Genomic DNA, 57,671 nt, shown 5'->3' with positions numbered 1-57,671 from the left:
TGTTTCGCGTCCATCAGGATAAAACACACCCAAACCACTAAACTGTGTATTGAAACCCTCGAGTATCTCAAACCTAATTACCCCACCGTCTGCACCTGCTGTTTGACTTCCTATAACAGTTGTATTGGGAGCCGATTGCAAACACATAGCTGAGTATTCACCGTGGCTCTGAGTAAACTGATTGACTAAAGCAATAACTTTTCCTTTATAGTAATCAGGATTTGTTTTACCACATATTTCAGTTTCTCTCCATATAAATCGTCCTGGATATGTTACATCAGGATCGATAAATTTTGCAAATTCTTTGGGTTCTGGGTTTAAATATTCCGCTAAGATATAATTTGTATCATGAGCTCCCAGCCTTAGATCAAAAACTATTGCTTTGGTACTTTTAAGTTTTGTCATGATACCTTCAATATCTTCTGGATATACTTCTCCCAAATTCACATAACCAATATTACCGTCTAAAAGTTTCCATTGCCCAAACTCTTTATTAGTTCTCCTGAACAAATTTGCGGTATATCGATAAATGTATTTCTCAGCCACTTTACCTTCTCTATTGTATTCTACTTTTACTGAATCTGTATGTCCATTAAAAATATGATACCAAGAATGTGTAGCCCGCAAGACATCATTACCGCCATCTAAATATCGTCTTGATTCCTTTAAAATTTCAGGTATTGTTTTTCCTCCCACTTTTGTAATGATATCTCCTACTCTGATATCGCTGATTTTAGCCAAAGAATCATTGTATATTTGATTAATTAAGACCTTATCATCAACAACTCTTATTCCTACAGGTATTTGTTTTTTGCCAAATTTTTCTAACATCACTTTTGTACCCAAGAAAGCATGTAAATCATTTAATTTAATCACTAGCTCTCGCATTAACAAGTGATACTCAACTTCTGTACTTGCAGTATTGAACTTCGGGAGCATTTCATAAAGAACATCATCCCAATTTTGGTCCATTAGGTATTTATATGGAAAAAAATATTCTACATAATTCCAATATCTGAAAAATGCCAACAAACGAAAGTTTCGGTCCTTCCAATCGTACTCAGGATATTTTATTTCATTACTAAACTCATAAGAAATAGCATCTGGTTTAGGCTCTCCTTTTCGATAATAAAAATGATTTGACTGTAATCGATTCTCTAGTATGAAGGTTAATTTTTCTGAAAGAGATTTTGAAAAAAAATGAGGATTGTTTAGCCAAGCAGTATTTAAGTTCTTATCAAAATACTTGATTTCACTTGACAAAATAATAGGTTCAACTTTCTTTACTTCGCCAAGTGAAGTAATCCAGTTTTCAACAACTTCCGAAAACTCTTTCTTACTTTTAGCTTTCTCTACTTGAGGTAGAATAGTAAATAATTCCTTATCCCAATCGTACTTTCCGCTAGCCACGTTAGGATGATAGTATTTCAAGAAGCCCCAAACTTTGGCAGTAGTGGCTAATTTTTCGGTTTCAGTTAAAGAATGTTGAGCGTGATTTATTTGGAAAAATAAAAAAAGGGTAAAGAAAAAGATTTTTTGCATTAGGTTAGTTGTCTATTATTCACTTATTATTTGTAAAAACAAATATACCGAATTATTTATTTAACCACCAAATACTTATATTTAATACCGTTGCAAAACTTACCCAAGCCAAATAAGGCAACAATAAATAGCCCGCAATTTTATTGATTTTAGCAAACTGAAGATAAGTTTCATAAATCATCAACCACAATAAGACAATCTCGATTCCTGCTAAAAAAGGATTATGCAAACCAAAAAACAAATACGACCACAAGGCATTCAACGCTAATTGTATCGCAAAAAGCGTCAATGCTTTTTTGACAATCGGCCGATTCCATTCGATTTTATCCCAAACCAAACCAGCCGCAACACCCATCATCACATACAACAAACTCCAAACAGGCGCAAAAACCCAATTTGGTGGATTAAAAGAAGGTTTTACTAATGTAGGATACCAATCTAAAATAGCGGCTTTGCTAACTGTACTTGAAAAATAACCTATTGCCAAACAAGTGACAACTACGGTAAGAATTCGGGTAATCTTATTCATTAGAATGATTTTTAAAGATTCCAAAAATAGGAAAAAGGATTCAAAAGAATAGCCAATAAAGAAATAAAGAAATAGCCAAAAAAAGTATCTTTGCGCAAATTTTATCTTCTATGACTGCTATCAACGATTTTATTCCAACAACGCCTTATACGCACCACATAGAAAAAGGCATTTTTCAATGGAGTGCTCCAAGTAACATTGCTTTAGTGAAATATTGGGGAAAAAGAGACGATTTGGGCCATCAAATACCAGCCAATCCATCTATAAGTTTTACGCTAAACAACTGCAAAACCATTACTAGTGTGGCTTTTGAAAGAAGAAACCTTTCGACTTCTATCAACGGTACCAATCCAAGCGATTACTCTTTTGACTTGCTTTTTGAAGGACAGCCCAAAGAGGAATTTAAACCAAAGATTCAGAAATTCTTAGAGCGCATCACGCCATTTATGCCCTTTTTGAAAGACTATCATTTTACCATAAACACCGAAAATACGTTCCCGCACAGCTCTGGAATTGCTTCTTCTGCATCAGGAATGGCGGCTTTGGCTATGAATTTTATGAGTATTGAAAAAGCATTAAATCCTGAAATGACCGACAATTATTTTTATCAAAAAGCGTCTTTTTTAGCGCGTTTAGGTTCAGGAAGTGCGTGTAGAAGTGTAAAAGGAAATCTTGTAGTTTGGGGAAATCAAGCGAATATTGAAGGAAGTTCGAACCTTTTTGGAGTGCCTTTTTCAGGAAAAACACATTCGTTTTTCGAAAACTATCAAGACACTATCTTGTTGGTCGACAAAGGCGAAAAGCAAGTATCAAGTACAGTGGGTCATGATTTGATGCATAATCATCCTTTTGCGGAACGTCGTTTTGAACAAGCACATGAAAATATCGATCAATTAATTCCAATTTTCGAGAATGGTGATTTGGAAGCATTTATCAAAATTGTAGAAAGTGAGGCGTTGACCTTGCACGCGATGATGATGACTTCTATGCCTTATTTCATTCTAATGAAACCAAACACGCTACAGATTATCAACGCCATTTGGAAGTATAGAAACGAAACTAAAACACCCGTTTGTTTTACCTTAGATGCGGGCGCAAATGTGCATGTTTTGTACCCTGAAAACGTAAAAGAATCTGTTTTACAATTTATTCAAAGTGAATTAGTTGGCTATTGTCAAAATGGTCAGTACCTTTGTGATGAAATAGGATTTGGCAGTCAACTAATCAAACAATAATAAAAATCCCTATATTTACCGTTAGGAAAGCAAAAAAGATATGAAAGGACCTTTATTTTACTCAAAAATATTACTTTTCGGAGAGTACGGAATCATTCAAGACTCAAAAGGATTATCTATTCCTTACAACTTTTACAATGGCGCCCTCAAAAAAGAAGACAATCCTTCGCAAGAGGCTATTGCTTCTAACGGCCATTTGAAACGATTTGTAACCTATTTGGAAACCCTACAAACGGAACAACCGGATTTGGTACAATTTGATATTGCCACTTTGCAAAAAGACGTGAATGAGGGTATGTTCTTTGATTCCAGTATTCCGCAAGGGTATGGAGTAGGTAGTAGTGGTGCTTTGGTGGCTGCTATTTATGACAAATACGCACAACATAAAATCACTGTTTTAGAAAACTTAACTCGTGAGAAATTATTAGCCTTAAAAACTATTTTCTCTCAAATGGAAAGTTTTTTTCACGGAAAAAGCTCTGGTTTAGACCCATTAAATAGCTATTTAAGCATTCCGATTTTAATCAATTCTAAAGATAATATTGAAGCCACAGGCATTCCAACTCAAAGTTTTGACGGCAAAGGCGCTGTGTTTTTGCTAGATTCTGGCATTGTAGGAGAAACCGCTCCTATGGTAAATATCTTTATGGAAAACCTAAAAGACCAAGGGTTTCGCACGATGTTGAAATCACAATTTGTAAAACATACTGATGCTTGTGTTGAAAATTTCCTTGTTGGAGATATCAAAGCGCTGTTTAGTAATACAAAAAAATTGTCTAAGGTCGTTTTAAATCATTTCAAGCCAATGATTCCTGAGCAATTTCATGGAGTTTGGCAACAAGGAATAGACACCAATGACTACTACTTAAAACTTTGCGGTTCTGGAGGCGGCGGTTACATTCTTGGTTTTACACAAGACTTAGAACGTGCCAAAGTAGCTTTAAAAGACTACAAACTTGAAGTGGTATACCAATTCTAAAAAAAACGAGAAGACTATTCATGATCAAACGAGAGCAAAAGCTATTGTTATTAAAAATCGTTAGTTTGTTCTCTGTTATTCGAGGGTACAACATTCCAATAATTATCATTGCGCAGTATTTGTCGGCTATTTTTATTATGGCGCCAGAGCAACGTGCCTTGAATATTTTATTGGATTTTAATATCTTTATTTTAGTATTTGCTTCGGCCATTGCGATAGCCTCAGGGTACATTATCAATAATTTTTACGACAGCCAAAAAGATTTAATCAACCGTCCGAACAAATCGATGTTGGACCGATTGGTGAGTCAAAAAACGAAACTTCAGGTATATTTTTCCTTGAATTTCATTGTTGCCTTGATGGCTTGGTTTGTTTCTTTGCGAGCCTTACTGTTTTTTTCATTCTACATTTTTCTGATTTGGTTCTATTCACATAAATTGAAAAAAATCGTTTTTATAGGAAATTTATCAGCGGCATTGCTAGCTGTTTGGCCTTTTTTCGCCATTCTTTTGTATTACTATCAACCCACTTCGATTGAAGAATTGGAACGCCACAAAGACCATTTTGCTGTAATCTTCGCCCATGCTTCTTTCTTGTTTTTATTGATTTTGATTCGGGAATTGATTAAAGATTTGGAAAATTTGAAAGGCGATTTGGCCAATAATTACCATACTATTCCTGTTTTTTATGGAGAAAATTGGTCCAAAAAAATCAGTACGGGATTAACGGTTTTAACGTTGGTTCCTGTGTACATTTTGATTGAGCTATATGATGTAGGCTATATGGACATCTACTTTTACAGTTCTTTGATTGTACTGTTGTTTTTTCTGCTTTTATTGTGGCAATCAAACGACAAAACGCACTACATTAGATTGCACAACATCTTGAAATTTTTGATTGTAGCAGGTGTTTTTTGCATTGTATTGACCAATCCAAGTGTGCTTTGGCATGGTAAAAATTGGTTATTAAAGCAGTAATTTCTCTGGAACAAAACGTTCTGTAGTGCAGGATTTCCTAGCCCTGATGGGAACGGCATCCTTTACTGCCGGGGTTCGGCAGTAAAGATATAGTGGACAGCAGGAAACAGCTCCTAAAGCAAATCGACTCACTAAAAACCGTACTTAACTACTAATAAATTAGCCAGTTATCGTTTTCTAATTATCGAAAATCGTTTCACAAGGATATAAATAGTATCTTTGCACCAAATTAGAGATTATTATGAATAATAAGGAAGGCAACAACAAACGAAGCGGAGCAAGGCCAGCAGGTTCAAGACCCAATTCGAATAAGCCAAAACCTGCGATGCAAAAAAGGGCACAAGGGCCTAAAAAAGCAAAACCAACTGCTAAAATTGAAGAGGCGAATAAAGTAGTTAAAAAACCCAATCAAGTAGCCAAAAGACTTAAAGAAAAAGACGAAATTCGTTTGAATAAATACATTTCGAACTCGGGCGTTTGTTCGAGACGTGATGCGGATATTTACATTCAATCTGGTAATGTAAAGGTAAATGGTGTTCCCGTAACTGAAATGGGATACCTAGTAAAACCAACAGATGTAGTGAACTTTGACGGAAAAGTTTTGACTCCAGAGAAGAAAGTGTACATCCTATTGAACAAACCTAAGAACTTTACCACGGCACTTGATGAAGGTCAAGAATACCGCAATGTTTTGGAATTGGTAAAAGGTTCTACTACGGCTAAAATTGGCCCAATTGGTAGAATGGACAAAAATACTACCGGCTTGTTATTGTTTACCAATGACACCGATATGATTCGTAAATTCACTTTACCAAATCAAAAATCCTCGAAAATCTATCAAGTTTCTTTGGACAAAAACTTAAAGTTTGAAGATTTAGAAAAAATCAATAAGGGTGTCGTTATTGATGGACACCGCGTATTTGTAGAAGACGTGAGCTACATTGAAAATGAAGCCAAAAGCGAAGTGGGCTTAAAATTACGCTCGGCGAATGTAAAAGTAGTGCGTTCTATTTTTGAACAATTCAGTTATGATGTGTTACGCATCGATCGCGTTTCGTTTGCTGGTTTGACCAAGAAGAATTTACCAAGAGGCAATTGGCGATTATTGACGGATCAAGAAATTATCAATTTGAAAAACGTTTAACAAAAATAAATACCAAACAATCCCATTACAATCCAATTGCAATGGGATTTTTTAATTCAAAACTATTATGAGTCCAGAAAAATTAAACTCTATTGCTTTCAAATGGTTTGACTGTTTTAATAATAAAGAGTTAGAAAAATTGTTGTCGCTTTATGATGACGAAGCCATACACTTTAGTCCAAAACTCAAAGTACGTCAACCTGAAACCCAAGGTCTAATATCCGGAAAACATGCCTTAAGAGCATGGTGGCAGGAGGCTTTTGAAAGACTTCCGAGTTTGCACTACAAAGTAACCTCGCTTACTGCTAATGGCGATCGAGTATTTATGGAATATATTCGAATGGTCGACAATGAAGACAATATGCTTGTAGCCGAAGTTTTAGAAGTTAAAAACGAAAAAATTATAGCTTCGAGAGTCTATCACGGATAAAATTAACAAAAAAATAAAGTAGCTTTACGGTTGTTCTAAACTAATCAAAATGAGAAAAAACCTATTCCTATTAACTTTTGCGCTATCTGTACTTTTTATTAGCTGCAAAAAAGAAGCGAATTCTACTAATTTTAGTGCACTAACCAAGAGTTACTTTGATGACAAAAATGTTTTAAATCCACTTGGCGCCACACAAAATGGTCAAAACGAATACAATGACCAATTGCAATTTGAAATGACCGATTCGTTCCGAAAAAAACAAGAAGCTTTTTATGAAAAATACGAAACAGCATTGAGCGAAATAGACAGTACAAGCCTCTCTGAGGAAGAGCTTAACAGCTATGAAATCATAAAATGGGAAATTGCTATAGGCAAGGAAATGCTACAATATCCTACTAATTTAATACCTATGAGTCAGTTTGAAGGCACTCATTTAACAATCGGACAAATGGCAGGCGGTACCGGAGCACAACCTTTCAAAACCGAAAAAGATTACATCAACTTCTTAAAAAGGATGGAATTGTACAGTCAATGGATTGATTCGGCAATGGTCTATATGAAAAAAGGAATCAAGGAAGGAGTAGTATTACCAAAAGCTTTAACACAAAAAATGATTCCTCAATTTGAAGGAATGCCAACAGCCAAAATAGAGGACAATCTATTTTATTCTGCAGTGAAACTGATGCCTAGTAGCTTTTCAGTAGCAACTAAACAAGAAATTGCAGCTAAATACAACTCAGTAATTATCATAAAATTGATTCCGAAATACCAAAAAATGACCACTTTTTTGAAAACAGAATACCTTCCTGCTTCAAGAACCACAAGTGGCATTGGGAGCCTTGCTATTGGCAAGAAATTATATAACAGTTATGCCAAACAATGGACTACTACCACAACAACTCCAGAAGCTATTCACGAATTAGGACTTAAAGAAGTAGCACGCATTCGAAGTGAAATGGAGAAAGTAAAAGCCCAAGTAGGTTTCAAAGGAAGCTTAATAGCCTTTTTTGATGAAGTGCGAAACAAAAAAGAATTAATGCCTTTTACACAACCTGAAGAAGTAATTGCCAATTTTAATCGCATCCATAAAATTATTGAGCCTAAAGTCAATCAGTTGTTTTCATTACAACCTAAAACTAAATTTGAAGTAAGAAGAACTGAAGCATTTCGAGAAAAAACGGCCAGTGCCGAATACAATCAAGGCACGACAGATGGTAGTCGTCCTGGTATTTTTTACGTTCCCATTCCAGATGTTAAAAGCTACAATATGTATGGTGACGAAGATTTATTTTTACACGAAGCCATCCCAGGACATCATTTTCAAGTATCCTTACAACAAGAAAATGCCAATTTACCTGATTTCAGAAAATACAACTGGTTTGGTGCGTATGGCGAAGGCTGGGCGCTATACACTGAAAGCTTAGGGCCAGAATTGGGACTTTATAAAGATCCGTATCAGTATTTTGGCATGTTGAGCAACGAGATGCATCGCGCCATTCGTTTGGTGGTCGACACAGGATTACACAGTAAAGGCTGGACTAGAGAACAAGCCATCAAATATTCTCTGGAAAACGAAGCCGAAAGTGAAGCCAGTATCATTGCCGAAATAGAACGTTACATGGCCATTCCAGGTCAAGCGCTCTCTTATAAAATGGGACAACTTAAAATCATGGAACTTCGAGAAAAAGCAAAAACCAAGTTAGGCAATAGTTTTGATATCAAAACATACCACGAAAAAGTATTAGAATCAGGATGCTTGCCTTTGGCTCTATTGGAAACAAAAATTGATCACTGGATAGGCAAAAAATAATTTCAAAGCAAAAGGGATATTGAGCACTTCAATATCCCTTTTTTTATATCAAACTAGAGCAACAATTCTAGTCTTTACTTTCCTTTTTTAAAACGGAAGAACGAAAAAGCAGCGATCTCTGGCCGGCTACTTTCAAAATAATCATACCCTTTTTCAGCATTGGGAATCCCTAAGATTAACCGCACACCTCGGGGCAAAATACCATACAAAATTTGAGCCTCTTTATCTAATATTGAAAATAAATTTTCAGGAACCTCTTTCTTCAAGTTAGTCAACACCAAAAGTGTTACTACATTAAAAAGCACCCTTGCGGATTCGCTTTTAATACACATTTCATTAGAAATCATCTCTGACAAACGCTCTTTTTTATTGGGAAACAAACGGTTAAGATACACAAAAGCCTCGGAAAACAAGTTTTCATGAGTATAAAAATCATCTAATTGTTTTTCAAAAGAAACCTCTATTTCATCCACTGCTTTTAACAAAACCTCCAAGTCTTTACAATTTTTAATCCCTACTAAAAGGGTACAAATGCATACTTCGAAGGCTTTTTTTAATTGATTTTCCCGCTCATTACATATGTACGCTAGTTTTACGAAAAGATCATTTGAAACTAAATCTTTGAAAGGATGCAGTAAAGTTGTCATTATGGTTTTTGAAAAAGTTAAATTAGGAACAAAAAGTGATATTTAGAAACGAGGTTCTAAATGTACTATTTTATTTGTTATTTAAAAATTAAAAAAACGTTACTTATTCAAAAAAAAAGCTTCTCGTAATGAGAAGCTTTTTTTGTGCGGATAATAGGACTCGAACCTACACGCCTTGCGGCACCAGATCCTAAGTCTGGCACGTCTACCAATTTCGCCATATCCGCGACTTTGTGGGTGCAAATATAAGCATAAGTTCTAATTTTCAAAGGATTTTTTAAAAAAAATAATAATCATTTTTTTGTACATTTGACTTTACAAAATTAAACCTCCAAAATGGAAAATAGAAGTAATTACGTTCAGCAACATAAAGAACGCTTTATCAATGAATTAGTCGAATTATTAAAAATTCCTTCCGTTAGTGCCGATACCGCTTTCTCTCAAGATGTACTTGATACCGCCGAAGCCGTAAAAATTAGTTTAGAAAAAGCTGGCTGTGATTTCGTTGAAATCTGTGAAACTGCAGGTTATCCGATCGTATATGGAGAAAAAATCATAGACCCTAATTTACCAACGGTTTTGGTTTACGGACACTATGATGTACAACCCGCCGATCCTATCGAATTGTGGACCTCTCCTCCTTTTGAACCTGTGATCAAACCAACGGCTATACATCCTGAAGGCGCTATTTTTGCACGTGGTGCTTGCGACGACAAAGGCCAAATGTACATGCATGTAAAAGCTTTTGAATACATGATTCAAAGCAATACTTTGCCTTGTAATGTAAAATTCATGATTGAAGGTGAAGAAGAAGTAGGCAGTGTCAACTTAAAAACATTTGTTGAAAATAACACTGAGAAATTAAAAAACGATGTGATTTTAATTTCGGATACGGGAATGATTTCTAATCAACAACCATCCATCACCACAGGATTACGTGGATTGAGTTATGTAGAAGTAGAAGTGACTGGTCCTAACCGCGATTTACATTCTGGTTTGTACGGTGGCGCAGTTGCCAACCCAATCAATATCTTATCCAAAATGATTGCTTCGCTTCATGACGAAAACAATCACATCACCATTCCAGGTTTCTATGATAATGTAGAAGAATTATCTCTGGAAGAAAGAGCCGAAATGGGCAAAGCACCTTTTAGCTTAGAAAACTACAAAAAAGCATTAGATATCAATGATGTGTATGGCGAAACAGGCTACACAACAAATGAGCGTAATTCTATCCGTCCCACTCTAGATGTAAATGGAATCTGGGGAGGTTATACAGGAGAAGGCGCCAAAACAGTAATTGCCAGCAAAGCCTATGCGAAAATCTCGATGCGTTTAGTACCTAATCAAGATTGGGAAGTGATTACCGATTTGTTTACCAAACACTTTATAAGTATTGCTCCAGCAGGCGTGAGTGTTGTAGTAAAACCGCATCACGGTGGACAAGGTTATGTGACTCCTATCGACAGCATTGGTTACCAAGCCGCCAACAAAGCTTATACAGAAACCTTTGGCGTTCCTGCCATTCCGGTTCGTTCCGGTGGAAGTATTCCTATCGTTGCATTATTCGAAAAAGAATTGAAAAGCAAAACCATCTTGATGGGATTCGGTTTAGACTCCGATGCTATTCATTCTCCAAACGAACATTTCGGAATTTTCAATTACCTCAAAGGAATCGAAACCATTCCACTTTTCTATAAATATTTTGTAGAGTTGAGTAAATAAATACTCTTTTCATACCAACATCCGCTCCTTCATACTTGATTGAGCGGATTTTTTTTTGGGCGTAACCCGCAGAAAAAGCGGGTCGGGTCATCCGCTATATCTTTTTGGGCCCTCGCCGAAAAAGCGAGTCCCCAAAAAGGATGCCGCTCCTACCCCTTACGCAAAACCGTTCCTAAACCACTCATTGCAAAAAAGTTAACCATTTTGTTGCAGATATTATTTTTTATTCTACATTTGTAGAGTAATGTATTATTCTGTAGAGCCATGGCAAAACCAATCTTACTATTTGTACTATTTCTTTTATGTAGTTGCCAAGTACAACACATCAATCAAAAGAAAGACAAAAAAATGCACGGCAAATGGATTGAAGAATATACTTTGGACACCATTCGATACAAATCTATTGGAAGATACAAAGAAGGAGAGCCAGTCAAAAAATGGAAATATTATGCCAATGGCAAAATCATCAAAAAAGAAACCTATAAAAAAGAGTATTGCAAAGTGCACTTTTACCACCCGAATGGAGCGCTTCAAGCCAAAGGAATTACACAGTTGATTGAAAAAGGGAAAGACATTCATTGGTTTTACTCCGGCGAATGGGAGTATTTCGACACCAATAAAAATTTAATCATCAACCGTTTGTACGACCATGGAGAACTTATCTCAGAAAAAGAAATAAAAAACACAAAACAATAAACCATGCAACAACTCACCAACGCCGAAGAACAAGTTATGCAGCATTTGTGGCAACTCGAAAAAGCCTTTATGAAAGACCTACTCGAAGCCTACCCTGACCCAAAACCTGCTACAACTACCATTGCTACCTTATTAAAACGAATGATTGACAAGCAGTTTGTAGCTTACAAAGAATATGGCAACTCGAGAGAGTATTACCCATTAATTGACAAAAACGATTATTTCTCAAAACATGTCAATGGACTAATTAGTAATTTCTTTAATAATTCAGCTTCTCAATTTGCTTCATTTTTTACCAAAGAAACAAACCTAACCGCCAAAGAACTAGAGGATCTTAAAAAAATCATAGATAACGAAATCCAAAAAAAGAAACCATGACACAGTACTTGCTCACTTCAACTATTGTTGCTACTATTCTATTGGTAGTATATCAGCTTTTTCTGGAAAAAGAAAAAATGCATCTTTTCAATCGGTTTTACTTGTTGATTAGCTTGCTTTTTTCACTTCTAATTCCTTTTATCTCGATTGAAATTATTAAAGAAATCACGACTCCTGCGACTGCTCCAATTGCAATGAACTTTTCTAGAGGAACTATGGTAATTGCAGAAGAAACGAATTATTTAGAACAAACATTATGGGGTATTTATGTCCTAGTAACTGCAATACTATCTGTTAGATTTATTCGAAATATTGCGACTTTTTACCAATTAAAAAAGAATAACGCAACACTTTCGTTTCAAAACGCGACTTTAGTTTTACTACATGAACCCGTGTTACCGCATACCTTCATGAATACCATTTTCATCAATGAAGCGGAATACCAAGAACGTAAAATTGAAAAAGAATTGTTTGCTCACGAAATGACACATGTCAATCAAAAGCACACGCTAGATGTTCTATTTGTAGAGTTGATTAAAACTGTTTTTTGGTTCAATCCTTTGTTTTTGTTGTACAAAAAAGCCATACAACTCAATCATGAATTCCTAGCCGATGAAAAAGTGGTGCAATCGTACAAAAATATTCCATTTTATCAATCGCTATTGTTATCCAAAGCGAGTTGCAACCCGCCTTTGTATCTAGCAAGTAATTTAAATTTTCAAGTCACTAAAAAACGCTTTCTTATGATGAGCCGAAATTCTTCTAAAAAGATAATACTTGGCAAACAGCTAGCACTATTACCCATTTTTACCGCACTATTTTGCTATTTCTGCATCGATAGTGTAGCGCAGGTACAAACGAAACCAACCATAAACACAAAATTTACAACTGCATCAGTCACCGACAGAGATGCCTACTATGCCAGTGTTACAGTTAATGTTACTGACGAAAAAAGAAACCTCATCTTTTCCAAAAAATACGAAGACTTGACTTTGGAAGAAAAAAATAGATACTTATCCTATACTCCCAAAAAATACTCAAAAAAGAGCCCTACAAAGGCAGAATTTGAAGATTTCAAAAACAGTAAAAAATATGCCATCTGGATTGACGATATTCCAGCCAACAATAGCCATTTAGCTGTCTATTCACCAGATAAAATTGTTTATTTTACAGGAAGCTTTGTTCATAAAAATGCTAGAAGCAAAAAATTTCCACAGCCTTTTCAGTATAATTTCTATACAGAGGCCTATTATGAAAAAAACTTAAAGAATGCGCACAAAAAGTTTTCTGGGAAAAGCATCGATATTGTTCTAAGTGACTCCAAAAAATCACCAAAAAATTTAAAACCAAATACAGAAGAAGAGTCATTAGTTAGCCCAAATAAAAACCTGGCAAATTTAAATCCTGTTCCAAAAACTGAGACTTTAGTCAATTTGCTACAAGAAACTACAAAAGAAAGCAATCCACCACTATCGAATGATGTTGTGTTTAATGTAGCAGGTATAACTGAAAAACCCGAATTCCCTGGAGGCATGGAGAAGTTCTACAAATTTGTTGGAAATAATTTTCAAGCTCCAACTGAACCTAATTTAAAAGGAAAAGTATATGTTATGTTCATTATCGAAAAAGATGGAAGCATTACTAATGTCAGCGTTTTGAGAGATATTGGACACGGGACCGGAGAAGAAGCCATGCGCGTAATCAAACTTTCTCCAAAATGGATTCCTGCTCAGAAAGACGGCGTGCCAGTTCGTGTACAGTATAGTTTACCCATCACTATTATGAGTTCTAACTTATAAAACAATAAATATTTAACCAAAAAAAAAGACCATGAAAACACCACAATTTCAATTAAAAAAGAAACCCACTAGATGGTTTACCTGCACGATGCTAGTTTTGGCATTAATAGCAACTTCTTTTGCAAACGCTCAAGCAAATCTATCTCAAAAGCAAGAGAAGGGTTCGCTATTCGAAAACTATTACAATAACACCATTTTTAAAATAAAAGACGAAAAAGGAACAATTGTAGCAGAGAAAAAATACGATCAATTAAATCAAGTTGAGAAAAAACTTGTACCCAATTTCTTTAGCAACAATAAAACCATGCCAACAAAAGAAGAGTTAGATGAACTATTAAAAAAAGGAGGACCTGCCGTAATTATCATAGATGCTTTTGACCCAAAAAACCAAAAAACTAAAAAGGGTGAAAATGTAATCTACCAAGTCAATGAAATTACCGAAGACCCAATATTCCCGAATGGAATGGAAGCCTTTTACAAGTACGTTGCAATGCATTTTACGCTACCAAAAGAGGCAGTAGAGCAAAAAGCCAAAGGCAAAATTTATCTTAGTTTTATTATAGAAACAGACGGGTCTCTTACCGAAATTACAACTTTAAGAGATAATGTCGGTTACGGAACTGTTGATGAGGCGATACGAGTAGTAAAAAGTGCTCCGAAATGGATTCCTGGAAAAATCAACAGTGAACCGGTGAGAGTCAGATATTCATTACCAATTACAATAAATCCAAAAGCTTAGCATAAAAAAACCGCTTCTCTTCAAGTACAAGTTTAGAGAAGCGGTTAACAAATAAACTCAAAAAAAATTAAAATTAAAAAGAAAACTAATTGAAGACTTTATCTGGATTGTAGCCCATATATGGCATGGCTTGCTCATTAAAAACAACGCCATATGATTCTAATTCTTTCAGGATGGGTTCGTAAACTTCTTTTTGAATAGGAAGTTGAACCCCACTAGTTTGTATTTTACCATTTAAAATCAATAAAGCGGCCATTGCTACGGGAAGCCCAACTGTTTTTGCCATAGCCGTGTACATTTGGTCATCGCCAATACACACCATTTTGGAATCGATTTGAGAAGTTATCCCGTTTAATTCGTAACCAAATTTGTGATACATGACAATCATATCTTTATCCTCAGGTTGTAAAGTCCAACTATCTGTTAAGATTTTCTCCAAAATTTGTGCGGGAGTCGCATTTTTTAATCCCACTGTTTTGGCCTTACTAAACAAATCCAACTCCACTAGTTTATCCCACATAATATCGTCTTGGTCTATTTTGAGAATGTGTCGCATCTTTAGTTCAACCGAATCAGTAGGGTGATAAGGCAAAAAGGAATTCACAAACTGTCGATAGGTCATTGCTTCGGATCCTTCCATGATATAGCTATCATCGGTCATTCCTAATTGCACAAACATATTCCAAGCTTTAGAGAATCCTACTCTGCGAATAGTACCTCTATATAAAGTAAGAATATCATCTAAGCCGTAAACCGAACGATATTTTAAAGAATCTCGATTAGAATAAGCTTCGAATCTGCCATAACCTTCGACTTCTAAAAATTCGGTTCTGCGAAACAAATTGCAATAGGGTATGTATTTGTAAGCGCCTTCTTGAATGAATTTGGCCGCACCACCTTGACCAGCTAACACCACATTTCTTGGTGCCCATGTAAATTTATAATTCCAAATATTGTCATCCGATTCAGGTGCGACTAATCCACCACAAAAGGATTCGAATAAAAGCATTTTGCCTCCTTTTTCTTTGATCTCATCGATAACTTTCATCGCACTCATATGATCGATTCCAGGATCCAAACCAATTTCGTTCATAAAAATGAGTCCTTTGGCTTTGACTTCTGCATCCAAAGCTTGCATCGCTTCACTGATATAAGAAGCCGTAACCATATTTTTTTGGAACAAAACACAATCTTTCGCAACTTCTATATGTAAATGCGCGGGCAACATAGAGATAACGATAGTGGCTTTTTGAATCACTTCTTGTCGTTGTTGCGTATTAAATATATCTAAAGCAATTGGGGTAGCATTAGGATGATTGTTGGTTTTTTTCTGAGCCAATTCCATCGATAAATCTCCAATAATGAGATGTAATTGCTCTTTTTCTGACTTCGACAGTAAATATTGAATCAACGACGAAGCCGATCTTCCTGCACCAATAATGAGTATAGTTCTCATAAAATTATGATTATTTAACACAAACATACAATTTTGTTGTATTTATAACAAGTAGATAGTGTTAAAACCTAAAATTTATAAAAATAAAACAGAAATAACTGTTTTTGTTTCAAATGTAATAAATACTTTTGCAGTAGATTCTAAATCGGAACTATGAGTAAAAAAGTAATTACGACTGCAGCCCTTTTAGGAATGATAGCTATCATTTTAGGAGCTTTTGGCGCACATGCCTTAAAAAAAGTACTTTCAACCGAAGAACTTGTTACCTTCGAAACGGGTGTTCGCTATCAAATGTACCATTCTTTATTCCTGCTATTCATTGGTTTGACTACTTCGTTATCTGAAAAATCTAAAAAAATCATTTATTATTTTACCGTAACTGGAGTTCTTTTGTTCTCAGGTTCTATTTATTTTTTAGCCACAAACACTTTAACTTCGTTCGATTTTAAGAAAATCGGCTTCGTCACTCCTATCGGAGGTGCACTTCTAATTTCAGCTTGGGCGGTTTTACTGTTTGACTTTTTAAAAAACAATAAAAAGAAAATATAAAACAAAAAGAACGATTAAAAATTAATTTATACTTTTACACCGAAACAAATAAAAACTAACTACAATTTTATGGACACTAACACTCTTTTCACGAAATCGATTTCGTTAGAAAAATTAGGAATTGAGAATGCCAAAATTCAGTATCAATTAACTCCAGAGGAATTACATACTTTAACTCTTGCTTCTGGTCAAGGTAAAGAAAACTCAACTGGAGCTTTAGCCATAAATACAGGAACATTTACAGGCCGCTCTCCTCAAGATCGATTTATAGTAAAAGATAGCATTACCGAAGACAAAGTATGGTGGGGCAAAGTGAACATCCCATTCACTCCAGCGGCATTCGATGCATTATGCAAAAAAGTTACCGCACACTTATCCAACAAGGAAGTATTTGTCAGAGACGCTTATGTTTGTGCCGATGCTAATTACAAATTGAACATCCGTGTAGTGACCGAAACACCTTGGGCAAACTTATTTTGCTACAATATGTTTTTGCGTCCAACCGCACAAGAATTAGAAAACTTTACTCCAGAATGGACTGTGATTTGCGCACCAAGTTTTGAGGCAGATCCTGAAGTGGATGGTACACGTCAAAGTAATTTTGCCATTTTAGATTTTACCAAAAAAATTGCGCTTATCGGAGGTACTGGTTATACTGGAGAAATGAAAAAAGGGATCTTCTCGGCATTAAACTTCATTCTACCTGTTGACAAAAACACCTTACCTATGCACTGTAGTGCCAATGTAGGTAAAAATGGAGATACTGCCATCTTCTTTGGACTTTCAGGAACTGGAAAAACAACCTTATCTGCTGATCCAGAAAGAAAATTAATTGGTGATGATGAACACGGTTGGACAAATGAAAACACCGTTTTTAATTTTGAAGGAGGTTGCTATGCGAAAGTGATTAACCTTACCGAGGAAAATGAACCAGACATTTTTAGAGCCATTAAAAAAGGAGCGATTTTAGAAAATGTAGTATTTAAAGCAGGAAGTAACGAAGTAGATTTTGAAGACGTTTCCATCACGCAAAACACTCGTGTAAGTTATCCAATTACACATATTGACAACATTCAGCCGGATTCTATTGGTAAGAACCCAAAAAACATCTTCTTTTTAACAGCGGATTCTTTTGGTATTATTCCTCCTATTTCAAGATTAACTCCAGGGCAAGCGGCCTATCATTTTATCTCGGGTTATACCGCAAAAGTAGCGGGAACAGAAGCTGGAGTAACCGAACCGCAACCCAATTTCTCGGCATGTTTTGGCGCACCATTTATGCCCTTACACCCCACAAAATATGCTGAAATGTTAAGTCAAAAAATGAAAGACGCCGATGTAAAAGTATGGCTCATCAATACAGGCTGGACAGGTGGTCCTTATGGCATAGGAAGCCGAATGAAACTAAAATACACACGCGCTATGATTACCGCTGCATTAAACGGGGAATTAGACGATGTTGAGTATGTGGATCATGTAGTGTTTGGTATTGCTAAACCTCAAACGTGTCCAAATGTACCGAGCGATTTCTTAAATCCGAGAAATACTTGGGAAGACAAAGCCCTATACGATATAAAAGCCGTTGAATTGGCACAAAAATTCAAAGCTAACTTTGCAAAATTTGAAGAATTTGCCAATGAAGAAATATTGGCTGGTGGACCAAGAATATAATTGAACATTACAACAAACCAAAATAAATCAACCAAAAACCAAAAAGAGCTGTTCCGCAAAGAACAGCTCTTTTTATATTAGTCCTGTCAATTATTTTTTCTTTTTATCTATAGCCTCTTGAATGATTTTCCAATCGTAAAAATGAAACGTTTTACCGTTACTCATAGCCATAAACATTCCTTTATCGAAAGGTGATCCTAGATTAATTGCTGTGGCATCAGCACCATCACACTCAATGGTAGATGTAGGAACTTCGGCCAATAATTTATGATCGTTAGGATTGCCATTGCTTCCTTCTCTTGCATAAACCATAAACGAATTTGCTTGTTGGTTGGAGACCAAAATATATCCCGTAGTGGCTGAAGCTTTATATATGGCAATTCCCTCATGATCTGCCTTACAATCTTTTTTGCCAAAAAGGGCTATTTCTTGGTTATCATTTAAAGAAGGATCGGCTTTGTATTTACGAATACCAAATTGTTCATCACTATAATACACCGCTCCCAACTCATTATCTACTGCAATGGCTTCAATTTCTTTTTTGCCGCTGTAGGCACCAAATTTACGCACCAAAGTAGCTTCAACTTTGGTATTGTTAGTTCCTTTCAATTCATATTCCCATAAATAAGAACCCGAAGGCCCAGATTTTCGGCCCACAATTGCAAAAATCGCTTTGTCTGAAGGACGAGTATAAATAGCAATTCCCATCGGGTCCCTTTCCAGTTCTCCTTCAAAAACAGGGATACCACCGTTATCGAGAGGTTTCAAATCAGGTAGGCTAAAAATTCGAATTTTATTCGTTTCGCGTTCGGTTGTAACCGCCACATCAGTTGCTACTCCATCAATTGTTAAACCATAGGCAATATCCACATTATTGGGTCGTTTAATCGTTTCGGACTTTTTTATAATTTTGCCTTGCAAATTAAAAACATACAATCCGCCGTCGGTGTCTTTATCGGTTCCAATCACAAGACTTTGTTTTGGGTCTGTGGGATGAATCCAAATAGCTGGATCATCGGTATCATGCAAAACGGTTTCAGTTACAACAGTTGGTTTTAGCCCATCTTTGCGCAAAGGAGCTAACGAAGTGGAACAAGACGTTACAAACGCAGTAACGATTAGTAAACTACAATATTTATTCATTTTATTACTTTTTTTTATCAATACTAGTTTTAAAAATCACATTACCTTCAGCATCTACCACTTGTGCCAGTAGTTGATCTTTGGTTAATGAAAAAGTCATGAAACCTGCTTTTTCAGCCCAAAACAAGGTTCCTTCACGACTGCCAGAAGGTCGCACTTCACAGGCGGCACCCGACAAAAATTGAGTAGTATAGCGATTTTTGGGTTTAATAATTTGTAGATCGTGTTCGTGTCCACAGAAATAAGCATCCACTTTGTAGGTGTCAAATATGTTGGCAAATTTAGTTTCAAAATTTTTGGTTTCTGGGCTGTCTTTTCGTTTTCCACCACTATACAACGGATGATGCCCTACAACTATTTTCCATTTTACAGTAGCATCTTGAGTAGCGAGTTCTTTGATCAACCATTCCTTTTGGGCTAAAGTATCTTGCGCCACAATATTATCGTACATGTAAGTCCCTTTTTCGTGATACTTATCTATAAAAGGTGAGGTATCCATGACCAAAAGCAACACTTTGTTTCCATCTTCTAATTCAATCATCTTTTTGTAATAGGTTGAAGGCAAATGCCATCGTCTACTAATAGAGGAATACTCTATTTGGGCTTTTAAGTTGCCTCTGTAATCATGATTTCCCAAGGCTACATACCAATCGTTTTGCAAACTGTACTGGGTATACACCGATTCAAAGGAAGCCAACCATGAATAATCCTGAGTACTTCGAACACCGTTGGGATAAAAATTATCTCCTACAGTGATCACAAATTTAGAGTCGAGCGTGGCGGCAGCTTTTCCCATTTGGGTGGCTACCTCTTTTTGAAAAAACTGCCCGTAACGACCAAAATCACCCATTAACAAAAAATCCAAACTCTTGCTGGTTTTTTGTAATTGTGGCAAATACCCTTCTGTATAACCCGAAAGATCTCTTTTGGTTGGGTTTTGCGCACTAAGCAGTTGTGCTACAAAAAAACATATAAATAAATTCTTCATGGGATAAAATTAAAAAAAACAAACAGGAAATACATCCTGTTTGTTTCATTAACAAAAACAGACAACAATTACAAGTCGAACTTCAAACCAAAATTATATCTAGCTTGATAGTATTCCATTTGCATTGTGCGGGAAGCTATACCTTGGTAATAGCGTAAAGGTTGATTGGTTAAGTTATTTGCCTCGGCAAAAATTCTTAATTTGTTAGTTATTTTATAAGAAGCATTAGCATCCAAAAACATTTGCTTGTCATAGTATCTATCTTCAAATTCGTCAGCACCCAACTCGTCTAAATAATCTGCCGTGTAATTCAATGAAATACGCGCAGAAAATCTTTTATTTTCCCATGATAAAGAACCGTTAAACATATGAGGAGCAGTTCCAGGCAAGCTTACATTTGTTCTTTCTTCACCACTAGCATTTGTAACACCTTTGGCGTCAGACTCTGTAAAGGTATAATTCAAATAAACCCCTAAACCTTTAAAGAATTGACCCGGAATAAAGTCCAATTGTCTTTGTATTGCTACTTCAAATCCATAAATACTCACATTATCACCATTTCTTTGTTGCGTTAATCCCCAATTTCCAGGATTAGTTGCAGGAATTGGATTAGGTTGTCCTGGGAAATCAGCCGTAAAATCAGCATTAGTATATTGGCTATTTCTATATGTATAAATAAAATTATTCAAGTTTTTATAAAAAGCCCCTCCTGACAATAAACCTACAGATTTATAATATTTTTCGGCCATCAAGTCAAAATTATAAGCGTAAGTAGCTTTTAAGTTTGGATTTCCTGCTACAATTTCAGAATCGTCATCTGGAATAACACTAATAAATGGAGATAAATCATAATAATTAGGTCTAGCTAAAGAAGTAGTAAATGCTGCACGATATACCCAATCCTTTTTACCATTGTATTTAAAAGCTAAACTTGGTAATACATTGGTATAGGAATTAGTGTTATTGATTTCTTTAAGCTTTTTTTCTTCATCTTCTACATAATTTGCTGTATAGTCAATATTGGTGTTTTCAACACGTAATCCAGCAATCATGGATAAATTGGAAGTAAAATCCTGATCCCAACGAAGGTAACTTGCAAAAATACTTTCTTTAGCTTTATAATTCAAAGCCAAATATTCAGAAGGAATATCCTTTTTATTAAACAATAATGGATTATTCAAATCTAAAGCTCCTAAGAATGAATTACTAGCAAATGTTCCAGGGATATATTGTGAACCTGGTTGAAATTGTTCGCCACCGTAAAAACTAGATGAAATTACATTTAGGTTCCCAAGCGCCGTAATTGGTGCATATTCGAAAAAAGTATTTTCTCTTTTTTTGTCTTTAATTCTAGCTCTAGCACCAAATCGAAGTCTTCCTTTTTGATCTTCAATAACTGATAATGGCAATCTGAAATTTAATTTTGCTCCAAATTCAGATTCTTCAGTATAATTATCGTTTTCAGAAAGCGTTCTGAACTTGAAATTTTCTGTTGCATTAGCTCCAAGAGATGAAAGTAATGGAAATCTTGTATCCACTAAATCTTGATTAATATCTAATTTAGTATTTTGATATTCTACGTAACGTTCGCCTGGTCTATCCTCACTAGCTTGAGCGTAATTAATAGCCCAATCCATATCAAGTTTAGAACTTAAAAGGTGCTCCCCTCCCATGGCATAATTTTGTACAATTTGTCTTTCTAGACGTGCATTTTTATTGTCTTCAATTCCACCTTTTGTTTGTCTTCTCACATCACCTTTGTAACCAATAATGTTATCATTAGCGTCATAAGTTGGTTTGATTCCACGGAACCTGGTACGGTAACGATTTTCGAAATCATCTCTGAAGTTGTACATCGCATTAACATAAATAGAATTATTTTCGTTAAACTTATAATCCGTTGCTAATGAAAATGAGTTTCGAATACGTTGAACATCATATTTTCTAACATCATATTCTTCCATATAAACTTGGTCTTTTTTTCCTTTCACCCAAACACCTTCAACATTATCAGAACCAAAATTATTATTGTTATACGAGGCACTTAAAACTGCACCTAATTTTTTATCTAAAAAACGATTCCCAAGTACCAAACCAGCTGTATAATTCCCCTTTTCTCTAATTGGGCTATATCCACCTGCAAGAGTAGCCGATACTCTAGGACCATTTGGAGTAGCACGAGTAATTAAGTTAACCGAACCTCCAATCGCATCAGCATCCATATCAGAAGTAAGGGTTTTGTTCACTTCTATAGTGGATATCATATCGGAAGGAATCAAATCCATTTGTACATTTCGATTATCTCCTTCCGCAGAAGGAATTCTGTCCCCATTTAATGTCACCGAGTTTAAAGAAGGCGCTAAACCTCTAATAATAATATTTCTAGCTTCGCCTTGATCATTTTGCATAGTGATACCTGGAACTCTTTTTAAAGCGTCCCCCACGTTGGCATCTGGAAAACGCCCCACTTGATCTGAAGAGATGATGTTGGTAATATTTTGATTGGTTTTTTGTTTATTTAAAGCCTTGGATTGCCCTTTTAATCGATCGCCTACCACTACTTCATTTAATTCAGTACCCGTAGCTTTTAAGTTAAAAGTAACACTCACGTTTTTACCACTTTCTACCTCAACCTCCATAGTTTTCATGGCGTACCCCATGTACTTTACTTGTAAGATATATTTCCCTACATTAAGGTTCAAAAACTCATAATTTCCGGTATAATCTGTAACGGCATATTTATTGAATCCTTCTATTTGGATCAAGGCCCCAGGAAGCGGCAATTGATCATCAGCGTCTAACACTTTCCCCGAGACAACACCTTTTTGGGCATGTCCAACTAGGAAAATTAAGAAAAACAGTACTACTAATTTTGCTTTCATTTTTTTAGTTAAATAGTTATTTGGCAAAAGTAGCACATCAAATTTCATAGTATTTTACCTTACTTTTAACAAAGGATTAACAAACTCAAAGAAAGAAGTATTGCCTAACAATATAACAACTTGCAAGAAACAATAAATTAACCTAGCCCTAAAAATCAACCCGTAAACAAAATAGAATCAATATTTTATAATGTAAATCATTTTTTGGCGTTAAATTTGTAAACATCAATCAAAAAATCAATCAATCATGTTACAATCCTTTTTTATTTTATGTTCAGGAGCTGATAAAAACCTGCTTGAAGGTTGCTCCCAAGGCGAAAAAACCAAATTTGTAGGCATTGGCGCCACCGTATTTTTTACTGCCGTGATGGCTTTTTTGGCGAGTGCCTATGCCCTATTTACTGTTTTCGATAGTGTTTATCCAGCAATAGCTTTTGGAATTGTTTGGAGTTTGCTTATTTTCAATTTAGATCGTTTTATAGTATCGACCATTAGAAAAAGAGACAAGCTAAGTGCCGAATTTTTGCAAGCTACTCCCCGAATTTTATTGGCAATTATCATTGCGATTGTGATTTCAAAACCGTTAGAAATTAAAATCTTCGAAAAAGAAATCAACACGGTGCTTTTAAAAGAGAAAAATGCAATGGCTTTGAAGAACAAAAAAGAAGTCGCTGATTATTTCAAAACCGATTTGGATAAAAACAAAGCCGAAATCACCAATTTGAAAACCGAAATCAGTAAAAAAGAAAAAGAAGTCAACACCTTGTATGAAACTTACATCAAAGAAGCCGAAGGAACGGCTGGCACCAAAAAACTAGGTAAAGGCCCGGTGTTTAAAGAAAAAATTGCCAAACACGATTTGTCTAAAAAAGAATTGGATACCTTACAAAAAACCAATCTGGCCAAAATTGCTGTGCTAGAAAAAGAAAACAAAAAATTGGAAGCCGATTTGGACAAAAAAGTAACACAAACCCAACCTATTATTGATGGTTTTGATGGACTGATGGCAAGAATCAATGCTTTAAATAGTTTGCCTTGGTTGCCTTCTTTTTTCATAATGTTGTTGTTTTTAGCCATAGAAACTTCACCTATTATTGCCAAATTATTGTCTCCCAAAGGGGAATATGATTACAAACTAGAAGACCTCGAAACAGCATTAAAAGCTACAATAGAACAGGACAAATACCAACGCACTCTTTTGGTACAAACCAGCGCTAGTATGCACGACAAAGTGTATGCGGATATTGCCGAAGACAAAAGATTGTATGATTTACAACGAAAAAATGCAACAGATTTATTGGAATTACAATCCAATACTTTTGTAGAAAAACAAAAAAAAACACTTTAAATAAAAAGACATAAAGTCAAAAGGCAAATTGTCTTTTGACTTATAACTTTTGACTTTATGACTTAATAATGATGTATTTTTCTGGAAAACTTCTTTATTGCTTCTGTCTAAAACTAACCGGTGTAAATCCATAAAACTGTTTGAATGCAGCCGAAAAATGTGATACATCTTTATAGCCACATTGATATGCCACCTCGCTTACATTTAAAATTTTATTTTTAAGCAATTCTTTTGCGCGTTCCATTCTGAGTTGAGTAACATACGTTTTTATGGTACAATTAAAACACGATTTAAATCCTTTTTTCAATTTAAATTCGTTCAGTGCAATGATTCTAGAAAGCTCTGATAATGAAGGAGCATTTGTGTAATTTTCTTGCAAGATGACTTTGGCTTGATCTAGCTTAGCCCTATTTCCATCTTCAATAACAATCTTATGATCTGTACTAGTTAATATCTCCAATTGAAAAATGAGCAGCTCCTTGATTTTAGATTCTAAATACATTTTTTTTATAACCCCTTCAAATTTACAAGTCTTAATTTCGTGAAGAATCCATTGAATTCCAGAATTAAAAGACGCATATTGCATTGATAGATAACTGGTAATCTTTGATTTAATTTGCTGTGAAAAACTTTCATGAAGTGCCCAATTTGCATCTATTAATTTCGAATAATAATCCGGTGCTAGAATTATTGAAAAACAATCTAATTTTTGAAAAGCAGGTACGGTATAGATAACCTTAAAATTAGAAGCATAAAAAATATTATGTGTGTGCTCAACAGAATTTTTTTCTCCCGCAAGATGCTCTATTTGTTCCACTGTATGTGAACTTGAGAAAAAATTCATTACAATAGATTCTCCCACGATTTGAACTTCAATGGCTGTTGCTGCTGCAAAAAACATTTGTGCGTAAACGATCATAACGCCATCGGCTATCTGGTATTGAAATGTAATTTGATCTGTTTCGCCATTCTTCACTTGAATTGTTTCACTGTAAAAGTGACTCTTTAACTGATAATAATTAACCGTTTCTAGTGACAAAATGGGCTGCTGCTGCTCTACAATTCTTGAAATAAGTTTCAAAATATAATCCGTTTTTACAAAGTTATAATCCGTTTTTCCCTATTCGATAGAGGGATTAAGGCGGTATTTTTGCGCAAAATTATTTATATTAAGTCTAATTAAGAATTATTTTTAGTTAAATATCACATTCAAAAACCATGTTTAGCAAATATACCTGTCTCTTGTTGTTTCTATTTACGTTGCTACCCGCCTTATCGCAAACAAGTACTACTAACAACAAAAACTTTAAAATTGACAAAAACAACGCAAATGACACTATTGCAGAAAACCTAAAAAGTGTCATCGTAAAAGGAAAACCTAAAAAACAAAAATTAGAGACAAGTGGATTTGCAGTAGCCATTATTGAAACCAAAGAAGCCTCCTTACGCAACTTAACTACTAATGAATTACTTGATCGATCTGTAGGAGTTAGGGTAAGGCAAAATGGCGGCATAGGATCTAATGTAGAGTACAACTTAAACGGAATGTCTGGTAGTGCTATAGGAATGTTCATTGACGGAATAGAAATAACAACTTTTGGCTCCTCATTCAATTTAAATAATATTCCACCAGCTATGATTGAACGTATTGAGGTTTACAAAGGCATTTTACCTTCGCATTTAACAGGCGATTACGTAGGAGGAGCAATAAATGTAGTTCTTAAAAAAGATGTCTCTAAGAATACAGCAACTGCAGCAGTATCCTACGGCTCATTTCAAACTTTACAATCTGATTTAGGAGTTACTTTACGAGACAAAAAATCGGGACTGTCCTTTAGAGGTTCTGGCTTTTATACCTACACGGATAATAGTTTTGAAACTTGGGGCAGGTCGACCACATTTGTAAATCACTTACAGCAAATTACCAGACCGTATAGAGCCAAACGATTTAACAATACTTACAAAGCAGTAGGAGGACGTTTTGAAGCTGGCTTTACAGATACGAAATGGGCTGATCAATTTTTTATAGGCTATAACGGATCAAGTAATTACACTGAGATTCCGCACGGCATTACTATGGCTGTACCTTATGTGGGCCGATTTAACGAAACTAAATCACATGCCCTACTGCTAAATTATACTAAGAAAAACTTTTTAGTACAAAATTTAGCTTTGAATATCAATGCCGTACGAAGCGTACGAAGCACCTACCTGCAAGACACCATAAGCTATGCATACAACTGGGACGGAACGATTAGAGAAGTAATTGAGTTTGGCGAGAGAGTTCCTTTGCGTACCAATGGCGGACAGCAAGGTCCTAAAACAATTACCAATACCGATAGGAAAATTAAAAATGCAAGGACAAACTTAGGTTATCTGATCGCTAGCGGACATCGTATTTCTCTAAATCATAAGTACGAAGCGACCAACAGAAAAGATGAAGATTTGTTAAACCCTTCCCTCAGAGAGCTTGCTACCAAAAGCTTGGTTACAAAAAATATTGTTTCCTTAAACTATGAAGCCGAAAGTTTCAATAAAAAATTAATTACCAATTTGTTAGGTAAGTACACTACAAACAAAACCAATCAAACAAAGTATGACATTGTGACAACTGATGGAGCCAACACCATTGTACAGAGTGAAAGCAGTACGTCAGACTATAATTTTGGATATGGTGCAACAGCATCTTATCAGATGATTGAAAAACTTTTTGTCATTGGTTCAACCGAAAACTCCTATATCATGCCAACCGAAAATCAATTGTTTGGAGCACCTGAAATTAATATCTTGTCCAACCTTACCTTAGAACCAGAAAAAAACATCAATTACAATTTAGGTTTTAGATGGGGTCCAATTGATTTTAAAAAACACAAAATATCTTTCTATGCAAATGCCTTTTGGCGAAACGGCTTTAACAAAATCACACAGCAAGCTGTTGATGTATCTGAAATTGAAGAGGAATCAGATGCTGATATCCAAACCACAAGATATGTAAATCTTGGCAAAACCCAAGCCCGTGGTTTTGAAGCCGAAATTATCTACGTGTATAACAACAAATTGAATGCCTCTGTAAATTTTTCGAAATTTAATAATGTATTCAAGCTAGAACGAGACAATAACGGTTTACCACATACTTTTTTTGGACAACAAGTCCCAAACGAACCTTTTTTGACGGCCAATGCCAATATTCAATACAGACTTAATAATGTGTTGCAAAAAAATTCGGTACTCAATCTCTACTACAACACCGGTTTTGTGGGTGAATATTATGTAGTGTGGGGACAACCTGATTGGTCTTTGACTCCAAGTCAATTCACTCATGACATCGGTATAAGTTACGGATTTCCATCTAAAAAACTCATTGCTAGCGTAGACGTAAAAAATATTATGAACGCCGAGATTTACGACAACTTCTCGATACAAAAACCTGGTAGAGGAATTTACTTCAAATTGAATTACACCTTTAGTACATTTTTATAATCAAATTAAAATCAATATCATGAAAAAAAATCTATTTAAAATAACAGTCTTAAGTACTGTAATGACAGCACTTACTTTAGGAAGTTGCAGCAATGACGACTCAGAAACTGTTGCACCTCCAGCAGTTGATGCCACACGATGGATTACACTTACCGGATCATTCCCAGATGCTGCAGGAACGGCTGGTAACGGAGGAACACGCGCCTATGCGATAACCCCTCAAAATGCTGCTAATCCAGATTATGTAGTTGATTTATTTAAACTGAACGGATCTACTTACGTGGAAGGTTTTGCATTAAAATCAAGCCGAACTGCTCGCGTACAAGCATCAGCAGATGGAAAATTTTTATACAATATTCAGTATACTGGTACCGAGGGCGGTGTTTTTAATAAATATAGCGTAACTGGCGCTGGAAAATTTGAAGAAGTAGGATTTGAATTGAACACTTCAGTAATTTTAGGAACATCACCACGCTGGGTAAAAGCTGCAGAAGGTGTTGGAGTAGGTGTCTCGTTTGGAGACGCACTAGAACCTTTTACAGGAACAGCTCCTAATTATGTATATAGAAATCCAAAAGGAGTAATTAAAATTGCCAATATTGACTTAAACAATACGGCAATTACAAATACCGGAGCGATCAATGTTGATTTAGGAGCCGATTTAGAATCAAAGGGATACCACATCTGGAGAGCTGACGTACCCGTTTTAAACGAATCGAAAACTAAACTGTACATAGGGGTGGGCATCAGAAGACATAATGTTAATGGTACCGTAACTACAAATGCTACAACTGGTGCCATTACAGGTTGGGCAACTACAACTAACAGAGATTTAGGAACAGTTTCGTATGTGGTGGATTATCCTTCTTTAAAAAATCCGAAAATTATCATCTCTGATAAAAGCATAATTGATAATTTAGGCTACCGCACCTTGACACAGTATGTAGGCACTGATGGCAATTTGTACCAAGCAACTGCTACATCTGGTCCAGATATTCTTCGAATCAGTAAATCAACAAACGAATATGATGCATCTTATCATTTTAATTTAAATACTGCATTAAACACTACGGGAGCTAGTATTAAAGCGTGGAGATATATTAAAGACGGTATTGCAATTGTTATGTATACCGTAACGGGAACTAATGGCGGGTATGTTGCACTAATAGATTTGAATACCAGATCAGCAACAAAGTTAACAACAGAGGTAGAAACTGATCCAGCATTAACAACTACTTTTGGTCAATTTCAAAACATAGGACTTATAGGTGATAATGTGTATTTACCCTTTACACCAGCAGGTAAAGATGGAAATATTTACATTGTAAACTGGAAAACCAAATCAATTACAAAAGGTGCAAAACTAAAAGCAGCTTCAGGCAGTTTTTATTTAGGCGCCTACTAAATAACTTATTTAAATCTTGTTAAAAAACCAAAAGTCAATAGGGCTATACTCTTTTGACTTTTGGTTTTTTAATGTTTTAGTAATTTGGGGGTTTAATAAATTACATCTGACTCAAGATTTCCTTCTTAAAAGCGTCGTACTCACCTTGTAAAATCAAACCGTTGTCTAATAGCTTTTTATAATTCTGCAATTTGGCAAACAATTCTTCTTGGTTCAAACCGGCACTAGAAACAGGCTCTGCTTCGGTTACAAAACTAGCCTCGTGAGTGGTTGTTGCTGGCATAATCTCTGCAAAATTTGTTACTTCCTCAGTTTCTACTTCTTCAATAATTTCAGCTTCGGGAATAATTACTGCATCGGCGATTGGAATGGTTGCTCCATTTTTCAAACTATCCAATTGTTCTTTTGCATAAGTGTAAATTTTGCGCGCTTGAATTTTTGGAATGTAATCAATCGTTACTTGCAATTCTGTTTTGGTAGAAAAAGTAAACTCTGAACCTAAAATATTCTCTTTTACAAAAGCGCCATCTACCTCATCCCAAGTGTAATCAATAAAATGCATCGAAAGCCCTAAGTTTTTGGGCTGACAAATAATAATTCTTTTATTGGTCAACACAATACTATCGGGTAAAACCGTCAACGCTGGTTTCTTTTGAACAGCAATGTACCCCACTTCTTCATTTTTCATTAAAATGTCGTTGAGTTTTGCAGTAACCTTTTCAATTGCTTTGGGATCTTGCTCTTCGTTTAAAAATTTTTTAATATGTTCTTTCATGGTACTACTAAGTTACTAGAATAATTGTTTTTTGGTTTATTAAAACCTTCTTTAGGTCATCATCAAAATACCTTAACAAAAGTAATACCTAAATTAGATACTCCATTTTAAAAACCTTGGCTTCATTAAAATATAATAATAATTAAAAGTAATTGAAAGATTTTTTTAAAACAATGCCTAGTGTCAAAAAATAATCTTACAAAAAAAATATCATAATATCCTAATTTTTACTAACTTAGACAGTAATTAGCCTCAAAAGACATGGACGAATTAAAAATTTTCATCGTAGAAGACGACCCTTTCTTTGGAGAAACTTTAAAATATCATCTAAAGTTAAATCCAGATTTCAATGTTTTTTTATACGGCACTGGCAAAGAATGTCTTAATAATTTGCATCTAAAACCAGCTATTATTTGTTTGGATTTTGGTCTTCCAGATATTACAGGCGACATATTACTTAAACGTATAAAAGAAATCAACAACACTATTCCGATCATCATCATTAGTGGTCAAGAGGATATTGAAGTAGCCGTTAATTTTTTAAAATCTGGCGCAACTGATTATATTGTAAAAAGTAATCATACCAAAGATTTACTTTGGAATTCTATTTTAAAAATAAACGAAAACCGAAGTCTTGCTCAAGAAGTTGCTGTTTTAAAAGAAAAACTAGAGCAAAAATTTAGTTTTGAACAAACTATTATCGGTCAAAGCAGCGCAATCAAAAATGTTTTTAACAGAATAAACAAAGCCATAAATAACAATATCAACGTATCGATAACAGGAGAAACTGGAACAGGAAAAGAAGTTGTTGCCAATGCCATTCATTACAATTCCGATAGAAAAAACAAACCATTTATTGCCGTAAATATGGCAGCAATACCCAAAGAGTTAGTAGAAAGCGAATTCTTTGGCCACGAAAAAGGAGCTTTCACTGGAGCTAATGATAGAAAAAGTGGCAAATTTGAACAAGCCGACGGTGGTACCATTTTTTTGGATGAAATAGCCGAATTGGATTTGAATTTACAAAGCAAATTATTACGCGTGTTGCAAGAAAGAGAAGTCGTGCGTGTTGGTGGGACTACCAAAATAAAATTTAATGCCCGCCTGATTATTGCTACTCACAAAGATTTGGCTCAAGAGGTAAAAAAAGGAAATTTCAGAGAAGATCTTTATTACAGAATCATCGGATTGCCCATAGAACTTCCTCCACTAAGAGAACGAGAAAATGACACTTTGCTTCTGGCCAAACATTTTATAGACTTGTTTGTGAAAGAAAACAAAATGTCACCTCTTTCCTTAACTAAAGCAGCCAAAGATAAACTCTTAAAGTATGCCTTTCCTGGTAACATTAGAGAATTAAAATCGGTCATCGATTTGGCTTGTGTAATGTGTGATGAAAACGAAATTTCAGATGACGACTTGAGTTTTAACAGCATCAACTCGAATGATTTGTTCCTCTCTCAAGAAAAAACATTAAAGCAATACACTGATGAAATCATTCTTCATTTTTTGAAAAAAAACAATAACGATGTACTGAAAACCGCCAAAAAATTAGACATCGGAAAATCTACAATTTACAACCTGTTACAAACCGTTGAACTAAAAAAATAACCAACTATGAAAGTAGCTTCCTTTTTATTCGAAAAACAAGACTTCATAAAAGAAATCAACAATGAACAACTATCCATAAAAGATGCTGATTTAGTGATTGGGTTTGGTGCCAGTGACTTAGTTTCGGATGTGTCTCATTACAATGCCATTCGAGAAAAATTCCCCAAAGCAGTTCTAGCTATGGCCTCATCAGCGGGTGAAATATTTGATACAGAGGTTTTTGACCACACCATTTCACTTGTAGCAATGCAGTTTGACAACACAAAAATTGCTACATCCGAAGTCAATATTGATGATTATAGTAACAGTTTTGATGCCGGAAAAGCATTAATAACACAACTTCCTACAGCAGATTATAAACTAATCTTTGTGCTTTCAGATGGCGGAAAAGCAAACGGAAGTGAACTCGTAAAAGGGATTAATGAAGCTACAGAGGGTAAAATTTTAGTAACTGGTGGTTTGGCTGGAGATGGTACAAAATTTGAAAAAACCTATGTAGGGATCAACCAATTACCCACATCTGGAAAGATCATCGCTATAGGTTTTTACGGCGAAAAACTACAAATATCACATAGCTCGATTGGTGGATGGGAAAGCTTTGGACTGGAACGTACCGTTACAAAATCTTACAAAAATGTACTCTATAAAATTGACAACAAAAATGTATTAGAACTATACAAAAACTACTTAGGAAAATACGCTGAGGAATTACCTGGCTCTGCCTTATTGTTCCCGCTTTCGATAAAAGTAAACGATAAAGATGATGTTATTGTACGCACGATTTTGTCTATTGATGAAAAAAAACAGTCGATGACTTTTGCTGGAGATATACCCCTTGGCAGCAAAGTACGTTTCATGAAAGCTAACTTTGACAAAATCATAGATGCGGCTAGTGATGCTGCTAACAATTGCTTAACCATGAACGAATTGACACCTAAACTAGCTATATTAATTAGCTGTGTGGGACGAAAAGTGATTTTAGGCAATCGAATTGATGAAGAAGTCGAAGCCGTATCTGATATTTTTAATCATACCACTTTACTCTCTGGTTTCTACTCTTATGGCGAAATTTCGCCACTGCGTCCTTTTTCGGGTTGTGAATTACACAATCAAACCATGACCATCACTTGTTTAAATGAACTTTAATTTATGACTACTCTTCATAAACTGTTACAAAAGCAAATCAACAAACACCTTTCGCCTGATTGCATGCAAAACCCATCAATGATGGCCTTTTTGAATGCCGTAAACGGCTCCTATGCTGCTTATGAAAGAGACCGAGATTTAATGAATCATTCTTTTAAAGAAAGCGAAAAAGAATACCATGAAATTCATCAAAATCTTAAGAAAGAATATGAACTCAAACAGCAATCTATTGCTAATTTATATGATAGTCTTGAAGCGCTTGAAGACGACTACAAGAACTTAAAACCTGAGAATGAAGTGGATGATATTATATTCATTTCGAAATACTTGAACCAACAAATCGAGAAGCGAAAAAACACCGAAAAACATCTTTCACGAACCGTTGAACTCTTAAAAACTCTTTTGGCCAACCTACGATCTGGTATTTTGGTAGAAGATGAAAACAGAAAGATTCTTTTTACTAATCAATTGTTTTGCAATATGTTTTCAATACCAGTAAACCCAGACGATATGGTGGGTTTAGATTGTACCAATTCTGCAGAACAATCCAAACACTTGTTTAAAGATCCAGAATGCTTTAAAGAAGGAATAACCAAAATTTTAATCGATAAGGAAATAATAACCAACGAACTATTAGAAATGGTAGATGGTCGTTTTTTTGAGCGCGACTATATTCCCGTATTCATTGCAGAAGAGTACAAAGGACATCTTTGGAAATATACTGATGTTACCCAACGTATAGAAAATCAAATATTATTAGCACAAAGCGAACAACGCAGCCGTATTGTAATGAACTCCTCGCTAAATGCCATTGTAACCGTTGACGACAAAGGAAAAATAACGTTTTGGAACGATCAAGCTACTGCTACATTTGGCTATACTTCTGAAGAAGTTTTGGGTAGAGTGTTTACCGAATTTATGATTCCAGAGCGCAACAAGGCACAATGGGAATACTCAATTTATCAATATTTAACAGAAGGTCATAACGATTTTTTGAACAAACATGTTGAGCTCATTGGTGTGCATCAATCGGGCAACGAATTTTTGGCCGAAATATCGATCATCCCAATTACTCAAAACGACGAAACGTTTTTCTGTGCTTTCCTTCAAGATATTTCCAAAAGAAAAGAAGCCGAAAACCAGCTCTCAGAAAATTTAGTGCTACTTCAAACACTCTTGGCAAATCTACAATCAGGCATCATGGTTGAAGATATGAATCGCAAAATTGTGTTTACCAATCAACTCTTTTGTGACATGCGTAACATTACTCTTTCGCCTAGCGAAATGATTGGACAAGATTGTAGAGAATTAATTCGCAGCACCAAACTTATCTTTAAGAATGAAAAACAATTTGTTGAACGCATTAACAAAATCATCGACGAGAAGCAATTAGTAGTTCAAGAATTAATAGAGACCAAAGACAACCTTTTTTACGAAAGAGATTATATTCCCATCATTATTTCACAAGAATACAAAGGACACCTATGGAAATATACAGATGTTACTCAGCGTATTCATAATCGAAATTTATTAGAGCAAAGTGAAGAGCGCAACCGCAACATCATGAATGCTTCACTAAATGCAATTATCAATATTGACAAAAAAGGAAAAATAACGTTTTGGAACAATCAAGCTGAAGTCATTTTTGGATGGAAAAAAGAAGAAGTTATGGGCAAAACCCTAACCGAAACCATTATTCCAAAACAACATCATCAAGGTCATAATGCAGGTATAAAACATTACATATCCACTGGAGAAGGCCCTGTATTGAATAAAAACATTGAACTCCCCGCCTATAACCGACAAGGAGAAGAATTTCCAATAGAAATTGCGATTATACCTTTAAAGGAAAAAGGAGAACTATTTTTTTGTTCCTTCATTCAGGATATTTCCGAACGAAAAAAAGCAGAAAACAAACTCAAGTACCAAGAAGAAAAATACCGCAACATTATCTCTAATATGAATCTAGGACTTATAGAAGTAGATAATCAAGAGATCATTCAGTTTACCAATCAAAGTTTTGCAACAATGTCTGGTTATGATATAGAAGATTTGATAGGCAAAAATCCGTCAGAAATATTTGTTTTTGGTGAGCATTTTGACATCATGAACCAAAAAAAAGAACTTCGCCAAAAAGGGGTGTCAGATGTGTACCAAATTCCCATAAAAGATAAAAATGGTGAACTCAAATGGTGGGCCATAAGCGGCGCTCCTAACTATGACGATCAAGGAAATTTAGTAGGCTCTGTAGGGATTCACCTCGATATAACCGAGCAAAAACAACTCGAAATCGAACTCAACCAACAAAAACTAAAAGCAGAAGAAGCCTCCAAAGCTAAAGAAGTTTTCTTGGCCAATATGAGCCATGAAATACGAACACCTCTTAACGCAATCATTGGTTTTTTGAGAGAATTGGGCAAACAAGATCTTACGGATTTACAAAAAAAATACATTGATAATAGCACAATTGCTTCCCGACATTTACTAGCCATTCTCAATAACATTTTAGACATTTCTAAAATTGAAGCTGGCGAAATGGAACTCGAAAATGAAGATTTCTATTTTGAAGTATCAATAGATAAAGTGATCAAAGTTTTACAACCCTTAGCCAAACAAAAAGGATTGAGACTTTCTGCTAGTATTGACACAAAAATTCATCCAGTATTGAAAGCCGATTCGTTACGAATAGAACAAATTCTATTCAATTTAGTAGGTAACTCATTGAAATTTACACACAAAGGCAGAATCGATTTGAAATGCGAAGTCATAGCTGATCAAGCCAATTTTCAGAAAATTCAAATCAAAATTACAGATACTGGAATTGGAATGGATCAAGACTACATCGAAACCATTTTCAAGAAATTTTCTCAAGAAGACAAAGCCGTTACAAGAAAATTTGGAGGAACAGGTTTAGGAATGGCCATAACCAAAGAATTGGTAACGTTAATGCATGGCGACATAAAAATAGAAAGCGAAAAAGGCATCGGGACTACTTTTTTTATTACACTCCCTTTAGAAAAAGGAAGTCCAGACAAAGTAAAAGAACCCCACAAGGAACTCAATGTAAACATTTCAGGACTTTCGATTTTATTGGTAGAAGACAACAAAATGAATCGAATGGTACTTCAAAATTCGATGCAGTATTTCAATTGTGCAGTAACCGAAGCCGAAAACGGAGTCGAAGCACTCGAAATTTTGAAATGTCAAACCTTTGATATCATTTTGATGGATATCCAAATGCCAGAAATGGATGGAATTGAAGCTACAAAAATTATACGAAACGAATTCAAACTCAATACTCCTATTATCGCTTTGACCGCGAATGCCTTCAAATCAGAAATAGAAAACTGCAAAAATGCAGGCATGGATGACTATGTAACCAAACCTTTTGATGAATTTTTATTGGTAGAAACTATTGCAAAACTCACTGTAAACCGCCCAAAAAATAGTTCGTCATTTAAAACAACAGACCGTATTTCAAAAATTTATAATCTTGGTGTATTGAGAAATTTGAGTAGAGGCAATGAAGATTTTGTACAAAAAATGATCACCATATTTGTAGAGCAAACTTCTCAAATCCTCATGGATTTAGATGTCGCACTACAAGAAAACAACTTTACTAAAATCAACCTTTTGATACACAAAGTAAAACCGAGTGTGGAAAGTCTGGGAATAAGTAACGTCTTGAAAGACATTGCAACACTAGAAAAAGCAATAAAAACAAACCCACAAGAAGTTAAAGCTTTACTTCATAACATCAAACTCGTTTTAACGCTAGCCATTACGCAACTTCAAAAAAACGAATTAAAAAAGTAACTTAATTGGAATGATTTTCCATATTTTGGACAAAAAGCACAAGCCCAAAAGCACCAATCCTTTTATTTATGGGGGTTGGTGCTTTTTGGCTCGGAATTGGCATAGTTTATTTAAAATAGTATACTATGAAAAATCCAACTCAATTCAAATTCTTTATTGTAGACGATGATATTTTTTGTGCCAATGTCTATGAACAATATCTCTCCAACCTTAACTATACCGACATTACTTATTTCAGCAATGGTAAAGATTGCCTAAACAATCTCGATCAAAATCCAGATATTGTTTTTCTAGACTATAATATGGATGATTTGACAGGATTTGAAGTTTTGAAAAAAATCAAACGACACAATCCCAATGTATATGTAGTAATGGTTTCAGGTCAAGAAAATATCAAAACCGCTGTGGATGCTTTGAAATATGGTGCTTTTGATTATATAACCAAAAACTCGTTTGTTTGCGATAAAATGACTCAAATTATACATAAAATTAGTCAAGTAAAAACAGAAACTAATTATTCAAATCCAACAATATTCAAACGCCTTATGAGTATTTTTTAAATCAATATCCTACAATAAAAAATGAAAACATTAATACCATTAGTGCTATTGCTTCTACTTTTAAGCAGTTACAAATCCTACACCATTTTGGAATACAAAAAACAAACTAACTGGAACCGAAATTAAAGAGTTCAAATCTTTTGAAATCCCTTTAAACAAAGAAACGTACCTCAAAAACTATACGATTTGCACTAAATTTTCCAGAAGTTTCTCAGTAGAAATAGATGGTACTTTTGTGGGGATAAAAGGTCTTTATAAACTCACTGATTTACAATTACTTTCTAAAAAAGAACCTTTGATTTTTTATAATGAAAGTACAGAACATCCTTTTTCTATAAAGAAAGGAAAAGTATTAGCACAACTCAACTAATGTAGTATCGACTTTAAAATACAAAGAAACTCGACTCATGCTCATTAGAAATCTGATTCTAATGAGCATGATTTCGTTTACGTAATTTGGAGTATTAGACCAAAGCAAGTATAGTATCAATTGTCAAGATCTCTATTTTCATCAAACACACCTTACTTCAGCTCAAAACCAATTTCTCAAAAAAATCCGACTGGTTCTATTTAAAAAATTCCAAAAAACGAATTTTTTCCAAAATATGGAAAAACAAATGCTCTCGAAAACAGACAAAACCCTTGTAAAATCTAGGTTTTTATTTTTGGCATAGTTTTCCAAACAGTTGTATTACCCAAAAGCATAAAAATGAAAACTATTTTACAATTAACCGGCTACCATTTATCTCCCAAAAAAATAAATGGAAATGAAGAGAGTATCCAACTTTCAACCATCGATAACCGTGATGGTTCGCCAAGATGGATTTGGAATTCTGAGAACAACGATCCTTTATTCCTAAAATTCTACTATGTTGACAGCATTAATTCTTGGCTTTTTAGAAAATGGATTCAGGTTATTTTTTCCTTACACTTACAACGCTTCTTTTTTAAACAAAAAAAATGGTTCTATACAGTTAACGAAAATCCTCTATTCGATTGTAAAAGTAATTGGGCCTTATTTACTGCTAGCTCAGGGACAAACGACAAAGCTGTTTTGTATGCCAATAAGACTTTCTATAAAATTGCCAGCACCGAAAATGCAACACAATTAATTGAGAACGAATATAGAATTCTGAAGGGAATACAACAATCATCAAGAGGATTTATAACTCCTTTGGTACGATTGGTCAATCACAATATCATTCAACTTTCTGATGTCTCTGAAGATGGTAAAAGAACCACAAAAATTAACGATGCCCATCTTAAAGTGTTGCATGAATTGGCTTCAATAAAAAAACAGACCCTTACCGTAGAAAATTGGACTTGGTATAGACAAATAGAATCTGATTTTCTGGAGATTCAAGACAATAGAATTCCTAAAAATTTAATGCATAAAATAGAATTTTTATTGAATACGATAACCAATAAACAAAGTGTACTGCTTAGTTTTTCACAAGGCGATTTTACATCTTGGAATCAGTACCAACAAGGTGGCACAATAGCTTTGTATGATTGGGAATTGGCCAGAGTAGACCGTCCTTATGCTTTTGATTATTTTCATTTTATAATTCAGCAAGGCGTAATAGTTGACAGAAAAAAATGGGCCACGATTTATCAAGATCTTAAAGAACAATGTGTGGATAGTCACCGAAATTGTCTCTTTAATCACGATTTATACACCTTCAAAAATCAACTCAAATGGTATTTATTGACCAACTGTATGTATTCTTTAAAAACATTTGCCGAACAAGCAGAATGGAATCCTAAAATTGATTGGTTATTGACCATATGGAATGAAGCGTTGGATGTATTTGTGAAAGAAGAAAAAGCACCAAGAGAATTAATAAGTATGGAAGATATTGATAGCATCCAAAACAGTGGATATGAAGCTCTAAAATTCGAAGATCTACTTCTAAAAAAAGAAACGAAGCAACAGAGATTGATGTTTTAATTGAAAAAATAACCCTAAAAACCAGTCGCTATTTTATTTTAAAAATATCACCTTTTATAGTGTATACAGTAAAATTTATTGGTTATAAGCAAAATGAATTGCATTTGATCTCGCGGACAGTTCAGGGAATGATAATTATTCCGAAATCAAAAAACTAAACTAGCATTGCTGAAAATCACATAGGAAACAAGCGGTAAACCATCTAGATAGTTGACGGTACAACCAAAATAAAAAACAGAAATCATGTCTAACAAAACAATTTTAGCTACTTGCTACTCCATAAATCCTTATAAAGATTTAGAAGATGGCATGGGATGGAATCTTATCCTTCAAATTGCACGTTATCAAAAAGTGATTGCCATAACACGAGAAAAAAATCAAGCCTCCATAGAAAAGTACCTCAGTGAAAACACAAATCCTGCCTTCAATAATATCACTTTCTTATATTTTGATCTACCCTATGGGATGCGTTTCTGGGAAAAAGGTGGCCTAGAATTTTGGATTTTTTACTACATCTGGCAGCGTAGCATTGTCTCTTTCATAAAAAAACAAACCCTTTACTATGATATTGTACAGCATATAAATTTTCATAACGACCTGACGCCTAGTTTTTTATGGAAATTGAATAAGCCAATGGTTTTGGGTCCCGTCGGTCATCAACCCCGTATTCAAAAACAATACTTAAAACTGTATTCAAAAAAACAACATTTGAGTAACGAATTGAATTGGTTCGTAAAAAAAATAGTCATTAAACATTCCCCTGCTATGAAAAAAACAATTGAAAAAACAGCCCACACTTGGTGTACGACTCCTAGTACCCCAGTTTTTATGGGATTAAAAGAGAATACCTTTTCGATACACCCATCAATAGTCTCAGATGATTCTTATATTAAAAAACCAAAAAAAACCAACCAATTTCGCGTTTTAAGTGTAGGACGATTTGTTGCCATTAATGGTTTTGACTTAACCTTGCATTCTTTTATTGGGTTTGTAAAATCTTTACCCAATACAGAACAAAAACTATGTAAACTGATCCTTGTGGGAACAGGTCCAGAAAAAGAACTATACCTGAGAATTATCCAAGAAAATCAAGTCGAAAATTTGGTGGAAATCATCGAAAAGATAGATCGTCAATCGTTGATAGAACAATACCAAGAGGCTACAGTATTTCTGTTCCCTTCACATGAAGGTAATGGAATGGTTGTCGCAGAAGCGCTTTCGTTTGGGCTACCAATTATCTGTTTAAATAATGATGAATTTTGTCATTTCATAGATGATTCATTAGGTATTAGTGTACCAGTACAAAGCTATACTGATACAGTAATCCATTTGAAACAGGCACTATTAAAACTATACAAAATACCACATCTTACAGACATAATGAGCTCTCGAGCACGAAAACACTATGAAAATAAATTCAGCTGGAACAGTAGAGAATCTTATTTACAAAACATATACAACAAAATTGCATGATAATAAGCAGTTAAATTTTATAAGCGATTCGTTATAAAAGCCATACATATAATTCACACTGTTATTTATCAAAAGTCAAACCATAAAGAACTAACCTATAATAGATTCTTGTACCATATTCAACAAGGCCATTGTAAAGGTGAAACTGCTTATTTTTTTTTCCAATTAACCCTTCTATAATCCAAATTTTGGAAACTTTTCAGTGTCATAAATCGGATAATCCCAGTGCTTACAGGAGTTTTAGAATTCTTGCACAATTATTGGCATAGATTAAAAAGAACAAAAGTTCCCCATTTACACAACATCTATAACAAATTAAGATTATGAAAATTATAGCCGTACATTTATCAAACGATTGTAGTGAAAGTTCAAAAATTTTGAGACAACTAGTAAAAGGTTGGACCAAAAACCACATCAGTACCGAACTATATGTGGGTAGTGGAGAAAAAGGCTTTTTATCTAATAAAACTACAACACATCATTATTGGTATTCATCTGTTAAAAATCCAATTTTTAGATTGCTTTTTATTCTTGCTAGCCAATGTATCCTGTTTTTTAAGCTTCTTTTTAATTTAAAAAAATCCGACATTCTTTATATCAATACTGTAGTGCCATTTGGTGCAGCTTTGGCTGGAAAAATACGAGGGTGCAAAATCATGTACCATATACACGATACCAGATTGACTCCAAAAATTTTCAAACTTTTTCTTTTTGGTGTTGTAAAATGGGCAGCGAATGAAGTAGTTTACGTTTCTAATTTCTTAGCCGAGCAAGAACCCCTAAAAATTAAAAGTAACGTAATCTACAACGTGCTCGAAAAAGATTTTTTAAACCAATGCAAGGGCATTAAAACCTCTCAAAAAGAAAGCAAAATTATTCTAATGATTTGTTCATTAAAAGCAAACAAAGGGGTTAGTGAATTTTTACATCTAGCGCACTTGAATAGAAACTATACATTCAAATTGGTATTAGATGCCAACCAAAAAGAAATTGACAACTACTTCAAATTAGAATTCCTTCCAGAGAATCTTGTTATTTACCCAACACAAACAGACACACATCCGTTTTATAAAGAAGCTAGTATTGTACTCAATCTGTCTGATACTCGTTCATCAGTAGAGACTTTTGGTATTACCATCCTAGAAGCAATGGCGTATGGGTTGCCAACTATTGTTCCTCCAGTGGGTGGTATAGTTGAATTAGTAAAAGAAGGCGAAAATGGCTTTTTGATTGACAGCAAAAATATCCCACTACTTACCAAACGCCTGAACGAACTATTACAAAACCAGGCTCTTTATCAAAAAATGAGTGCTACTGCAAAAGAATACAGCCGCTTTTTTTGCGAAGAATATTTTGAAAGCGAATCGACTAGAATCCTTCTAAATTAATCCTCAAAAAAGTAACCCTATTCACAATATTAAAAAAATGAAAAGCATATAAAAAAAAGAACAATGGACTTTCAAAAAAAAAACAGAGTACTTCTTATCTATTTCTAAAAATCACATAATTATTTAGCTATATTTGCTATAAATCAATCTAAGCCACATATGATTCGATTATATCCAAACGAACAAGTTAAAGAATTCGACGTACACGAATCCTTGCAATTGCGCTATGCAATTACCAGCCGAGGAAGGCTCATCAGTTTTAAAGACCGAATTGAAGAAGGTCGTGAATTAAAAGGAAGCATGATAGACGGCTACCGTATTTTTCGCTACAAAATCAATTCTGGAGAAAAACCAGTCAACCGACATCTCTTTTTTTACAAACTCATTGCGGAGCATTTTATTCCAAAACATTCCGAAGATCAGGTTCACATCCTACATTTAGATTATGTGCGTGATAACGACTCCCTTCGAAACTTAAAATGGGCGACACGCGAAGAATTTTTGGAACACAACCGAAAAAGTCCACACGTGATTCAAGCAAGAAAAAATTTGCTAGCACATAACATCAAATCCGATGGAAGAAAGCTTACATCAACCAATGTGATTCGGATCAAAAAGATGCTGCAAAATCCCAACAGAAAAACTAGGATTAAAATGATTGCCAAGCAATTTGGTGTCAGCGAAATGCAAATTTTCCGCATTAAATCTGGTGAAAACTGGGGACATATCGTCGTCTAATCGATAGGTAAAGCAGCAATTTCGGCCTGTAATTTTTTCGTAAGACTTTTAAAAACCAAGTCATACGAATGGTCGATTAATGCTTTGAGCATAGCATCTGGAACATCTTGATTAATCGCAACGGTGTTCCAGTGTATTTTGCTCATATGATACCCTTCATTGATGGCGTCGTAATTGGCACGCAATTCTAAAGCGCGCTCGGGGTCACACTTGAGATTCACCGAGGGTTCTTGCTTTTCCCATTGTTTTAACGAGGACAATGCAAACATTTTGCCTCCTACTTTAAAAACCAAAGTATCTTCATCAAAAGGAAAATGCTCTGTTACTGCTTTTTTAGACAAGCAGTATTCATAAAATGTTTCTAAATTCATAGTATTATTTTTTCCATCATCTTTTCGGGATGAGCTAAGGTTGTAAATCCAAATTTTTGATATAGAAAATGAGCATCTGTCGTGGCCAATCGCCAGATTTTCACTTGTTGCAATTGCGGTTCTTCCAGCATCGCTTGTATCAAAATAGAAGCATATCCCTTGCCTCGATACTCGTCAGCGATAAAAACATCCATAACGTAGGCAAAAACTACATAATCAGTAATCACTCTGGCAAACCCAATTTGGACATCATCCTTAAAAATCCCAAAACATACCGAACTATCAATGCATACTTGAACTTCTTCAATCGTTCGACCTGCCGCCCAATAAATATCCTTCAAAAAATTTTGAATAAAAAGAACATCCAACTTTGCTTTATCGGTAGAAACGTGAATCATATTTGGTATAAAATAGGTTTACTCGGACTGGCATCATTTTCAAAAGATGCGATTTGCAAATTCAACACATAAGCGCCATCTAGCACTTCATCGGGCACATATATCATTTCGGTGATGGTGCAATTCAGTCTTGCATCAGTATTCAGGTTATTCACATCTTTCACATTCCAAAACGCTTTGTGCGCCAATAATTTTCCCTCATCTTTCTCCTTGTCTACACTAGGCAAATCGATTAATAAATGTTGAATGCCGATTTCACGAATAAAATGTGCCGCTTCTTCCGTTAGATACGGCGGATTGGTATTCGAATAGTTTTGGTGTTTTTTTAATTTAAAATTAGGCAGCGTTCTAATTACTAACGCTTCAAAAGAAATACCCGATTGTAATGTCACCTCGAGCGCAGTCGAGAGACTTTTTAATGTAATCACTAAATCTTCCCCTGCACTTCTGGCACCACAGAAATCAATTCGGCACGGAAGAAAAACTGTTGCAAACATTGATTCACACTGTAAAATTCACGTGTGATATGCCCCAAACATTCAGTATGCGTACCGTGACCGTGTGGATTGAAAAAGATGTTATTAAAATTGGTCGATGAGCTTCCTTCCGATACTTTCCCAACCCAATCTCCAAAAACTACTGGTTCAATAACCGGTTTTTCGATATACCAAGCAATAGGATTTTCATCTGTGTTGGTCAAAGGAATCGAAATATCAATGGGTTTTGATAGGTCGATTGTAACAGTTTGGTCAATTAGTTCTATTGTGGCTTTCATTGTTTAAACACTAAGTTCACTAAGAAGTCACAAAGAACACAAAGCTTAGTGAACTTAGTGATTTCCTTGTGCCTTTGTGGTTAATTTACTCTTCCAAATTTAAATAAAACAAATCACTCGCAATTCCATCCGTCAAGAATTTTCCTTTACAAGTTGGTTTCAGAATATTATTCTCAATAGCGAGCAACTCATCCTTTACGAATTTCTCAGATTGTTTAATGAGATAATCTAAATAGCGTTCTCCAAACTCTCTTTCTATTCTTTCTAAAGCAACGCCCCAAATGGTTCGCAATCCTGTCATAATGTATTCGTTATAACGGTCAGCTGTAGATAAGATTTCTTTTTCGTTGGGCAATTGATTTTGTTGAATGGCTTTCAGATACAAAGCATTATTCGCCACATTCCAACTTCTCGAAATTCCATCATAACTGTGCGCCGAAGGACCAATTCCGATGTATTTTTTCCCTAACCAATACGCCGAATTGTTCTTTGAAAAATAATTTTCCTTTCCAAAATTGGACAACTCATAATGAATAAAACCATTCTTCTTAAGGGTTTCGACTAATATTTGGAAATGCGCTTCGGCTACTTCATCTTTAGGAGCGTCTATTTTACCCTTTTGAATGAGTGTATTCAAAGCCGTTTTAGGCTCTACCGTCAAGGCGTAACTCGAAATATGAGGCACACCAAAACGCAATGCAGTTTCGATATTTTGTTGCCATTGTTCATTACTCATCCCCGGAATACCATAAATCAAATCGATTGAAATATTATCAAAATATTGAGTCGCGAGTTCCAAACATTTTTGAGCTTCTACCGAATTGTGCGCGCGATTCATCATCGTTAAATCGGCTTCAAAAAAAGACTGAACTCCAATACTAAGTCTATTGATTGGGCTTTTGGACAATTCCACAATTCGCTCACTGGTCAAATCATCAGGATTTGCTTCAAGGGTAATTTCTGGATTTTCAACAACACTGTAATGCTGGTACACTTCTGCAATCAAGAATTCAATTTCTTCAGAAGTCAGTACCGAAGGCGTACCTCCTCCAAAATAAATCGTTTCCACTTCCCAGAATTCAGCATCATTTTTGTCACTTCGAGCGCAGTCGAGAAGCTCATTTTTGCGTATTTGCAATTCTTTGGCAATAGCCAAAACCATTTCCTCCTTTTTCTTCATCGAAGTCGAAAAATGAAAATCACAGTAATGACACGCTTGTTTGCAGAATGGGATGTGGATGTAGATACCGCTCATAGATAAAGTGTTCAGTGGTCAGGATTTAGTGATCAGTCATTGGAAAGTGTTCGGTATTCAGTTTTTAGTGTTCAATAAATAAACTGATTACTAATGGCTGAACACTGCTTACTCTTTTTTTACTTCAAATTTTTCTGGATTTAGTATCATATAATTTATCAATCTTCCAACTTCTTTGGAACTTTCAGTTAAACTAGTAAACGACTCTATTGTTATATACTTGCAAGCTAATGCATATTCCAACCAACCTTGTGTCTCCGAATTTTCGGCATCAGCATCGGTCAATTTACTATGAAAATACTTTGGATACTCTCTTTTTCTATAGGCTTCAGCAATCGTAATTGTTACGCTTCGCGAACTTCTTCTGATTTGATCTGTTAAAGAATAAGTCTCTTCTTTTGGAAAACTTTTCGATAATTCAAAAACCGCCATAGCAACATCAAACCCTTTTTTATAACTTAATAAATCCTGAAATTTCATATGTTTTATCTAACTAATTACTTTAAATGAACACTTAAAAACTAATCACTATTTTTTTACATTACACAACCTGAACACTAAAAACTGAACACTGATCACTTCTTTTTAATCCTATCTTCATTATTCTTAACAAAAGCATCCCAACCTGAATAGCTTTTCTCTCCGATTGTTTTTCCAGAATTGAAAAAATGACAAACCGCAGCCGCCAAACCATCAGTTGAGTCGAGGTTTTTGGGAAGTTCTTTTAGTCCTAAAAGTTGTTGCAGCATTTTGGCTACTTGTTCTTTGCTGGCGTTTCCGTTGCCGGTGATGGCCATTTTTATCTTTTTGGGTTCGTATTCGGTAATGGGAATGTCTCTAGAAAGTCCCGCAGCCATTGCCACACCTTGCGCACGTCCTAACTTCAACATCGATTGTACGTTTTTTCCAAAGAAAGGCGCTTCAATCGCGATTTCGTCGGGATGATGCGTTTCGATTAACTCAATGGTACGCTCGAAAATGACTTTCAATTTTTGGTAATGGTTGTCGTATTTGGACAAAATCAACTCATTGAGCTGTATAAATTCCATTTTCTTATGAATAACCCGAATCAATCCAAACCCCATAATGGTAGTCCCTGGGTCGATGCCTAATATGATGCGTTCGTTTGACATTTTTTTTAATTTCAAGTTTGCCGTTTCCAATACAAAGTTTGTTGTTTCTTTGCAAAATATTTTTTTCACACAACAATTCCCCCTTTGGGGGCTAGGGGGCTTATGATTTCAATTCCACACAAAACTAAACAATTCCTTGTACTTCTAGTCAAACTTTTGATAGTAGGGGGAGCGTTTTATTTTATCTACAACCAACTCGCTAATAATGACCAACTCGATTGGGAAAAATTCATAGTGTTGTTTCGCAAAAATCAATCCGTGGGAGGCATTCTTTTCATTCTCTCGTTTAGTGTCTTGAATCGCTATTTCGAAATTTTGAAATGGCAAAACTTAGTCCGTTTTCTGCATCCTATTTCGGTAGGCGAATCTACCAAACAAGTATTGGCCGCTTTAACTGCGGGTTTGTTTACCCCAAACGGCGTGGGCGAATACGCTGGAAAAGCCTTGTATTTCGACAAAAAATCAACCAAAAAAATCATCTTTTTAAACCTGATTTGCAACGGAATCCAAATGCTATTGAGCATCGTTTTTGGCATTTTCGGCTTGTTGTATTTCAATGCTATTTTCGCCATTATCAAACCCAAAACCGTGCTGTTACTCTTTGGAGGACTTTTGTTAGTTGTACTGATTGTATTTTTTTCAAAGAAAATCAACATCAAAGGTTATTCTATCGAAAAACTACTTCACAAAATCAATGAAATTCCAAAAGCGATTCATCAAAAAAACATACTGCTGGGTACTTGTCGCTACTTGGTATTCTCGCATCAATACTATTTTTTGTTTTTGGCTTTTGATGTGGACTTACCCTATTTAACAATGATGGCTGCGATTGCTTCGGTCTATTTTCTGGCTTCTTCTTTGCCAACTTTTCAATTTTTGGATTTTGCGGTAAAAGGAAGTGTGGCGGTTTTTTTCTTTGGAATTTTGGGCGTTAACGAGTGGATTGTGGTTTTCATTTCGACTTTAATGTGGTTCTTGAATGTAGTGCTGCCCGTAGCCATAGGAAGTTATTTTGTTTTGAAATTTAAAAGCCCGCTAGCCTCAGAAGATGGGAACATTACTCTCAAAGAAAAACAATGATTTTTGTTTTACTAGGCATAGCAATCGTTTATGTACTGACTATAAGTTGGCTAATTTACGGTTGTTCCCAAGTACCATTGTATGACAAAAAAGAGGTCGCTCCAAAAACCACCTTCTCTATTTTGGTGCCTTTTCGCAATGAAGCCGAAAATTTGCCGATTTTATTAGAAAGCATTACCAAACTAAAGTATCCGACGGATTTATTTGAAGTGCTATTGATTGATGATGCTTCAGAAAAAGAGTTTAAAGTTTCAGGTTTAAAGTTTAAAGTTTCAATTGTTACTACTATTCGGATTTCAACTTCTCCGAAAAAAGATGCCATCACGACGGGCGTCCCTTTGGCCAACAACGAGTGGATAGTGACCACCGATGCCGATTGTGTAGTTCCCGAAAATTGGTTGCTAACGATGGATGCCTTTATTCAAAATCATAAGATTGAAATGATTGCTGGGGCGGTAACTTATGACTGCAAGCCTTCGTTTTTGCATCATTTTCAGCAATTGGACTTGACGAGTTTACAAGGCGCTACTATTGGAAGTTTTGGTATTAACAAAGGTTTTATGTGCAATGGCGCCAATTTTTCTTATACTAAATCTCTTTTTCAAGCCTTGAATGGTTTTGAAGGCAATGACAAAATAGCCAGCGGCGATGATGTTTTTTTATTACAAAAAGCCATAGCCCAATTTCCAGAAAAAGTACACTATTTAAAATCGAATGCAACCATTGTCCGAACGCAACCTACAGACAGCTGGAAAGCCTTGTTCCATCAGCGCGTGCGATGGGCTTCTAAAACTAGCTCCTATCAGAGTCGGTTTGGAATAGGATTAGGGCTAGTCGTTTTTGGAGGTAATCTTAGTTTGATTTTGGGATTGGTTTTGGGATTTTTGGGTTGGATTCCGTTCCTCTATGTCGCATTGCTTTGGCTAGCGAAATTTATGGTCGATTCGGTATTACTTTACACCACCCATCGTTTTTTGAGTCATTCCAAAATGCACTATTGGATAGCCAGTAGCATGCTCTATCCTTTTTTTAGTACTAGTGTGGCTTTGTATGCTGTTTTTGGTTCTTACGAATGGAAAGGGAGACGATTTGAAAAATAACCGTTTGGTTCCACTCGACTGCCCTAGCCCAGATGGGAACGGCATCCTGTGGCTCCGGGGTTCGGAGCGACAGATATAGTGGACAGCTGGATTAGCTCCTGAAAAAAATTATTCTACTTTTAATATTACCGGCAAGATAAATTGTGTCTTCACTGGAATTCCTCGTTTTATCGCGGGATTGACTTTAGGAAAACCGACCAAACGCGCGCGAAGGATACTATCGATTTTGATGGTATCATAAGCCACCGAATCTTTGGGGAATTGTGGTTCAAATTGAAGCGTTGCATTTGGGAATACGGTGACTTTGACTTCGATGGTATCAAGCTCTGGATACAGCGCCGCCAAGGTGTCTACGCTTAATTTTTCTTGAATAAGCTGTGTCAATCGCTCAAAAAAGCACTGTTGTTGTTGCTTCTTGTCGGTCACGCTTTCACAATCTACCAAAGAAGGATATTCGTCTACTTCTTTCCAATTAATGGATTTCAATTCCTTTTGGAGCAATTCCTTTTCAGAGGGAACTTGCTTCTCAAAGTATTGGCAAGAGGCGAACAACAAAATAAATAGATATAAATAATTTTTATTCAAAACTTGATAGGGTGTAAAAATATTTAAATAAAAATACTAATAATTAATTAATAAATGACTGCCAAACAACCTGTACTTTACAATTTACTACTGAAAATTGAAATAACTAATCAACACTCAAGCTGATAATTGTTGGAAAATGAAGTTGTGAAAAAAAATTGATACATTTATACAACTCAAAAAATGCAGTACTTTAATTTTTCAAAATTACTAATTTTTTTCTTATGGACATCTTGCTTATAATTTTGGGATTTATTTTCGTTATTTTAGGTGTTTTAGGCAGTTTCCTTCCGCTTTTACCAGGCCCTCTATTTTGTTTTATAGGCTTATTACTATTATATCTTACTGATTCAATTCCAATCAATTATTGGTCTTTATCTATTAGTGCATTGTCTTGCCTAATACTAAGTATTTTGGACTATGTAATTCCAGCTCGTGGAACCAAAAAGTATGGAGGAAGTTCCTATGGCGTTTGGGGCACCAACATTGGACTACTTGTCGGCTTACTAAGTCCATTACCTTTTGGGTTTATTTTAGGGGCTTTCTTAGGCGCTTTTCTAGGAGAAATACTCTATGACCACAAAAATCACAATCGTGCACTTAAAGCCGCCACTGGCTCGTTTATTGGATTCATCGCCTCGAGTGTTGTAAAATTTATGGTTTGCATGATGCATGCGGGCTATTTCTTATGGTTGTGTTGGAACAATCGAACAGTTTTGTTATAAGTATTAGTAAAATCTATTTCCATAAAACTAAAAAAAGCCGTTCGTCGAGACGAAAAGCTTTTCATTGGTCTAACTACTAAACCACGCTACGAGTTACAAATTCGCAGCAAACAACACAACTAATTTTAGATACCTTATGAGGGCAAAAAAGCACTTCATCTCTGAAGTGCTTCTCCCAATATTAGCGGTCTGGACGGGACTCGAACCCGCGACCCCATGCGTGACAGGCATGTATTCTAACCAACTGAACTACCAAACCCTGCTTTATTGCGGTTGCAAAGATACAATAGAATTTCGCATTTCCAAGCCTTTTACTAAATCATTCTAAAAAAAATATTTATTTTCATAAAGTCAATTTCTAAACCACTGTAAATCAAAAAAGCCATCCACAAAAGTGGAAAGCTTTTCATTGGTCTAACTACTAAACCACGCTACGAGTTACAAATTCGTAGCAAACAACACAACTAATTTTAGATACCTTATGAGGGCAAAAAAGCACTTCATCTCTGAAGTGCTTCTCCCAATATTAGCGGTCTGGACGGGACTCGAACCCGCGACCCCATGCGTGACAGGCATGTATTCTAACCAACTGAACTACCAAACCTCTGCTTTATTGCGGTTGCAAAGATACAATAGATTTTCATTCACACAAGTATTTTTTGCAAAAATATTTCATTAAAAAGCACGTGTTTAGCCAAAACTTTGTTTTTCAATTAAATAGGTTGTCATTATTTTTTCAAAATTATCATCAACTCGCACCGGAACATACACAATCCGATTCTGAGCGCAACTCATTGCTACTTTTTTAGTGAACTCTTTCATTTGAATTTCGTAAGCTTCTTTCACATTGTCAGCAAAAACCGCAATTTCTTCACCAGATTCAAGATCAACAAACCTTCTCGGTGAAGCATCAAAATCAAAATTGTATTCTGTTTTATAATCCATCACATGGAACAACACCACTTTGTGTTTATTATGCTTTAAATGTTGTAAGGCCGCAAACAACTTCTCCTCAGAAGAAGATATCGAATCCGACTGGAACATATCCGTAAAAAGCAAAATCATCGACCTACGATGCATTTTCTCGGCTATCTGATGTAAATAAGTAATTGTATCAGTAGTTTTCTTTCGCGTTTGATTTTCGAGCAAATTTTCGAGCGTATTCAACAACATTCTATGATGACGATCACTGCCTTTCTCTGGCGCATAATATTCGTAACGATCCGAAAAAACACTCAATCCCACCGCATCTCTTTGTTTTTTCAAAAGCGCCATTAAAACAGCAGCAGCTAAAACCGAAAACCCAATTTTATTCTCATAAAAATTTTGATTCACATCGAGTTTTGGATAATGCATCGACGATGAATTATCAATAATGATGTGGCATCTCAAATTAGTTTCTTCTTCAAAACACTTGGAATACAAGCGATCTGTTTTCGCATATAATTTCCAATCCACATGACGAGTACTCTCGCCTGTATTATACACTTTATGTTCGGAAAATTCAGCTGAAAAACCATGAAAAGGACTCTTATGCATCCCCGAAACAAAGCCTTCTACAACTTGATGAGCCAAAAGTTCTAAATGTTTAAAACTTGAAATTGTTTCTACTTGCGATGCTATTTTCATACATCAAATATATAAAAAATTTAAAGCACTAGAAAAATGAAAAAATTAAGATAAGAGCAATAATCACCCACATTTACCCAAAGGCAGATTCGAAAAAGAATTGCTGGATTTAATCGAGTATTAATTCTAAAAGTAATAAGTAACCCCCACAAGAGTCATTATCATCCCACATGGTTCCCGCTATCCTCTAAATCTTGCTTGGGCTTTATTCGCCCAAGCAAGGATACCGCTGCTATCGGGGTTAAGGAGCTACAATGGGCCTATTTATAGGCATTGTTACAACCAAAAAACTCCATTAGATATTCTCTAATGGAGTTTTTTTTGTTTTTGTACTCAGAGCGGGACTTGAACCCGCACGAACATTGCTGTTCACTGGATTTTAAGTCCAGCGTGTCTACCAATTTCACCATCCGAGCAATTAGTGGTACCTCCAGGGATCGAACCAGGGACACATGGATTTTCAGTCCATTGCTCTACCATCTGAGCTAAGGTACCCTACTTTTAGGAGTAGTTATAAAAAAACCCTTCACTTTTGATGAAGGGTTTTCTAAAGAAAGGCGGCGACATACTCTCCCACAAATTGCAGTACCATCTGCGCAGGCGGGCTTAACTTCTCTGTTCGGAATGGGAAGAGGTGAGCCCCGCCGCAATAACCACCTTAAGGTCGTTTTGCAATGGGTAACCAGTTTGTACTGATTAACATTACATAATATCTTAACATACTGAGATAAAGAATATAAAAAGTTTCAACTTGCCTTGAGCGAAGTCGAAAGGAGAAAGTTCTCTCCCGAGAGCTTTCGCTCTCGGGAAAAAGGTGTACATAAGCTTACGGGTTATTAGTACTACTCGACTATGACATTACTGCCTTTACATCTATAGCCTATCAACGTGGTCATCTCCCACGACCCTTAAAAGAAATCTCATCTTGTGGTGGGTTTCGCGCTTATATGCTTTCAGCGCTTATCCCTTCCAAACGTAGCTACTCTGCGGTGCCCCTGGCGGGACAACAGATACACTAGAGGTTTGTCCAATTCGGTCCTCTCGTACTAGAATCAGATCCACTCAAATTTCTAACGCCCACAGTAGATAGAGACCGAACTGTCTCACGACGTTCTGAACCCAGCTCGCGTGCCACTTTAATGGGCGAACAGCCCAACCCTTGGGACCTTCTCCAGCCCCAGGATGTGACGAGCCGACATCGAGGTGCCAAACCCCCCGTCGATATGAGCTCTTGGGGGAGATCAGCCTGTTATCCCCGGCGTACCTTTTATCCTTTGAGCGATGGCCCTTCCATGCGGAACCACCGGATCACTATGCTCTACTTTCGTACCTGATCGACCTGTATGTCTCTCAGTCAAGCTCCCTTATGCCATTGCACTCTTCGCACGGTTACCAAGCGTACTGAGGGAACCTTTAGAAGCCTCCGTTACTCTTTTGGAGGCGACCACCCCAGTCAAACTACCCACCAAGCAATGTCCTCTCTATCGAGAGTTAGGCCTCAGATAAACAAAGGGTTGTATTTCAACAATGACTCCACAACGCCTAGCGACGCCACTTCACAGTCTCCAACCTATCCTACACATCATTTATCCAAGGTCAATACTAAGCTATAGTAAAGGTGCACAGGGTCTTTTCGTCCCACTGCGGGTAAACGGCATCTTCACCGTTACTACAATTTCACCGAGCTCATGGCTGAGACAGTGTCCAGATCGTTACACCATTCGTGCAGGTCGGAACTTACCCGACAAGGAATTTCGCTACCTTAGGACCGTTATAGTTACGGCCGCCGTTTACTGGGGCTTCAATTCAATGCTTCTCCGAAGATAACATCTCCTCTTAACCTTCCAGCACCGGGCAGGTGTCAGGCCCTATACTTCATCTTACGATTTTGCAGAGCCCTGTGTTTTTGATAAACAGTCGCCTGGACCTCTTCACTGCGGCCCCGATTACTCGGGGCGACCCTTCTCCCGAAGTTACGGGTCTATTTTGCCTAATTCCTTAGCCATGAATCTCTCGAGCACCTTAGGATTCTCTCCTCGACTACCTGTGTCGGTTTACGGTACGGGTACTAATTACCTGAAGTTTAGAGGTTTTTCTTGGAAGCCCTTAGGCGCACTATCTCTTTGACCGAAGTCTCCGAGTACTATCGTATTTCCCCAAGCCGCGTGGATTTGCCTGCGCAGCTTATAGGTAGGTACTTCAACGAACTATTCCGTCAGTTCGCGGCGCTTTCATCACTCCGTCACCCCATCACAGTAATCAGTAGTACGGGAATATTAACCCGTTGGCCATCGACTGTCCCTTTCGGGTTCGCCTTAGGTCCCGACTAACCCACAGCTGATTAGCATAGCTGTGGAAACCTTAGTCTTTCGGTGTGCGGTTTCTCGCCCGCATTATCGTTACTTATGCCTACATTTTCTTTTCTAACCAGTCCAGCATGCCTTACGACACACCTTCAACCCTGTTAGAATGCTCCCCTACCACTTACAATTGCTTGTAAATCCATAGCTTCGGTAATATGTTTATGCCCGATTATTATCCATGCTCGTCCGCTCGACTAGTGAGCTGTTACGCACTCTTTAAATGAATGGCTGCTTCCAAGCCAACATCCTAGCTGTCTGGGCAGACAAACCTCGTTCTTTCAACTTAACATATATTTGGGGACCTTAGCTGATGGTCTGGGTTCTTTCCCTCTCGGACTTGGACCTTAGCACCCAAGCCCTCACTGTTATCAATCATTATATAGCATTCGGAGTTTGTCAGGAATTGGTAGGCGGTGAAGCCCCCGCATCCAATCAGTAGCTCTACCTCTATATAACTAAAATAACGCTGCACCTAAATGCATTTCGGGAGTACGAGCTATTTCCGAGTTTGATTGGCCTTTCACCCCTACCCACAGGTCATCCGAAGACTTTTCAACGTCAACCGGTTCGGACCTCCACACTGTGTTACCAGCGCTTCATCCTGCCCATGGGTAGATCACACGGTTTCGCGTCTAACACTACTGACTAAAGCGCCCTATTCAGACTCGCTTTCGCTACGGATCCGTGGCTTAACCACTTATCCTTGCCAGCAACGTTAACTCGTAGGCTCATTATGCAAAAGGCACGCCGTCACCCCACGAAAGGGCTCCGACCGCTTGTAAGCGTATGGTTTCAGGATCTATTTCACTCCGTTATTCACGGTTCTTTTCACCTTTCCTCACGGTACTGGTTCACTATCGGTCTCTCAGGAGTATTTAGCCTTAGCGGATGGTCCGCCAAATTCAGACAGGGTTTCACGTGCCCGCCCTACTCAGGATACCACTATCCTTTACATTCATTACTTATACAGGGCTATCACCTTCTTTGGCTCTACTTTCCAGTAGATTCTAATTCTTTATGCAAGAAATCTCGTGGTCCTACAACCCCAACATTGCCGTAACAACATTGGTTTGGGCTAATCCGCGTTCGCTCGCCACTACTTACGGAATCACTTTTGTTTTCTTCTCCTCCGCCTACTTAGATGTTTCAGTTCAGCGGTTTGCCCACCTATCGGTGTACTATGTCTTCAACATAGTGGGTTGCCCATTCAGGTATCTACGGATCAATTCGTGTGTGCCAATCCCCGTAGCTTTTCGCAGCTTATCACGCCTTTCTTCGCCTCTGAGAGCCTAGGCATCCCCATACGCCCTTATTTTGCTTATTGTACCAATCATAAAATTAATTATGACCGTTTTTTTTTCGCTTTCTCTAATAAATCAGAGAAAACTGCTTTCTACTTTTTATTATTTCTTATCTCAATATGTCAATGAACTTTAAATAAGTATTAAGTATTCTGTATTAAGTACTAAGACCTTATTGTCTTAATTCTTGATACTATCATCTTGATACTATCTTGTGGAGAATAACGGAGTCGAACCGTTGACCTCCTGCGTGCAAGGCAGGCGCTCTAGCCAGCTGAGCTAATCCCCCATTTTTTGTAAAATTCCAAATTTTTAAATTCCAAATTCCAAAAAAAAAAAGGATTTCAACCTCTAGAATTTCCTAATTAAGTGTAAATAGTAGTCCCGGCAGACTCGAACTGCCGACCCCTACATTATCAGTGTAGTACTCTAACCAGCTGAGCTACGAGACTCTGTTTTTTACTTAATTCTTTATTCAATTTCTTTAAATTAACAGCAAGAGTAATATAATCGGTGTCATAGCACCTTTAAAATCTTCTTCTTTTTCCTTAGCGTGCTTTACGCTAACACTAAGGCTCTAGAAAGGAGGTGTTCCAGCCGCACCTTCCGGTACGGCTACCTTGTTACGACTTAGCCCTAGTTACCAGTTTTACCCTAGGCAGCTCCTTGCGGTCACCGACTTCAGGCACCCCCAGCTTCCATGGCTTGACGGGCGGTGTGTACAAGGCCCGGGAACGTATTCACCGGATCATGGCTGATATCCGATTACTAGCGATTCCAGCTTCACGGAGTCGAGTTGCAGACTCCGATCCGAACTGTGACCGGCTTTGTAGATTCGCTCCTGGTCACGCCAGTGGCTGCTCTCTGTACCGGCCATTGTAGCACGTGTGTAGCCCAAGGCGTAAGGGCCGTGATGATTTGACGTCATCCCCACCTTCCTCACAGTTTGCACTGGCAGTCTCGTTAGAGTTCCCGACATGACTCGCTGGCAACTAACAACAGGGGTTGCGCTCGTTATAGGACTTAACCTGACACCTCACGGCACGAGCTGACGACAACCATGCAGCACCTTGTAAATTGTCTTGCGAAAAGTCTGTTTCCAAACCGGTCAATCTACATTTAAGCCTTGGTAAGGTTCCTCGCGTATCATCGAATTAAACCACATGCTCCACCGCTTGTGCGGGCCCCCGTCAATTCCTTTGAGTTTCATTCTTGCGAACGTACTCCCCAGGTGGGATACTTATCACTTTCGCTTAGCCACTGAACTTGCGCCCAACAGCTAGTATCCATCGTTTACGGCGTGGACTACCAGGGTATCTAATCCTGTTCGCTACCCACGCTTTCGTCCATCAGCGTCAATCCATTAGTAGTAACCTGCCTTCGCAATTGGTATTCCATGTAATCTCTAAGCATTTCACCGCTACACTACATATTCTAGTTACTTCCTAATAATTCAAGTCTAGCAGTATCAATGGCCGTTCCACCGTTGAGCGATGGGCTTTCACCACTGACTTACTAAACCGCCTACGGACCCTTTAAACCCAATGATTCCGGATAACGCTTGGATCCTCCGTATTACCGCGGCTGCTGGCACGGAGTTAGCCGATCCTTATTCTTACAGTACCGTCAAGCTCCCTCACGAGGGAGTGTTTCTTCCTGTACAAAAGCAGTTTACAATCCATAGGACCGTCATCCTGCACGCGGCATGGCTGGATCAGGCTTGCGCCCATTGTCCAATATTCCTCACTGCTGCCTCCCGTAGGAGTCTGGTCCGTGTCTCAGTACCAGTGTGGGGGATCTCCCTCTCAGGACCCCTACCCATCGTTGCCTTGGTAAGCCGTTACCTTACCAACTAGCTAATGGGACGCATGCTCATCTTTTGCCGTTGTGACTTTAATGTGAAAATGATGCCATTCTCACATACTATGAGGTATTAATCCAAATTT

General features: G+C 36.4%; 43 protein-coding genes, 7 tRNA genes, 3 rRNA genes and 1 pseudogene (1 of these 54 running past the window's edge). 27 read left to right on the top strand and 27 right to left on the bottom strand.

Translation table 11 applies throughout. From position 1 onward, the window contains the following. On the bottom strand, window positions 1–1,542 hold the 5' portion of the coding sequence (locus BXU11_RS15420) for a S41 family peptidase (protein WP_078213191.1). It extends 114 nt beyond the left edge of the window; only the first 1,542 of its 1,656 coding nucleotides appear in the window; the start codon lies at window positions 1,540–1,542; the stop codon falls past the left edge of the window. A gap of 52 nt (window positions 1,543–1,594) precedes the next feature. Beyond that, complete coding sequence (locus BXU11_RS15415; RefSeq protein ID WP_078213190.1) at window positions 1,595–2,071, bottom strand: TspO/MBR family protein; 477 nt, start codon at window positions 2,069–2,071, stop codon at window positions 1,595–1,597. 110 nt (window positions 2,072–2,181) lie between these two features. On the opposite strand from BXU11_RS15415, the gene BXU11_RS15410 reads away from it, so the two are divergent. From BXU11_RS15410 to BXU11_RS15385, 6 genes are all read left to right on the top strand, one after another. Beyond that, a complete protein-coding gene (locus BXU11_RS15410; protein ID WP_078213189.1) occupies window positions 2,182–3,306 on the top strand; it encodes a diphosphomevalonate/mevalonate 3,5-bisphosphate decarboxylase family protein in 1,125 nt (374 codons plus the stop codon). A 40-nt stretch (window positions 3,307–3,346) separates the two neighbouring features. Beyond that, window positions 3,347–4,285, top strand: a complete 939-nt coding sequence (locus BXU11_RS15405; protein WP_024982195.1) for a mevalonate kinase — start codon at window positions 3,347–3,349, stop codon at window positions 4,283–4,285. Window positions 4,286–4,305: 20 nt separating this feature from the next. Further along, entirely contained in the window at window positions 4,306–5,262 is a 957-nt protein-coding gene (locus BXU11_RS15400) for a geranylgeranylglycerol-phosphate geranylgeranyltransferase (RefSeq protein ID WP_024982194.1), read from the top strand. Between the two features lie 241 nt (window positions 5,263–5,503). Next, window positions 5,504–6,406, top strand: coding sequence for a pseudouridine synthase (locus BXU11_RS15395; RefSeq protein WP_024982193.1), 903 nt, complete (start codon window positions 5,504–5,506; stop codon window positions 6,404–6,406). A gap of 67 nt (window positions 6,407–6,473) precedes the next feature. Next, window positions 6,474–6,836 carry a nuclear transport factor 2 family protein gene (locus BXU11_RS15390; RefSeq protein ID WP_024982192.1) on the top strand — a complete coding sequence of 121 codons (363 nt, stop codon included), beginning with the start codon at window positions 6,474–6,476 and terminating at the stop codon, window positions 6,834–6,836. A gap of 49 nt (window positions 6,837–6,885) precedes the next feature. After that, window positions 6,886–8,646 carry a DUF885 family protein gene (locus tag BXU11_RS15385; protein ID WP_078213188.1) on the top strand — a complete coding sequence of 587 codons (1,761 nt, stop codon included), beginning with the start codon at window positions 6,886–6,888 and terminating at the stop codon, window positions 8,644–8,646. Window positions 8,647–8,720: 74 nt separating this feature from the next. Here BXU11_RS15385 and BXU11_RS15380 read toward each other — a convergent pair whose 3' ends face one another. Both BXU11_RS15380 and BXU11_RS15375 read right to left on the bottom strand, forming a co-directional pair. Beyond that, entirely contained in the window at window positions 8,721–9,293 is a 573-nt protein-coding gene (locus tag BXU11_RS15380) for a hypothetical protein (protein ID WP_078213187.1), read from the bottom strand. 145 nt (window positions 9,294–9,438) lie between these two features. After that, window positions 9,439–9,520: transfer RNA gene (locus BXU11_RS15375), tRNA-Leu, on the bottom strand. A 109-nt stretch (window positions 9,521–9,629) separates the two neighbouring features. Between BXU11_RS15375 and BXU11_RS15370 the strand changes: the two genes are divergently transcribed. The 5 genes from BXU11_RS15370 (at window position 9,630) to BXU11_RS15350 (ending at window position 14,630) form a co-directional block, all read left to right on the top strand. Beyond that, on the top strand, window positions 9,630–11,018 hold the full coding sequence (locus tag BXU11_RS15370) for a dipeptidase (protein ID WP_078213186.1): 1,389 nt from the start codon (window positions 9,630–9,632) through the stop codon (window positions 11,016–11,018). 264 nt (window positions 11,019–11,282) lie between these two features. Then, complete coding sequence (locus tag BXU11_RS15365; RefSeq protein WP_078213185.1) at window positions 11,283–11,714, top strand: hypothetical protein; 432 nt, start codon at window positions 11,283–11,285, stop codon at window positions 11,712–11,714. A 3-nt stretch (window positions 11,715–11,717) separates the two neighbouring features. Next, window positions 11,718–12,092 carry a BlaI/MecI/CopY family transcriptional regulator gene (locus BXU11_RS15360; protein WP_024982187.1) on the top strand — a complete coding sequence of 125 codons (375 nt, stop codon included), beginning with the start codon at window positions 11,718–11,720 and terminating at the stop codon, window positions 12,090–12,092. Beyond that, window positions 12,089–13,891, top strand: coding sequence for a M56 family metallopeptidase (locus tag BXU11_RS15355; protein WP_078213184.1), 1,803 nt, complete (start codon window positions 12,089–12,091; stop codon window positions 13,889–13,891). The genes BXU11_RS15360 and BXU11_RS15355 overlap by 4 nt, the downstream gene beginning before the upstream one ends. Window positions 13,892–13,922: 31 nt before the next feature. Then, a complete protein-coding gene (locus BXU11_RS15350; RefSeq protein ID WP_078213183.1) occupies window positions 13,923–14,630 on the top strand; it encodes an energy transducer TonB in 708 nt (235 codons plus the stop codon). An 85-nt stretch (window positions 14,631–14,715) separates the two neighbouring features. On the opposite strand, the gene BXU11_RS15345 is transcribed toward BXU11_RS15350, so the two are convergent. Then, window positions 14,716–16,086 (bottom strand): saccharopine dehydrogenase family protein, encoded by a 1,371-nt coding sequence (locus BXU11_RS15345; protein WP_078213242.1) that lies wholly within the window; start codon window positions 16,084–16,086, stop codon window positions 14,716–14,718. A gap of 153 nt (window positions 16,087–16,239) precedes the next feature. Between BXU11_RS15345 and BXU11_RS15340 the strand changes: the two genes are divergently transcribed. Continuing rightward, window positions 16,240–16,635 (top strand): DUF423 domain-containing protein, encoded by a 396-nt coding sequence (locus BXU11_RS15340; protein WP_024982593.1) that lies wholly within the window; start codon window positions 16,240–16,242, stop codon window positions 16,633–16,635. Between the two features lie 69 nt (window positions 16,636–16,704). Next, window positions 16,705–18,306, top strand: coding sequence for a phosphoenolpyruvate carboxykinase (ATP) (gene pckA, locus BXU11_RS15335; RefSeq protein ID WP_024982592.1), 1,602 nt, complete (start codon window positions 16,705–16,707; stop codon window positions 18,304–18,306). 90 nt (window positions 18,307–18,396) lie between these two features. Here pckA and BXU11_RS15330 read toward each other — a convergent pair whose 3' ends face one another. The 3 genes from BXU11_RS15330 to BXU11_RS15320 form a co-directional block, all read right to left on the bottom strand. Further along, window positions 18,397–19,449, bottom strand: coding sequence for a phytase (locus BXU11_RS15330; protein WP_078213241.1), 1,053 nt, complete (start codon window positions 19,447–19,449; stop codon window positions 18,397–18,399). Window positions 19,450–19,453: 4 nt separating this feature from the next. Next, complete coding sequence (locus BXU11_RS15325; protein WP_078213182.1) at window positions 19,454–20,437, bottom strand: metallophosphoesterase; 984 nt, start codon at window positions 20,435–20,437, stop codon at window positions 19,454–19,456. Between the two features lie 68 nt (window positions 20,438–20,505). After that, window positions 20,506–23,319 (bottom strand): TonB-dependent receptor, encoded by a 2,814-nt coding sequence (locus BXU11_RS15320; RefSeq protein ID WP_024982589.1) that lies wholly within the window; start codon window positions 23,317–23,319, stop codon window positions 20,506–20,508. A gap of 247 nt (window positions 23,320–23,566) precedes the next feature. Between BXU11_RS15320 and BXU11_RS15315 the strand changes: the two genes are divergently transcribed. Beyond that, window positions 23,567–24,667: a DUF4407 domain-containing protein gene (locus BXU11_RS15315; protein ID WP_078213181.1), complete on the top strand. Its 1,101-nt coding sequence runs from the start codon at window positions 23,567–23,569 to the stop codon at window positions 24,665–24,667. Window positions 24,668–24,761: 94 nt separating this feature from the next. Here BXU11_RS15315 and BXU11_RS15310 read toward each other — a convergent pair whose 3' ends face one another. Further along, on the bottom strand, window positions 24,762–25,748 hold the full coding sequence (locus BXU11_RS15310; RefSeq protein WP_024982587.1) for an AraC family transcriptional regulator: 987 nt from the start codon (window positions 25,746–25,748) through the stop codon (window positions 24,762–24,764). A gap of 137 nt (window positions 25,749–25,885) precedes the next feature. Between BXU11_RS15310 and BXU11_RS15305 the strand changes: the two genes are divergently transcribed. Together BXU11_RS15305 and BXU11_RS15300 are read left to right on the top strand one after the other, a co-directional pair. Further along, on the top strand, window positions 25,886–28,147 hold the full coding sequence (locus tag BXU11_RS15305) for a TonB-dependent siderophore receptor (RefSeq protein ID WP_078213180.1): 2,262 nt from the start codon (window positions 25,886–25,888) through the stop codon (window positions 28,145–28,147). A gap of 19 nt (window positions 28,148–28,166) precedes the next feature. Continuing rightward, window positions 28,167–29,552 carry a hypothetical protein gene (locus BXU11_RS15300; protein WP_024982585.1) on the top strand — a complete coding sequence of 462 codons (1,386 nt, stop codon included), beginning with the start codon at window positions 28,167–28,169 and terminating at the stop codon, window positions 29,550–29,552. 100 nt (window positions 29,553–29,652) lie between these two features. Here the strand turns inward: BXU11_RS15300 and BXU11_RS15295 are convergent, their stop codons facing one another. Next, entirely contained in the window at window positions 29,653–30,327 is a 675-nt protein-coding gene (locus BXU11_RS15295) for a PH domain-containing protein (protein ID WP_024982584.1), read from the bottom strand. A gap of 261 nt (window positions 30,328–30,588) precedes the next feature. Here BXU11_RS15295 and BXU11_RS15290 point away from each other — a divergent pair, with 261 nt between their 5' ends. From BXU11_RS15290 to BXU11_RS15255, 8 genes are all read left to right on the top strand, one after another. Beyond that, window positions 30,589–31,938 (top strand): sigma-54 dependent transcriptional regulator, encoded by a 1,350-nt coding sequence (locus BXU11_RS15290; RefSeq protein ID WP_024982583.1) that lies wholly within the window; start codon window positions 30,589–30,591, stop codon window positions 31,936–31,938. Window positions 31,939–31,944: 6 nt separating this feature from the next. Continuing rightward, window positions 31,945–33,084 carry an FIST signal transduction protein gene (locus tag BXU11_RS15285; RefSeq protein ID WP_024982582.1) on the top strand — a complete coding sequence of 380 codons (1,140 nt, stop codon included), beginning with the start codon at window positions 31,945–31,947 and terminating at the stop codon, window positions 33,082–33,084. A gap of 3 nt (window positions 33,085–33,087) precedes the next feature. After that, window positions 33,088–36,900: a PAS domain S-box protein gene (locus BXU11_RS15280; RefSeq protein WP_078213179.1), complete on the top strand. Its 3,813-nt coding sequence runs from the start codon at window positions 33,088–33,090 to the stop codon at window positions 36,898–36,900. 125 nt (window positions 36,901–37,025) lie between these two features. Continuing rightward, on the top strand, window positions 37,026–37,460 hold the full coding sequence (locus tag BXU11_RS15275) for a response regulator (RefSeq protein WP_024982580.1): 435 nt from the start codon (window positions 37,026–37,028) through the stop codon (window positions 37,458–37,460). 709 nt (window positions 37,461–38,169) lie between these two features. Further along, on the top strand, window positions 38,170–39,411 hold the full coding sequence (locus BXU11_RS15270; protein WP_078213178.1) for a hypothetical protein: 1,242 nt from the start codon (window positions 38,170–38,172) through the stop codon (window positions 39,409–39,411). Between the two features lie 243 nt (window positions 39,412–39,654). Further along, window positions 39,655–40,884, top strand: coding sequence for a glycosyltransferase family 4 protein (locus BXU11_RS15265; protein ID WP_078213177.1), 1,230 nt, complete (start codon window positions 39,655–39,657; stop codon window positions 40,882–40,884). Window positions 40,885–41,207: 323 nt separating this feature from the next. After that, on the top strand, window positions 41,208–42,272 hold the full coding sequence (locus BXU11_RS15260; protein ID WP_078213176.1) for a glycosyltransferase family 4 protein: 1,065 nt from the start codon (window positions 41,208–41,210) through the stop codon (window positions 42,270–42,272). Between the two features lie 159 nt (window positions 42,273–42,431). Further along, window positions 42,432–43,010, top strand: coding sequence for a hypothetical protein (locus BXU11_RS15255; protein WP_024982575.1), 579 nt, complete (start codon window positions 42,432–42,434; stop codon window positions 43,008–43,010). Here the strand turns inward: BXU11_RS15255 and BXU11_RS15250 are convergent. The 6 genes and pseudogenes from BXU11_RS15250 to ruvC form a co-directional block, all read right to left on the bottom strand. Next, the gene (locus BXU11_RS15250; protein WP_024982574.1) at window positions 43,007–43,381 is read right to left on the bottom strand and encodes an MmcQ/YjbR family DNA-binding protein; all 375 of its coding nucleotides are present in this window, start codon (window positions 43,379–43,381) and stop codon (window positions 43,007–43,009) included. The two genes, BXU11_RS15255 and BXU11_RS15250, sit on opposite strands and share 4 nt — an antisense overlap. Next, on the bottom strand, window positions 43,378–43,779 hold the full coding sequence (locus tag BXU11_RS15245) for a GNAT family N-acetyltransferase (RefSeq protein WP_024982573.1): 402 nt from the start codon (window positions 43,777–43,779) through the stop codon (window positions 43,378–43,380). Before BXU11_RS15245 ends, BXU11_RS15250 begins: the two co-directional genes overlap by 4 nt. Beyond that, window positions 43,776–44,479 (bottom strand): annotated as a pseudogene (locus tag BXU11_RS15240) (cyclase family protein). Before BXU11_RS15240 ends, BXU11_RS15245 begins: the two are co-directional and overlap by 4 nt. Window positions 44,480–44,639: 160 nt before the next feature. Then, window positions 44,640–45,809 (bottom strand): radical SAM family heme chaperone HemW, encoded by a 1,170-nt coding sequence (hemW, locus tag BXU11_RS15235; RefSeq protein WP_078213175.1) that lies wholly within the window; start codon window positions 45,807–45,809, stop codon window positions 44,640–44,642. 108 nt (window positions 45,810–45,917) lie between these two features. Beyond that, window positions 45,918–46,289, bottom strand: a complete 372-nt coding sequence (locus tag BXU11_RS15230; protein ID WP_078213174.1) for a four helix bundle protein — start codon at window positions 46,287–46,289, stop codon at window positions 45,918–45,920. A 95-nt stretch (window positions 46,290–46,384) separates the two neighbouring features. Further along, window positions 46,385–46,942: a crossover junction endodeoxyribonuclease RuvC gene (ruvC, locus tag BXU11_RS15225; protein ID WP_078213240.1), complete on the bottom strand. Its 558-nt coding sequence runs from the start codon at window positions 46,940–46,942 to the stop codon at window positions 46,385–46,387. 102 nt (window positions 46,943–47,044) lie between these two features. Between ruvC and BXU11_RS15220 the strand changes: the two genes are divergently transcribed. Together BXU11_RS15220 and BXU11_RS15215 are read left to right on the top strand one after the other, a co-directional pair. Then, the gene (locus BXU11_RS15220) at window positions 47,045–48,022 is read left to right on the top strand and encodes a lysylphosphatidylglycerol synthase domain-containing protein (protein ID WP_078213173.1); all 978 of its coding nucleotides are present in this window, start codon (window positions 47,045–47,047) and stop codon (window positions 48,020–48,022) included. After that, window positions 48,019–49,122: a glycosyltransferase gene (locus BXU11_RS15215; protein ID WP_078213172.1), complete on the top strand. Its 1,104-nt coding sequence runs from the start codon at window positions 48,019–48,021 to the stop codon at window positions 49,120–49,122. The genes BXU11_RS15220 and BXU11_RS15215 overlap by 4 nt, the downstream gene beginning before the upstream one ends. A 108-nt stretch (window positions 49,123–49,230) precedes the next feature. On the opposite strand, the gene BXU11_RS15210 is transcribed toward BXU11_RS15215, so the two are convergent. Next, complete coding sequence (locus BXU11_RS15210) at window positions 49,231–49,707, bottom strand: hypothetical protein (RefSeq protein ID WP_078213171.1); 477 nt, start codon at window positions 49,705–49,707, stop codon at window positions 49,231–49,233. Between the two features lie 224 nt (window positions 49,708–49,931). Here BXU11_RS15210 and BXU11_RS15205 point away from each other — a divergent pair, with 224 nt between their 5' ends. Continuing rightward, window positions 49,932–50,432, top strand: a complete 501-nt coding sequence (locus tag BXU11_RS15205; RefSeq protein ID WP_078213170.1) for a DUF456 domain-containing protein — start codon at window positions 49,932–49,934, stop codon at window positions 50,430–50,432. 185 nt (window positions 50,433–50,617) lie between these two features. On the opposite strand, the gene BXU11_RS15200 is transcribed toward BXU11_RS15205, so the two are convergent. The 10 genes from BXU11_RS15200 to BXU11_RS15155 form a co-directional block, all read right to left on the bottom strand. After that, window positions 50,618–50,691, bottom strand: a tRNA-Asp gene (locus BXU11_RS15200). A 271-nt stretch (window positions 50,692–50,962) separates the two neighbouring features. Continuing rightward, window positions 50,963–51,036, bottom strand: a tRNA-Asp gene (locus tag BXU11_RS15195). An 86-nt stretch (window positions 51,037–51,122) separates the two neighbouring features. Then, entirely contained in the window at window positions 51,123–52,061 is a 939-nt protein-coding gene (locus BXU11_RS15190) for a DUF58 domain-containing protein (RefSeq protein ID WP_078213169.1), read from the bottom strand. A gap of 330 nt (window positions 52,062–52,391) precedes the next feature. Continuing rightward, window positions 52,392–52,477, bottom strand: a tRNA-Leu gene (locus tag BXU11_RS15185). A 6-nt stretch (window positions 52,478–52,483) separates the two neighbouring features. Beyond that, window positions 52,484–52,556 (bottom strand) — tRNA-Phe (locus BXU11_RS15180). 57 nt (window positions 52,557–52,613) lie between these two features. Further along, a 5S ribosomal RNA gene (rrf, locus tag BXU11_RS15175) occupies window positions 52,614–52,722 on the bottom strand. Between the two features lie 155 nt (window positions 52,723–52,877). Further along, a 23S ribosomal RNA gene (locus BXU11_RS15170) occupies window positions 52,878–55,748 on the bottom strand. Window positions 55,749–55,940: 192 nt separating this feature from the next. Next, window positions 55,941–56,014, bottom strand: a tRNA-Ala gene (locus BXU11_RS15165). Between the two features lie 90 nt (window positions 56,015–56,104). After that, a tRNA-Ile gene (locus tag BXU11_RS15160) sits at window positions 56,105–56,177 on the bottom strand. Window positions 56,178–56,306: 129 nt separating this feature from the next. After that, window positions 56,307–57,671 (bottom strand): 16S ribosomal RNA (locus tag BXU11_RS15155); the annotation flags it as partial.

It is taken from the genome of Flavobacterium sp. LM5, from assembly GCF_002017945.1.
GTDB lineage: Bacteria > Bacteroidota > Bacteroidia > Flavobacteriales > Flavobacteriaceae > Flavobacterium > Flavobacterium succinicans.
The sequence above is the reverse complement of the archived record's forward strand: the minus strand, read 5'-3'. Positions and strand labels throughout refer to the sequence as shown.

Bases quoted from the DNA above. Each gene is read 5' to 3' on its own strand.
- BXU11_RS15415 (WP_078213190.1), bottom strand. From the start codon at position 2,071: ATGAATAAGATTACCCGAATTCTTACCGTAGTTGTCACTTGTTTGGCA.
- BXU11_RS15410 (WP_078213189.1), top strand. From the start codon at position 2,182: ATGACTGCTATCAACGATTTTATTCCAACAACGCCTTATACGCACCAC.
- BXU11_RS15405 (WP_024982195.1), top strand. From the start codon at position 3,347: ATGAAAGGACCTTTATTTTACTCAAAAATATTACTTTTCGGAGAGTAC.
- BXU11_RS15400 (WP_024982194.1), top strand. From the start codon at position 4,306: ATGATCAAACGAGAGCAAAAGCTATTGTTATTAAAAATCGTTAGTTTG.
- BXU11_RS15395 (WP_024982193.1), top strand. From the start codon at position 5,504: ATGAATAATAAGGAAGGCAACAACAAACGAAGCGGAGCAAGGCCAGCA.
- BXU11_RS15390 (WP_024982192.1), top strand. From the start codon at position 6,474: ATGAGTCCAGAAAAATTAAACTCTATTGCTTTCAAATGGTTTGACTGT.
- BXU11_RS15385 (WP_078213188.1), top strand. From the start codon at position 6,886: ATGAGAAAAAACCTATTCCTATTAACTTTTGCGCTATCTGTACTTTTT.
- BXU11_RS15380 (WP_078213187.1), bottom strand. From the start codon at position 9,293: ATGACAACTTTACTGCATCCTTTCAAAGATTTAGTTTCAAATGATCTT.
- BXU11_RS15370 (WP_078213186.1), top strand. From the start codon at position 9,630: ATGGAAAATAGAAGTAATTACGTTCAGCAACATAAAGAACGCTTTATC.
- BXU11_RS15365 (WP_078213185.1), top strand. From the start codon at position 11,283: ATGGCAAAACCAATCTTACTATTTGTACTATTTCTTTTATGTAGTTGC.
- BXU11_RS15360 (WP_024982187.1), top strand. From the start codon at position 11,718: ATGCAACAACTCACCAACGCCGAAGAACAAGTTATGCAGCATTTGTGG.
- BXU11_RS15355 (WP_078213184.1), top strand. From the start codon at position 12,089: ATGACACAGTACTTGCTCACTTCAACTATTGTTGCTACTATTCTATTG.
- BXU11_RS15350 (WP_078213183.1), top strand. From the start codon at position 13,923: ATGAAAACACCACAATTTCAATTAAAAAAGAAACCCACTAGATGGTTT.
- BXU11_RS15345 (WP_078213242.1), bottom strand. From the start codon at position 16,086: ATGAGAACTATACTCATTATTGGTGCAGGAAGATCGGCTTCGTCGTTG.
- BXU11_RS15340 (WP_024982593.1), top strand. From the start codon at position 16,240: ATGAGTAAAAAAGTAATTACGACTGCAGCCCTTTTAGGAATGATAGCT.
- pckA (WP_024982592.1), top strand. From the start codon at position 16,705: ATGGACACTAACACTCTTTTCACGAAATCGATTTCGTTAGAAAAATTA.
- BXU11_RS15330 (WP_078213241.1), bottom strand. From the start codon at position 19,449: ATGAATAAATATTGTAGTTTACTAATCGTTACTGCGTTTGTAACGTCT.
- BXU11_RS15325 (WP_078213182.1), bottom strand. From the start codon at position 20,437: ATGAAGAATTTATTTATATGTTTTTTTGTAGCACAACTGCTTAGTGCG.
- BXU11_RS15320 (WP_024982589.1), bottom strand. From the start codon at position 23,319: ATGAAAGCAAAATTAGTAGTACTGTTTTTCTTAATTTTCCTAGTTGGA.
- BXU11_RS15315 (WP_078213181.1), top strand. From the start codon at position 23,567: ATGTTACAATCCTTTTTTATTTTATGTTCAGGAGCTGATAAAAACCTG.
- BXU11_RS15305 (WP_078213180.1), top strand. From the start codon at position 25,886: ATGTTTAGCAAATATACCTGTCTCTTGTTGTTTCTATTTACGTTGCTA.
- BXU11_RS15300 (WP_024982585.1), top strand. From the start codon at position 28,167: ATGAAAAAAAATCTATTTAAAATAACAGTCTTAAGTACTGTAATGACA.
- BXU11_RS15295 (WP_024982584.1), bottom strand. From the start codon at position 30,327: ATGAAAGAACATATTAAAAAATTTTTAAACGAAGAGCAAGATCCCAAA.
- BXU11_RS15290 (WP_024982583.1), top strand. From the start codon at position 30,589: ATGGACGAATTAAAAATTTTCATCGTAGAAGACGACCCTTTCTTTGGA.
- BXU11_RS15285 (WP_024982582.1), top strand. From the start codon at position 31,945: ATGAAAGTAGCTTCCTTTTTATTCGAAAAACAAGACTTCATAAAAGAA.
- BXU11_RS15280 (WP_078213179.1), top strand. From the start codon at position 33,088: ATGACTACTCTTCATAAACTGTTACAAAAGCAAATCAACAAACACCTT.
- BXU11_RS15275 (WP_024982580.1), top strand. From the start codon at position 37,026: ATGAAAAATCCAACTCAATTCAAATTCTTTATTGTAGACGATGATATT.
- BXU11_RS15270 (WP_078213178.1), top strand. From the start codon at position 38,170: ATGAAAACTATTTTACAATTAACCGGCTACCATTTATCTCCCAAAAAA.
- BXU11_RS15265 (WP_078213177.1), top strand. From the start codon at position 39,655: ATGTCTAACAAAACAATTTTAGCTACTTGCTACTCCATAAATCCTTAT.
- BXU11_RS15260 (WP_078213176.1), top strand. From the start codon at position 41,208: ATGAAAATTATAGCCGTACATTTATCAAACGATTGTAGTGAAAGTTCA.
- BXU11_RS15255 (WP_024982575.1), top strand. From the start codon at position 42,432: ATGATTCGATTATATCCAAACGAACAAGTTAAAGAATTCGACGTACAC.
- BXU11_RS15250 (WP_024982574.1), bottom strand. From the start codon at position 43,381: ATGAATTTAGAAACATTTTATGAATACTGCTTGTCTAAAAAAGCAGTA.
- BXU11_RS15245 (WP_024982573.1), bottom strand. From the start codon at position 43,779: ATGATTCACGTTTCTACCGATAAAGCAAAGTTGGATGTTCTTTTTATT.
- hemW (WP_078213175.1), bottom strand. From the start codon at position 45,809: ATGAGCGGTATCTACATCCACATCCCATTCTGCAAACAAGCGTGTCAT.
- BXU11_RS15230 (WP_078213174.1), bottom strand. From the start codon at position 46,289: ATGAAATTTCAGGATTTATTAAGTTATAAAAAAGGGTTTGATGTTGCT.
- ruvC (WP_078213240.1), bottom strand. From the start codon at position 46,942: ATGTCAAACGAACGCATCATATTAGGCATCGACCCAGGGACTACCATT.
- BXU11_RS15220 (WP_078213173.1), top strand. From the start codon at position 47,045: ATGATTTCAATTCCACACAAAACTAAACAATTCCTTGTACTTCTAGTC.
- BXU11_RS15215 (WP_078213172.1), top strand. From the start codon at position 48,019: ATGATTTTTGTTTTACTAGGCATAGCAATCGTTTATGTACTGACTATA.
- BXU11_RS15205 (WP_078213170.1), top strand. From the start codon at position 49,932: ATGGACATCTTGCTTATAATTTTGGGATTTATTTTCGTTATTTTAGGT.
- BXU11_RS15190 (WP_078213169.1), bottom strand. From the start codon at position 52,061: ATGAAAATAGCATCGCAAGTAGAAACAATTTCAAGTTTTAAACATTTA.